Source organism: Mojavia sp., assembly GCF_059505145.1.
Window position 1 is genome coordinate 1 of the sequence record NZ_JCACKA010000091.1, and the last position, 44,468, is coordinate 44,468.

Genomic DNA, 44,468 nt, shown 5'->3' on the forward strand with positions numbered 1-44,468 from the left:
GTATCAAAGACTCGTTCATCTCTCTCAAAGACTCATTCACGAGTATCAAAGACTCATTCATCTACCTCAAAGCCTCATTCACGAGTATCAAAGACTCGTTCATCTCCCTTACAACCTCATTAATCCACCTTTGAGCCTTATTAATCTCTTTCGCAACTTCACACTTCCCTGTCAACTTCCCATGCGCCCTGCTCCCTGCTCCCTGCTCCCTGCCCCCTGCCTTTCTTTAATCGTACACTTGCGGGTTAACGCAATAAGGTAGACGATCGCCTTTGAGTCCAGCAATGAGGTTGGCGATCGCAATTGTTGCCATCTTTGAGCGTGTCTGGCGGCTGGCACTGCCAATGTGAGGCGTGATAATTAAGTTATCTAAGGTTAGTAATGGGCTATCTTTTGGGATCGGTTCTGGTTCTGTAACATCCAAAGCAGCTGCGGCAATTTGGTTTTGGGAGAGTGCGTGATACAAAGCATCTTGATCAATAATGCTTCCCCGTGCCGTGTTAATTAAGATAGCCGATGACTTCATGAGAGCAAACTGGCGATCGCTAATCAAATGATAGGTGTCATCTGAGGCAGGGGTATGAATGGTGATAAAATCAGATTTTCGTAATAAAGTTTCTAAAGGTACAAACTCTACATTTAAGGTTTTTTCTAATTCCGAATCACTTTGATGTCTATTTGTATACAAAATTTTCATATCAAAACCATGAGCGCGCCGAGCAACTCCTTGACCAATGCGCCCCAACCCAATAATGCCTAAAGTAGCACCTGCAACATTCGGCCCTAGTAATAAGTCTGGTTCCCAAGTTTGCCACAAACCTGCACGAGTAAATTGATCCGCCTCCACTACTCGCCGTGCTGCTGCCATTAATAACGCCCAGGTTAAATCTGCGGTCGCATCTGTCAACACCCCAGGAGTATGCCCAACGGGAATTTTTTGTGCAGTAGCAGCCGCTATATCAATATTGTCGTAACCGACCGCCATCTGGCTGATGACTTTCAGCGAGGAGTTTTCTATTAATTGGCGATCAATTTTGTCAGTCAGCAGACACAAAAATCCATCTACATTCTGTGCTTTTGCCAGTAAAACTTCATAGGGTGGTGGTTGGCGTTCTGGCCAGACTTCAACAGAGGCGATTGCGCTCCGCGCAGTGCCAGAGGCAATCGCATATAGTTGTTCTAATTCAGTAGGAAGGCGGCGAGTGATAAAAACTTTAGCTAGAGACATAAATAAATGTTTTTTGAGCGTCACTGATGTGGCATGAAATAGCTAGCTATAATCCAATAGTTACAGCATACAAAGTAATTTGTATGCTTGCGGCAAAATCAAGTAAGACCGGATTGCTCTCGCACTGGGGAGGCGGTTTGCGTAAAACAAGTATAAATTACGATACGGCAATTTTCGGCAGCCGGAAACTTTCTCTGAGGTGGCATCTTGTGCTACTTGTAGCAGGGGCATTACTGCCAGTTGTTCTGTTTGCGATCGCCGTTGTACATGAACTGTCGCTCAGGGAGCAGCAGGCGTCCGAGCGCCGTCTGGTTCTGGCGGCGCGCAGCCTCGCCACAGATGTAGAGCGCGAGACTTCAAGCGCGATCGCCACGCTTCAAGCACTGGCAGCCTCTGAGCGGCTAGAACAAGAAGACTTCAAAGCCTTTTATACTGAGGCGCAGCGCATGGCGAAGACGCAGCCGACTTGGTTGGGTGTGATTGTCCTGACGCCAGACGGACGCCAAGTCCTGAATACCTCTTTTCCTTTCGGCATCTCCCTACCCCCGGTGAACGAGCCTGAGAGTTTGCGGCGTGTTGTCCAAACACACCAACCGACGGTGGGTTACCTTGCTCTAGGGCGTCTCAAGCAAAGCTGGGCCTTCCCGATTCGCGTTCCGGTAATGCGTGATGGCGAACTACGGTATGTGCTAACTGCCGTCATCACCCCAAAAGCACTCACCAGCGTCATTGCATCCCAGACACCTACGGATGGGGAGTGGACGCGTACAGTCGTAGACGGTCACGGCATCGTTGTAGCCCGCACTCGCAATCCCGATCGCTTTGTGGGAAAGCCAGGTACGCCGTCTTTCCTCAAGCGAATCAGAGAAAAAACTGAGGGGGTTTACCGCGAAAGCACTTTGGAGGGAGCGCAAGTGTACCTCGCCTTCAGCCGAACCAATTTCTCGCACTGGACAACCGCCGTTGTCGTTCCCGTCGAAGTCATTGAAGGCCCGGCACGCCGCGCAATGTTGCTCGTCGTTAATTCTGGCTTGGCGTTGCTCGTGGTAAGTGGCATGGGTGCGTTTGTCCTCTCACGGTCAATTTCTCAAGGCATCACCTCGGCGGCGGCTGCCGCAGAAGCACTTGCCAAAGGTGAATACCTGAGCATTAAACCTTCGTCTATTAAAGAAGTAGCCTTGTTAGGCGAGTCCCTAGAGTTTTCTGCTGCCCTGCTGTCGCAGCGGGAGCGGGAACGGGACGAACACCTGGCGCGGGCTGAAGCCGCACGAGTTGAGGCGGAGAGCGCTAGCCGCCTCAAGGACGAGTTTTTAATCACCGTCTCCCATGAACTCAGAACTCCTTTAAACGCCATCCTTGGCTGGGCCCAATTGCTACGCACTAGGCAGATTGCTGAGGACAAGACACAACGGGCGCTAGAAACCATTGAGCGAAATGCGAAAGCCCAAGCCACACTGGTGGATGACCTCCTCGACACATCGCGGATTATCACTGGGAAATTCCACCTCGAAACAAAGTTGCTAGACTTAGCCACTGTGGTTGTCAGTGCGATCGATTCGGTGCGTCACACCGCCGAAGCCAAAGGTATCGATCTCAAACTGCAACTTACCGCGGACGAGTCACTTGTTTTAGGAGACCAGAATCGGCTCCAGCAGGTAGTATGGAACCTCCTCTCAAATGCGGTTAAATTCACGCCCTCCTGTGGGCAGGTAGAAGTGGAACTGAGGCAGGCTGATTCACAAGCCGAGGTCATAGTGCGCGACACTGGTGTGGGTATGAAGCCAGAATTTTTACCACACGTCTTCGATCGCTTCCGTCAGGCTGACGGCTCGACTACAAGAGAATTTGGGGGCCTGGGATTAGGACTGGCGATCGTCCGTCATTTGGTCGAACTGCACGGCGGGACTGTGCAGGCTGATAGCGACGGCAAGGGGAAGGGGGCAACTTTCACTATTAAACTTCCTTTAGTTACCCGTCAAGAAAACATTATTACCCCGCCGAAGGTAGCTGTGAATGATACATCTTCACCGCATAAAAGTTCGCACGAGTTTCAGGGAGTGCGGGTGCTTGTGGTTGACGACGAGCCAGACGCTCAAGCTCTCGTTGCAACAGTGCTGACGCAGCAGGGGGCTGAAGTACGAACCTGTGGTTCAGCAGCCGAGGCTTTCAAGGAAGTAATTACCTGGAAACCCGACGTAATTCTTTCTGATATCGGTATGCCACAGGAAGACGGCTACGATTTTATCGGCAAGGTCAGGGAATGGGAGATCAAGGCGGGTGGTAAGATTCCAGCCGCAGCGGTCACCGCCTTTGCACGCCCCGAAGATAGAATTAAAGCGATCGCCTCAGGTTACCAGACCCACATCCCCAAGCCTATCGAATCGGCAGAGTTGACCGCTGTAGTGGCGAGTCTTATATCAATTAAAATCTAGAAATTATTAATGGATAAATCTACATCTATAGGACTCATATTTGATTTTTGAACAAAATTCAGTACACCTTTATTCCTTCTTCCCAGTCCCCAGTCCCCAATCCCCAGTCCCTTACCTCTACGAGTGATTCAGAAATCAAATCGGATTGCTATAGGCAAAAAAGCTAATACAGTAGGCGCGGATTGCTGAATCAACTGTCGCAATCGTTAAGCCATGTTGTAAAGCCTGACAAATTAGCATTCTATCAAAAGGATCTTTGTGCAATGATGGTAGACTAGCAAGTTGAGAAACGCTGCCTTCATCTAAGTCAAGATTTGCAATTTGATGGCGATCGCGTTGTTTGGGAAGATAAATTTCAGGAGATTCTGGTAGTGGTAGTTTGCCTAGTTGATATTTGACTATGCACTCCCATATTGAAACAAAACTCAGATAAACTGTGTTATCTGGAGCGCGAATGGCATCTATAACATCTATTGATAGCCGATTATCACCACTGATAAACCATAAGAAAATATGAGTGTCTAGAAGAATTTTCATCCGCCCTCAAACGCATTTAAAATATCTTCAGGTAAAGGTGCATCAAAATCATCAGGTACTGTAAATTCTCCAGCACACAAACCAAATGGACGTTGTTGTTTATTGGTGGTTGTAATTGGTTTTAATTCAGCAATTGGTTTATCTGCTTGGATAATAATAAAGCTTTCACCTGCCTCAACTTGATTAAGGTATTTCAAAGGATCTTGTTGCATCTCATCTACTGTGACTCTCTGCATTTGAGTATTTCGGTGTAGTGGTATGGGGATAGTGCATTGCCACACTCAATTGTAGTGCGATGTCTGACGACTCACCATTTTGTGTTTACATGCTTTGCAAATATTAAAAAACTGCACAAATTAAGTGTAAATTTAAAATAAAATATATACAGCTTTCTTATTTATTGGTTGATGTCTCAAAAGATTCAAAGATATTTTATTCAAAAAACTCCTGGAGTTTGCGGAGGTAATGCACGCATCCGCGATACTCGGATTGCTGTTTGGACTCTAGTTTCTTTTCGCCAACAAGGAGCTTCTGACGAAGAATTATTGAGAAATTATCCGACGTTAACAGCCGAAGATTTAGAGGCAGCTTGGTCGTATTATAAAGAACATCCACAGGAAATTGACCAAGTTATAGCTGACGACGCATAACATGACTAAGTTTTATGCTAATGAAAATTTTCCTCTCGATTTAGTTCAAGAGTTACGTCAGCTTGGCTATGATGTGCTGACATCCTATGAAGCTGGACAAGCAAATCAGTCGATTAGCGATGAAGAAGTATTAAACTTCGCTCATGAGCAGGAGCGAGTTGTGATTACTCTCAATAGAGAAGATTTTATTAGCCTGCATAAACAAGGTCAACAGCATAGTGGCATTATAATTTGTAAGGAAGATAGAGATTATAAAAAACAGAGTGAGATTATCTCCGAGTTTATAATTCAGAATACCCAACCGTTAAGATGCAGGTTGATTAGAATCAAAAAACGAAATCAAAAAGGGTCTTCTACACAAGTATTTGTTGTACAAGGATATTAAAGCTTAATTTTATTTTGATTTAGTGCGAGCGTACTTTGTGAGTATTGATTAAAGCGATAGTAAAAATCAATAATTAGTCTGAATTATGATTAGAGGAATCTCACCTCAAAAAACAAACTAATTAACTAAAATTATTTTCAGTATAATTAATATCACATAAGTTTAAGTACTTGTATAAAATTGAAATAATTTGTATCGACTATTTTTGTTGATACATATACGTTAATAGTTCAAAACATTCATAAAGTGTTAAATCAAGGGTAAAAATGTCAAGTATTGGCACTTCTTCTCAAGAAACAGCAAAAGATTTTATTGCAGATATTATAGAAAAACTGCAAGCTCAGCGTGGTAATAAATTCATATTTCTTTTGGTCGGTCGTACAGGAGTTGGAAAATCAAGCACTATAAATAGCTTGATGGGTACAGAAATTGCCAAAGTTGGGGATTACGAACCGACAACAATGGAGATTAAACCTTATAACTCTGACATCAAGGGAGTCAACTTTACAGTTATAGATACACCTGGTCTTTGTGATGATATTGAGGAAGCAGGTAATGATTATAAGTACCTAGAACTCATGCGTTCAAACGTTAGCCAGGTTGACTCAATGTGGTTTGTCAGTCGTTTAGATGAGACCAGGGTTACTAGCGACGAAAAACGAGGAATCAAGCTGATTTCTGAGGCATTTAAGTCAACTATTTGGCAAAACGCTGTTATTGTATTCACATTTGCAGGAAATATTGATGCATCAAAATATGAGCTTGCACTGAAGAAAAGAACCGAACTTATTCGTAACGAGATAGCAAAATACACAGGAATTGGCATAGCAAATAACATCCCATCAGTCGCGGTAGATAACAAAAGTGAAACAACTCCAGATGGAGAAAAATGGCTTGCTGAACTTTACACACAGGTGTATGCCAGAATGTCTGCTAAAGGTGCGGCTCCATTCTTAATGGCAACTGTCGAGCGCGTAAAACCACCAAAGAAGGAAAAAGAAGTAGTAAAAGAAGTTATTTACGTACCAACACCTGTAAGAAATCCTGACCCTGAAGAGACTGCAAAATATAGTAGACCAATTGAGCTTAATGATAGGCAAGCTGAAATAGTCCGAAATAAGACTTCAGATGTCTTGCAATTCACAGTTGCAGGAGCAAGCGTAGGGGCTGCATTTGGAGCTATAGCTGGGCCTGCTGGCGCTGCTATCGGAGGTGCAATTGGTGGGGTAATAGGATTTTTTGGTGGATTGTTTGGAAAATGATGCGTAAATTTTTACTGTTTGGGCGTACAGGTGTAGGTAAATCAAGTTTCGTAAATACTACTTTTGGTGATTACATTGCTGAGACTTCAGAATTTGAAGCCTGCACAAAATTTGTTGAACATTATGCTTACGATACACCTTTAGGCAATGTATCCCTTATAGATACACCCGGATTAGCTGAAGATGATGAGGCGTGTGATGAGGCATACTTATCTTTAGTAAAAGCTAAAGTTGATTTAGATGAAATTTACGCGACAATCTATGTGAGCCGTCTTAACGAAACGCGTTTTCGTCCTGATGAAAAGCGGACACTACGCCTTTTAACTAATCGGCTAGGTGCATCTATTTGGGATCGTTCAATACTTGTTTTGACTTTTGCTGCATCTGTACCTGAAGAGCAACGTGAGGAAGCCACTTCTAGGAGAATTTTACATATTGAGGAGTTTCTACAAACTCTGACTTTAGAAAATAGACTAGTACCCCAATTCAGAAAGTTTCATGAATACTGGCTGGTAGATAATATCGTGAGTAATTGGGCTGAAGATGGAGTATCTGCTTTATCACTCCTGACAGCCTGAATTGCCATTATCTCATTTGTCCTACCTTCAATAAATAATTCTAAGGCAGGCGAAATGCCTGCCCCACAATAAAATACAATTAACCTAACCCAGACTTCAAATCACTCAACGCCTGATTCAACGCCTCTGGTAACTTACTTGCATCGCGTCCGCCGGCTTGGGCTAAATTTGGTCTTCCACCGCCGCCACCACCGCAAATTTTGGCGATCGCACCGATAAATTTACCTGCTTGCAAACCTTTCTTATTCACCTCTGCACTGAAAGCTGCAACTAAGCTAACTTTATCAGCTTCGGGAACTGAACCCAGCACCACCGCACCGTTACCGAGTTTTTGCAATAAGCGTTCGGCTGCGGTTTTCAATGACTCTGGATCAACGTCATCGAGTTGGGCAACGATAACTTTATAATCGCCCACAGATTCAGCTGTTTGCAGCAAGCTGTCAGATTTGGCGATCGCTAGCTGTGATTTGAGAGTTTCCAGTTGTTTTTGGCTGGTTCTCAGCTCGTTTTGCAGAGTTGTAATTCTCTCTGGTAGTTCTTCGGGTTTAACTTTAAAGCGATCGCTTAAATCTTTGACTACTTTATCCCGTAGATTAAGATAATCTAGCACTGCTGGGCCAGAAACAGCTTCAATGCGTCTTACCCCAGAAGCCACACCAGCTTCTGAAATAATCTTGAAGACGCCAATCTCCGCAGTATTACTCACATGAGTCCCACCGCATAGTTCCATCGATACGCTAGGGAAGTCAATCACCCGCACTTCGTCACCATATTTTTCTCCGAACATGGCGATCGCACCTCTAGCTTTGGCTTCTGCTAAAGGTAATACTTCTACTTTTGCACTGTGAGCTTCAGCAATCCAACTATTTACCTGTTCTTCAATTTGCTGGACTTCCTCTGTTGTCAAAGCACGGGGACAGTTGAAGTCAAAGCGCAATCTGTCAAAGGAAACGAGGGAACCTGCTTGCGATATCCCTTCATCAACAATTTTCTTTAACGCTGCTTGCAGTAGATGAGTTGCGGTATGGTTAGCTTGCAGGCGACGGCGGCAAGCGCGATCAATTTGGGCAGTTACAGTATCTCCTACTCGGATTGTACCGCGCTCGATGCGTCCGAAGTGAACAAAGAAATCGGATTCTTTTTTCACGTCATCAACGCGAACTACAACACCATCGCCGGAGATATAACCGCGATCGCCTATTTGTCCCCCAGATTCGGCATAGAATGGGGTCTGATCCAAGACGATTTGCACATCTGTCCCGGCTTCTGCTTCCTCTTGGGTAACACCAGCTACCAGTAATACTTCAACTTTCGCAGTTGCCGCAGGTTGGGTATAACCTAAAAATTCGGTAGTCTGGATGTGTTCTGCTAGTTTGTCGAGAGAACCTTGCACAGTTAAATCGATGGTTTCGTGTGCTGCTTTGGCACGTTCCACCTGTTTTTGCATTTCGGCATCAAATCCCGCTTCATCGACGGTAAGATGATTTTCCTCTGCAATTTCTTGTGTGAGTTCTAAGGGGAAACCGTAGGTATCATAAAGAGTAAAAGCACTTTCACCACTAATTTCGGTTTTTCCTTGCTGTTTCACCTGTTGGATAATTTCCTCTAGCAGTTTTTCACCTCTGTCAAGGGTTCTGAGGAAATTGGCTTCTTCTCTTTGCAGTTCAGCTTTAATTGCTGCTTCCCGTTTTCGCACATTGGGGTAAGCTGATTCGGAAAGAGCGATCGCGGTTTCGGCAACTTGGGTAGTAAATTCTCCAGAAATGCCAATTAATCGTCCATGACGTACCACCCGCCGAATTAATCGCCGCAGTACATAACCTCGCCCCACGTTGGAAGCGCGAATTTCATCAGCGATCATGTGGACGACAGAACGAACATGATCGCCAATGACTTTCAGGGAGACTTTAGTTTTCTCGTCGCTGCTGTGGTAGTCAATCCCTGCAATTTGCGCTGCTGTTTGAATAATCGGGAAAATTAAATCAGTTTCGTAGTTATTCGGCACTTTTTGCAGGATTTGCGCCATCCTTTCCAAACCCATGCCGGTATCGATGTTCTTGTTTTGCAGAGGTGTTAAATTACCATCTGCATCCCGGTTGTATTGCATGAATACAAGGTTGTAGAACTCGATAAACCGCGAGTCGTCTTCTAAATCAATGTTGTCGTCGCCGCGTTCTGGGTGGAAGTCGTAATATATCTCAGAACAAGGGCCACAAGGGCCAGTAGGGCCTGATACCCAAAAGTTATCCTCTGCACCCATACGCTTGATTCTTGCTGCTGGGACACCGATTTGATCGCGCCAAATTGCAAAGGCTTCGTCGTCTTCCTCAAAAACGCTGACGACGAGGTTTTCTGGGGAGAAGCCAAAGACTTTGGTGGAGATTTCCCAACCCCAGGCGATCGCTTGTTCTTTAAAATAATCACCAAAGCTGAAATTACCCAGCATCTCAAAGAAAGTATGATGCCTTTTGGTGCGTCCTACATTTTCGATATCGTTGGTGCGGATACACTTTTGGGATGTGGTAGCCCGCTTAAATTCCGGCGTGCGCTGTCCTAAGAAGATGGGTTTAAATGGTAGCATCCCCGCGATCGTCAGCAGCACAGTCGGATCTTCAGGCACAAGAGAGGCGCTTGGGAGAATCTGGTGTCCGCGTCCAGCAAAAAAGTCAAGGAATAAGGCGCGAATTTCGTTACCGCTGAGGTAGTGGGGATTTAAAGACATGGGTGTTTACAGAATTAGTGTCAATAAACTGGGGAATGCTGACAGAGGATCATTCGTCGCTTTTACAGAAAAAGTATGCCGCACGAAAGGACATCTGTGCCACACTTTCGTTGCTTTTGAGTAGTTCGTCTCAGTGTATTTGCATATATACCTTTATATCTATATATTGTTGCATTTTGTTTGATTTTGCAGCCATCAACTTTTGACTGGTAAAGCAGCTATGTACTCCTATTATCTACTAACGAAATCACCTAACCCAGGTAGGATGAGCAATCTCGCTGGAGGCGATAAAATCAAATATTAAGAATAAATTAAAATTTTTTTTCTGAGGTAACTAATGGCATTAAAACTGAGTGTACCTAATATTGCTTGTGAAAGTTGTGCAACAAAAATTACCGACTCCATCCATGTAATGGAACCTGATGCAAAAGTTGACGTCGATGTCAAAGCTAAAACTGTTACTGTAGAAGCCGCCGCATCCGAGGAATCTATCAAACAGGTAATCGTTGCTGCTGGTTACCCCATTGAAGGTTATTAATATTCTCCTAATAACTACTGCCAATAATCAATAATTGGATTACAACCTGATAGTAACAGCACGATGTGTTTATATTATTGTCCGTCCCTTAAAAACTCGGGCAATAACTTATTTATGCAAGAGAAAATTGAGAAAACTTTTAAGTTTTTTGATGGCTTATGTATAATTACTGAAGTGTTTCACTAAATCTTTAAGTCAAAATTTAAAGAACGATAAATATACCGAAAAACCATGAGTAACTCCCAGTGAGACAAGTGTAAAAGCCTTAGTTCATAAAGCTTTTACTGTTTCAGCGCTAAATTGAAATAAGTCTATTATGCTGATAAAGTAAATCAGTAATTTAAGGGATAACTAATTTTATAGCTTTAGCAAATATATCGGTTTTTACGGGCAAATTAAAACTTTAGAAATTTTTAAATATTTAAGCTCAGTATTTTTTTCCAGTTATTATATGCTTAATCTTATCAACCATTGTTTGGAATAATTTCCCCGAAATAATCAGACCTGAGAATTACATAAACATTTTTATATGCTGGAGGAATATTCAGTAAAAATACTGTTTCAAAAAATTTGCTAAAAAGCACAAAGTAGGTTCAGAAGTTTATTTCATAGTAATTATATTTGAGGTAAATCGTTAAAATGAGTTTAAAATTGAGAATAAAATGGGAATAGGGGAGTAAAACAATTCATATAGGGTAATTTTTCCTAAATAAAAATACTGAATATATACAGTATTAGTTAAGCAAAAACAGTAAGTTTTAGCAGGGTCATATCTTTGAATTTGAAATAAGGCAAAAAGCAAAGCAATGAATATTTCAATTCTGGTCTTTGGGAGTAATAAATTTCTCGCCACACTTCCAGATCAGATCCGTTATGCAACCGCTTTTAGTGTAGAAGTTATTGCCAATGTAGATCAGGCTGTTTTGCGTATTAAAACTACGCCGCCCGATATAATACTTGTGCAGGCTAGTTTAGATGGCAGTATAGAATTGTGCTGTTGGTTAAAAGACCAAGCCAACCTATCTTGGATATACTGTATTCTCTTGGAAGATCGTTCTCAGCAAATAATTAATAGACGTAAGAACGGCTGGGAGTGGGAGTTAGAGATGACTTCCTCTGCATTAAAACAAGGAGCCGATGCTTATATTTGGCAAATTCCTGAGGGAAAATCAGACTATACATTGGCAGAGGTAACTGCTAACCATCGTCTAATACTAGCTCAATTAACTGTTGGTTTGCGTAAAGCGAAAAAATATCGTGATTTGATCCGGACAAATGATTTATTATCAGCAATAGCGTTAGCTGATTCGTTAACCGAATTAAACAATCGTCGCGCTTTGGAATGGGACTTACCCAGGCAAATTAAAAAAGCCCGTGATAAAGCAATTCCGCTGAGTTTAATTATTCTAGATGTAGATTATTTCAAAAAAGTTAATGATAATTATGGACATTTAGTTGGCGATCGCCTGTTACAGTTATTGTGTATTCGGCTGCGAAATAATTTGCGTTTTCAAGATACTCCCTTCCGCTATGGTGGTGAGGAATTCGTTATTCTTCTAGCTAATACAACTGGTGAAGAAGCACTTATAGTAGCGCGTCGTCTTAATCGCATAGTTAGTGAACAACCATTTACAATTAATAATCAACTTACTATTGATGTCACGATTAGTTTAGGCACTGCCTGTCTGCAAACTGAAGATGATGATCAAGGTGTAAGTTTATTAAATCGTGCTGATCAGTGCTTGCTAGAAGCTAAAGCAACTGGGCGGAACAAGGTTATTTGTTGGGATTACTTATCACGTGTCCCTTATTTGAAAGCTGCTTCTTCGTAATAATTTTGAGTGCTGAGTAATTAATTTGCAAGTTCAGCACTCTTAATGGCGCTTTGACACTCAGCCACTGAAGCGCGTTGACGCATGGCTTGGACTAAGACTTCGTAACTAGACCAATTTTCTTGTAGCAGGGTTTTTGCTTGCAAAGCATGAAACCGCTGTTTTTGCTGAAAACTAGACACAGAAAAACCCAAATTTGTCAATACTCCTGCTAGCTTGCTTTGATCATCTGCCCCACCTTCAGTATTTTGGAAAACCAGATTTTCAGCAGCAATACCTGCCATCCAAACAGTGCAGTAACGATCTAGCATTTGAGCGCTAATTTTGCCTACCTGCAATTGAGATGCTAATTCACCATCATCAAAAGTAACACCACCTTGACCTGGCTGCCCCTGTTTCCAAGCTTCCCAAGCGCTGAGAGTATAACCAGTCACGGGAATACCCAATAGGTGTGCTACGAGGAAATGTCCTGCTTCGTGGTGGATAATGCGATCGCGGTGTTCTGGAGAAAAACCCGCAATCCAATCAAGAAGTAGAGTTCCTCCCTTACCTTGCAAACTAAAACTGTCGAAAGTCGCTATTCCCAAAATGGTGAAGGTAGCAAGGGCTGGTACTGCTGGGGATAAGTTAATTAATGGCCCCAGCAGTACTGACATGGTCATAAGAAAGATAGATATGGCAATTAAATTGAAAGCAGTTTGATTCATTGCGAAGTTTTCTAAATGCAGCTTAATATATCTTTATTATGAAGCAAGACTAGCTGCACATCACGCATATCCACACCTTTTCAGCTTCATCAAAAAGAGTACCTAAACAGTTCGACCGCGATGTTCGGTTTTAATCCAACGCGATCGCTGTTTTTGCACACACATTCTTAAAGTTACTACCATCATCACAGGAATCCAATGCACCATGTAGAGAGAGCCTTGAATGGTTGCCCAAAGCAAAGATAATCCTCGTAAACTTTGAAATTGGTAAAGTCCGGTGATGAAAGCAACTGTTAAAATTATGCTGAGTAAGGTTTGGAGTGGCAGCAGAACTGGGCGATCGCTATAAAATATTGTCCAAAATAAGTCAGGAATAAGTCCAATTGGCAGCAGAAATTGCAATATAAAAAATAATATTAAATCGATTTCTTTAGCCTTGCCCAAAGTTAGGATTTGGGGAAAGTAGTCGAGGTAACGCTGATAGCCACCTTCAGCCCAACGACAATGTTGTCGCCAAAGATTTCTCCAATTAGTTACGCCTTCTTCTTGAATTGCCGGAACTGCGACAAACTCAATTTCTGCGCCTACCAAATAAATTTTGAAGCAGAGATCCAAATCATCGGTAACTGTGTCCTCATTCCAACCGTTGAATTTTTCTAACAGTTCTCGCCGAACTAACATCCCATTACCCCGAAGTTCAGCCATTCCGCCAATAGCAATGCGGTGGGTTTGCACAAAGCTATCACAAAGCATTTCCATCTGCTGACAACGAGTCAGAAAATTGGTATCTGCGTTGATAATTTTTTTTCGCGCTTGCACTGCACCAGTACTTTTATTTTGGAACAGAGGTACTGTTTGCCGCAGAAAATTGGCAGGAAGCAAAGCATCAGCATCGCTGATTAAAATAATCTCTCCTTGCGTAAATGGAAAAACTGCATTCAGCGCCCCTGATTTACCACCTTTTGATTCCCGTTGATGAACTTGTAGTGACGGAAATTGAGTTTGTAATTGCCTCAAAATCTGGGGAGTTTCATCGGTACTGCCATCATCAACGACCCAAATATCTAGGCGATCGCTGGGATAATTCAATTGGAATAAGCTGTGAACTAAATCAGCCAAGACTGCACTTTCATTTTTAGCAGGAACTAAAATGGAGACTTGCGGTAAGTAAGCATCACTCTCAACTACTAAAGTGGTTGGTTTTGCCAGCAGCATTCGTAGCGTTTGCACAGTAAAAACGAGCGTTAATCCCACCATGAACCACTGTGTCTCTGGTCGCCAGTGCAGCAAACTCACAAAACCCCAGGTCAGTATCACTACTAAGGTTGCCTTGAGACGGCGATCGGAACTTGGCTGATAGATACTGCTTGCCACTTTCTACTAATTCTCCAAAATAAAGATACAGATTAAACCTGGAAACCCAGATTAAATCTGACTTTCTTAATTACAAATTACGAATTACTAAGTTCCTTCGGTTGGCGACGTAATACTAGCATCATGATTACTCCCAGCAGAAAACCACCTATTCCAGCTGCAACTGCCACAATCCACCTCACCTGCTGGGCAGCATTCAGTACTGGGTTATCTAAGAGGTTGGACGAGAAATGCAACGATTGAATCGTCCATTTATCTTGTAATTTTTGCAACACTGCTGTCCACCGCATCGCCATAGTACGGACGTTACCATCTTTGAAAGAAAAAGTGGCGATCGCATCTCCGGCAGAAACAACTGTCTCTGAAGAGAGAAACGTTCTGACAGGATCTCCCTTTAAAGCCATTTTGATATCTTGAATCGAATTGGAAAACTGCTGATTCCAGTACTTCTCAAACTCAGGCACTTTGTGAAAAACTTGGTTATCAACTGTTGTGATCGTGAAGCTTGGGTGCAAATAAGGTTCAATTTTGGAAAAATCGCGCGTGTTCAAGGCTTGCAAGGCAATTTCCCGCGTGCCGATAATCGTGTTAATCTCTTGTTGGCTAGTGTCTGCCAGAGCATACTGGGGTATATTCCAAATTGCCAGCACTAATAAAACACTCCAAAGTAGCTGAGTGCATCTGTATCGGTTTGCCCATCTTTGTTTTATCATGTAAACAACCTGTACATGGGGTTACAATTACGGATGTTTTTTTAACACTATTAAACAGGATGGATTTAAAACTGTTATCTAGTCAACTAAATATTAAGTTCTGTCAAAAGGAAGAGAAAAAATAATTCTCTACTTTTGAAATCCAATTTATTTAAATTTTATATTTTAATAAACAACAATAACTTTAATAAATTTATAAAAACTTTATCAAACATAATTTAGTCCATAATCGCTTCAGATTAGGACAAAAACTAATTAACCATTATTGAATTCTTGAATGAACAAATCATTCAAGAGCGATAATAATTTTGCGAATAAATCCAGAACAAATAGGCTATGGAGGTGCAATCAAGGATACAATTATATACCTTTGTTGAATTGACTTCTGTGAGAAGATGCCCTAACCCATGAGATGGGATTTTCCGCAAAATTTTAATCTTGAGACTCCTCAGAAACAGGTTCCGATTCGGTTTCAGGTTTTGTTTCTACTTTTACTGGAAGTTTAACGGGTTTGGGGCCACGCGCTAGTGCAGGATTAATCTGCTGCTTGTTTTCATCCTTAAAGGATGCTTTTTTACCTTGACCAGATGAGCGATTACCTTTTGGTTTTGGGTTTGGGGTATTGGATTCAACAGGAGGCGTAAAATCCGATTTTTCGGAGTTATTGTCAGTATTTGCTTGGGACTGACGTTCTGATTTTTTGATTGGGCGTTCTACCATTGTTGTTTTTTGTAAAGTTATCTTTATGGTACATCGGTTTAGGGGTTGGCAAACTGTTGAGTAGCATTTTTTAAGGAGTTAGGTCGTGACAATTACTACTAAAGCAAAGATTGCTGCGAGTCTTTCTTTGGGAAACGCTAACGCCGCAATCCTCGAAGCTCACAAAATTACTGATGCCGTATTAGTTCTAAGTTGAGTGGGTAGCAGGATTAAGCCTTTGATATTCAATCCGCACGTGTTTAACATCAATTTGCTCAGATTCCAAAAACAAAAGATGCTCTACTTGATGTAATCCCAAATTTTCAAACTGTGCTAGTTCGGAGTTTGATAATGGCCATGGGGGCCCAGAAGGTTCGGCTTCCGTTTCCCGAATCCGAGTAATCACTAACAGTGTGCCACTTGAAGCGACGACAGAGGCGACCGAGGAGATAACTGAAGAACGCACGCTTAAGGGCAAAGCTTGAATATTGCGACATTCAAAAACCAAGTCAAAGGCAAGATGCCATTCTGAGGGAATTGCCAATAAATCTGCAATTACATAATTTACAGGCGAATTGGGAAATCGCTGCTGACACCAGCTAATAGCCGTAGAGGATATATCAAAGGCAGTTACCTCAAATCCTCGCTGTGCTAAAGCTTCTGCATCATCTCCCAAGCCGCAACCGATTACCAGTGCCTTTTGCCCTTGAGCAGATAGTTTGTGAGTAGTCAACCAATCTTGCAAATACGGGTGGGGAGTTAACTTTGCCCAAGGAACTTGTGCTGCATCACCTTTAGCTTCGGCATATAAAACTTCAAACCATGCTGATGGTTCTGATTTTTGTAACGCTTCTGTAGCTAACTGTTTAACAAGAAGCTGTAAATTTTCGGGTTGTTGTTCTAACATAAAAACCAATACTACTCCCTGATAACAAAGAGTACAAAAGAATAGACTGGCACAAAACCCTCAAACTAGGCATCATGCAGGGGTGCAGGGAGCAGGGGGAAAAAGGATTTTGCGGTTTTTGCACAGATGCGAGAATTATAACTAATTAGGCGGACATGATATTAAGCATTAATTAAAGTGCTTTACCACAACATAGTTGGTAAACCAGCAATCACAGAAGCAATACCTGTCCAGAGAGTAAAGCGCTCAATATCCACTTCATCTAAAGCATTACTCATTTGCTTAATTGCTGATAATAGAGCTGCTAGTAACAGCACAAAAAAAGCAATGTACCCTAAATTAATCATTACTCATCCTCACTATTTTTATAAGCAAGTAGTCATAATAGGTTTTTAACAAGCTATGGCAAGGTTTTTTTGTTTCCTATTTAGCACTTCATCAGAAAAAGTATTAAACAATGGAAAAATATCTACTTCAGATAACCAAATCATAGTTTCATAACCAACCCGGCCCATTTCTGGCTCCGACCCCATAGGCATCTCCACCAGATAAATCCAACTATCTAACTCAGGTCGGTAGTTTTTGATAATGCCTTTTCCACCGATAAACCCTACTATCTGACCTTCACTAAACTTAGGTAATATCAAAACCCTTGCAATTATTCTTTGTAATTCCTTTGATTTGAGGTTTGTGTTTGCTATAAAGTGTATATTGCAAAAATTAACTTAGAAGTTTAGTAATAATCATCTTTCTCTTTTCGTATTTCATCTCTATCTACAGAGAAGTGCTAAGTAAAATTTGTAAGTGATTCAGGTTATAAGTAAATTTGTATTTCACTTTTGATATATAGGTTTTGACGGTAAACCGTTCATTTATGGTGTGTTTAGCCTTTAATAAAATTCGTTTCAAATCTTACGAATTGCAGAGGTTAAGTTGTTACACACCTAACCTGTACATTTGGACAGCAGGGTGCAGCAGTGCAAAGCAGAAGGATTGATGCTTTTGCTCCAAAATCAACAATATGCAAGTTAAATATGCATTAACTTATAACTTGTCTTTCAAGATACATCAGTAAATATACTTAAGTTGCCAAATTAGTATTTCAAGCAATTACTAACTTTGCAATTGCGAAGAAGCATGAATTTACGTATTTTTATGGTTGCTATATTCTAAATTTACAGATGAGCATGGAGTATCTGAAGCGGCTTATCTCAAGCCATTTTATGTATATTTTAATTACGAATTACGGATTACGACTTACGAATTAATATTATGCCTCATTCATCGTTTGTAGGTTCCAGCCAGAAAAATGCTGCGACAAAGCGGGATATTAAGCAGGTTCCGTTTGTTGAACTTTTCAATCATCGGTTGCAGGGAGTTGTTTCTAGCGGTTCTGATATTGAAAGAGTTTATGTTTCTTTTTTTGAAGCGGTGACATTAGATTTTTATTGCAGCACAAATAATAACCGTCCCTGCGGGGGTTTACACGGTTACCCATGCAAGCATTTAGAAGCGGTGATGAAAGAAGCGATCGCAACTTATGGTATCGATCAAGTAATTAATCATCTCAAGGTTCCTGGTGATGTTAGTCAAATTACTTCCCTTGGAGATATTCTCAACCGTCGCGGTACGGTAAAAAAAGAACCTGCAAGTGAAGTTTTCAGCCGCTTTTTAAATTACCTGCGTTACCTAGAATTGGAAACATCAAATTCTCCCCTCCCCGAAATGAGTTGGTTTGTTTGACTTGAATTTTGAATTTTGAATTATTAACATGGCTTTCCCTGGCGCATTGCATCAATTAGGCGAAAGCAATCAAGTAGTATTCGATTTGATTGCTAGTTTAGATGAGTGTTTTATTATTGGTTTTGCTAATTTAGACGATCAACATCTCCAAACTTTGCAGGGTTTAGTGCGGGTATTTACTGGCACTCCGTTACAGCAATCATTGACTGATGCTGTGGCGGCAATTAGCTCAAATGAGTTTTTAGATAAGCATTTTGCAGTTTTAGCTAGTGCCCGCGCTGCAATTCAAGGAGCGCTATTTGATACATTAAAATCTCAAGTCAGGAGTTTGTTAGGACGTGGAGAAATAGCAGAAGCGGAGTTTGAAGAATCTAGTGAATCACCAAACAATGTCAAAGTTCTTTTAGCAAGTGTGCGTCACTGGTTAATGGAAATTGCTTTAGTAGGTTATGCACGTTTAGATACAGCAACTTTAGTTCATTTTGCTGGGACGCTGGAACAAATCCAAGCCGAACCTTTATTAATTAGACAAGCTGCTTTACTGACGGGATATTTTAATGAATTGATGCGTCATGTCCCGGTGGTTGATAGCCAAGGAATTCCTGTATACCGTTGGGTTGATTTATGGACGCAGGCGATGATAGGCACATTGCGCCCAGCTAATTTACCAAAATCGCAGCTTATATCGGGAAATTTAGAGATTTTAGGTTTAGATTTGCGTCAACACGCCAATTTAGTGAGCTTTACAGCTTATGGGTTGTTAGATGCAAATAATCAAACTCAGTTGGTGCGAGTTACCCAGTCAGCTTACAAGGTAGATGCAATAAATAACGAGCAAATTTGGTTATTGTTTCCCAATGCAACTGCTTTGCTTGATGCGTTTGCACAAACTCGGATATTACATCTCAAAGATACACCCTTGTTACCCACCGGAGATTTACTCTGGCAAAGTCAAGCAGAACTTGGTCAAAACTATAATTTGATGGAGCGTGCAGAGAAATTTTTTGCTGAGAATGCAGGTAATAGCCTAGTTTATTCTACAGTTGCCGCGAGCGATCGCCATCCTATCCAACTTGCGGAACCAATATTTTTCAGTAAGTATAAAGTCATCAAAAATGATGAAAATATCGTTTTAAGTTGGGGTGATGCTGGAGAACTCAGCATTGCCAAGGAACGTATCAGCAGTTTATCAGAACTCAATTTAGATGCGATCGCCAAATCTCAGCAAATCTTCGGACTTCTACGCTTCGATGCGGGGAAATGGACAGTTCAACCGCTAGCAGTGACAGTTAAAAACAAAACAATATATACAGGACAAACAGCAGCGCAAGTAATTTCTAAGAAAGATTCAATCAAGGGTAGCGTCGTGGGAATTCTCCAAGAACGTTCTAGCCGTCTACTGCGTAAGGGATGAGGCAAATATATGGATACAGAGCAAATTTCCCAACGCCGTCAAGTTGTATACTGGCGCTTGCTAACCACCATGTTTGGCTTCAGCGAACAGGGTGCAAATTTTGAAAACATGGCGACTGAAGTTGTTGGTGAATTGAATTTACCACAATTAATTCTCGACCCTAATATCAGCATTGAAAACTTACTCCACCGTTACCCAGAATTAGAACCAGATTTTAATAATCCCATTATTCCCCAAGACGACGCAGCCACAGAAGCAGAAACCGCTACCCTACGCCGCGCCCTCGTTTTCTCTAAATTACTTCTCAATTCTTTCGGCCCCAACACCCAAACGGGAGTTGTCACCGCCCAACAATACGCGCAGTGGCTCAAAGATGTCGGATTTTTAGAAAAAGCCTTGGGATGTCAACCAGGAAGTTTGCGCGGAAACGGGCCGAGTATCGGCAAAAATCCCGGTAATCAAAATCAAGGTGCTGGTACTGGTGGCGGTATGGGTGCGGGTACTGGTAGCGGTGGTGGTTTCACCGTCACCGAAGAACAACTCCGCGCCACCCTCAAAGCCTTAGAAGGTGAATTAATTCATCGCATGGCTTTGCACGAAGTTCTCAAAGATGACAGGTTAGCTAGTCAACTGACGCCATCAATGGCTTTGGTGGAACAACTTTTACGCGAAAAAGCGAATTTGTCAGGAAATGCGCTGAAAAATGCCAAACGGTTGATTCAGGAGTATGTCGACGAACTAGCCCAAGTGTTGCGGTTACAGGTAGCGCAGGCTGTAGCAGGCAAAATTGATTATTCAGTACCGCCAAAGCGAATATTTCGCAACTTAGATTTAAAGCGGACAATTTGGAAGAATTTAACGAATTGGAACCCAGAAGAACAAAGATTATTTGTCGATAGACTGTACTACCACCACACAGCCAAGAAGAAAACACCAACTCGCATGATTGTAGTTGTTGACCAGTCAGGTTCAATGGTGGATGCGATGGTACAGTGTACTATCCTCGCTTCAATTTTTGCCGGACTTCCTAATGTTGATGTGCATTTGTTGGCGTTTGATACTCAAGTAATTGATTTAACACCTTGGGTACATGACCCGTTTGAAGTGTTATTGCGGACTAACTTAGGTGGAGGAACACATATTTACCTGGCGTTAAAAGAAGCCGCACAAAAGATTTTAGAACCAAAGAATACAGCGATGGTGTTGATTTCTGACTTTTACGAAGGCGGTAGCGACCAAGTTTTATTTGACTATATTAAATCGCTGAAAGAGTCGGGATTACATTTTATTCCTGTAGGTGCAGTGACGAGTTCGGGATATTTCAGTGTTAATCAATGGTTCCGCGACAAGTTGAAGGAGTTGGGTATGCCGATTTTAACTGGTAGTCCGAAGAAGTTAATTCAAGAGTTAAAGAAGGTGATTGTGAGTTGAAAATATCTATTTCTCTTTTCTTCGTGTTCTTTGCGTACTTCGTGGTTCGTTAAAAAAAGATTTTCTGGTTAGCAAGAGAGATATAGAAAAACGAACCGCAAAGGGCACGAAGGTCACGAAGAAAGAGAGTTAAAGAGAGATTTTACAAAGAATAATTAGGAGAAAAAAAATGGCAAGGGCTAAAAGTAATACTACAAATGGTGCAAGTAGCGATAAGAAAGATAATACTGTGATGTTGCGCCAACCAGCGGAATTGAAGTATGCAGAGGAGTTGGAATATTTAGCTTCAATTGATAAAGGTGCAAAACCATTTTCTTGGCGACTATCGCCGCAAATGGTACGCACTTTTGTGTTGGGAAGTACGCCATCGCAAAAATTAGACAGGCAAATTGAACAGAAATGGTACGGAGATAGTGCGATCGCCGAACGTGCTATTGTCACTTTAGCTTCTGACCGGGGTTTATTGTTGATTGGTGACCCAGGTACAGGTAAAAGCTGGTTAGCAGAATTATTGGCGGCGGCGATTTCTGGTAATTCAACCTATGTAGTCCAAGGAACTGCGGGAACTACAGAAGACCAAATCAAGTATTCTTGGAACGTGGCGATGGTGATTGCTGCTGGTCAATCCCGCGATTCTTTGATTCCCTCACCAATTATGACAGCAATGCACAGCGGCGCAATGGGCAGGTTTGAGGAGTTGACACGCTGTACTTCTGATGTTCAAGATGCACTGATATCAATACTGAGTGAAAAGTATATTTCGATTCCCGAACTCAGAGATGATAATGTGGCTTTTGCTCAACCGGGGTTTAATGTAATTGCTACAGCCAACAGTAGAGATAGGGGTGTAAATGAACTTTCTTCAGCCTTAAAGCGGCGGTTTAATTTTGTACATATGCCTGTGGTGACGAATAAAAAGCAAGAAAAAGAAATTATCCTCTTCCGCACCAAGGAGTTAATGAACCGTCACGGCTTTGAGGTGGATGTTCCGCCAACATTGTTGGATGTATTATTGCAAACCTTTGCCGATTTGCGCGAAACCAGTGCGGCTGCTAGTTCCGACGACCAGCGTTTAGAGTCGGCGCTTTCCACAGCAGAACAAATCGGTGTTTTAGAAGATGCGATTTTACACAGTCGCTATTTTGGCGCGACTAATTTAGAAGCTGGTGCGTTAGCAAAGTCATTGGTGGGTACTTTAGTACGCCGTCAACCAGAAGATATTTCGGTGATGAATCAGTTTTGGCACGCAGTTGTGGAAAAGCGTAGTAAAGAACAAAAAGGTGAATGGGAAGCCTTTCTCGAAGGTGGGAAACAAGCGATGGGATTATTTTAGCGGTTATCAGTTAACAGCTATCCTGATGTCAATCAAACTCTACAGGCCATAAATCTGAAACTGGTACTTCCCAACCTGGAAGCAGTTCGGGAACCGTTATTACATCGCCATTGTGAAGTACTATTACCTCTTTTCCCAAATTGTAAACTTCCACAATTTGCTCATCAGGATTAAGCAAAATTCCGACTTTAGTTCCCAAACTCAGAAATTCTTGAATCTTAGCTCTGATATCCTCTAAATTATCGCTGGGAGACTTGACCTCAACAGTTAAATCAGGAGCCAATTGAGCAAAAGATTTGGGACTGCGACGCAAGCGTTCGGCTAAGACAAATGAAGCATCTGGTGCGCGCAAATCTGAGTTTGGCAATCTAAAACCAGCGCTAGAAGCTGTTATTCTTCCTAGCTTACGCGGTTTAACCCAGTTACGTAATTGGGACACCATCTCAGCAGCAACCTCATCTGATTCGTATCCTGATGGACTCATGACAATAATATTACCCTTAACTAGTTCCATGCGATATTCGGGATACTGTTGCTGCATTTTTTCTAAATCTTCAACTGTCAGTGACATAAAGCCTCCGATGCTGACTCTGTATTTATATTATGAGAAATCCAAAACAAACAGGCGATGCCTACCCTTCGGGAACGACTTTGTCGAACGGCAACGTCTCCGACGTAAGCTCTCAAATACTTTGTCAATCACTTTAAAGTCAATTCAGCAAATATGACCCGCAAACCTCATGATCAGTTCGCCAAGCAGTTTTTAGAAGAGCTACTATCACCCTTGGGGAAGGTAGAAGTTAATAAGGAAGTGATTGATGAGGCTAGACAAGTTGATGTGTTGTTTTCACCAGCACCGACATCTTCAGCACAAGCACAAAGCTTGGGATTACTAGGAAGAATAGCTGTGCTGAATACAGCTTTACTTGAACCGTTTCGCAATCAACCCAGCAAGACAGAAGTACGAAATTGCCTTTTGAAGCTATTAACAGTTATCGCAGATTCTCAACGCCAAGCCAAGCGAGAAAATGCAACTTTAGCTGAGGATAATCTAGCACGGTTATGGATTTTATCGCCCTCAGTTTCTCCAGGACTGCTCTCAAGTTTTGACGCTAAACTAAAGTTAAAAAATTGGCTATCTGGGGTGTATTTTCTATCTGATAGTTTGCGAACAGCAATCATCGCCATTAACGAGTTACCTGTGACCGAAGAGACACTGTGGTTTAGGCTTCTAGGCAGGGGAACTGTTCAGCAGCAAGCAGTGCAAGAATTAGTGGCGCTACCACCAGAGAACTTAGTGCGTCGTAATGTTTTAGAAATAGTTTATAAATGGCGAATCAATGTTATGACTCAGCAAGAATTAACTGAAGATGATCGGGAGTTAATGATGAATTTAACCCAAGCTTACGAAGAAGCCAGAGCGCAGGCTGTGCAAGAAGGAGTACAACAAGGATTACAGCAAGGATTACAGCAAGGATTGCAGCAAGAGCGTCGTCAAGTTGTGGAAAACTTGTTGAAATACAGGTTTGGTTCTGTAGACGAAGAATTGATGAGAGTTGTTGAGAGTTTATTACAGTTATCTCCAGAAGAGTTTACGCCTTTGTGTTTGCAATTATCTCGTGAAGAATTATTAGCAAGATTTAGTCAATAATTTTGACTCTCAATCTTGAAGATGATCAGGAGTAGGGTGGGCATTGCCCACCATATCCGGGTTTCTAATTACGAATTACGAACTTGTACTGAGCGAAGCCGAAGTATTACAAATTAATATATGGTTAACCTACCAACCGCATTCCACGCCCTCCAAGATCAACTCCTCAACGCGGCGGAAAAATTTGCTACCGATGCTCAACATTTAAGCGAAATGCTGACGGCTTTGATAGCAGATGTAGAAAAGGCCAGCAGCGAACCGCTAGAAATTTTCCCAGTGTGTCATCATTCGCCATCCTCCGCTTTGCAGATGGTGCGACGGTTACGCGGAAAACCGCCGAAGGTGATTTATTTGGAACTGTGCGAAGACTTGCAAAATACAGTTGAGAATTTGCGCGATTGTAAATTACCTGTAGCTTTGCAAGCTTTCGCTGCCGAATCTGAAACTTTTTCGCCGAAAATCATGCCGTTGAGCGTGGTTGCGCCGATTACCGAGGCTTCGGCAGAATATCAAGCGATCGCATTTGCGCTGCAAAACCCGGAAACTGAGTTAGTATTTGTAGACCGGGCGGTTGATTTTGTCTTCCAGTGGGAACCTCCTGATACTAAAGTTGTGGAATCGGAGGAACCCGTCAGCGATGAAGCCAAAATGCACGGTTCGGCGGTTGGTGTGGAAGTAGGTAGCCTCGTTCCTACTTTTGACCAATTTTTAACTTTTTTGCTGCGAAACTCCAATACCCGGCACTTTTCGGAATGGTGGGATGAGTATGTGGAAACGGCAATCATTGGTGCAGATTACGAAACCTACCGCCAGGTGATGTTCCTCATCGGTAGCTTGATGCGTCGTTTAGGAACCCGTGACCACGATATCGAAATCGACCGCCAGCGCGAACGCTATATGTGGACTTGCATGAAAAAACATATGGCGGCGAATAATATTGCACCGTCGGAAGCTATTTATATCTGCGGTGCAGCTCATTCAGCTAGCGATGTGCCAGAATACAGCGTTACTAATAATAATCTTTGGGAAATACCGGAACGCACTCAAACCAAATGGTTATACGGCTTGATTCCTTCTAGTTTTGCTGCTATCGAATACCAATTCCATCACCCGGCGGGTACGGTATCGCTAGCGGAAGCAACTTGGAAAAAGAATCTCAAGGTTACGGGGTTGAAGGGATTTTCTTTAAATAAAGAAGAGAAAGCTAGTAAAAAGCAGCAAAATCCAGTTGCAGCCAAAGCAACAAACTCCACCCTTACAAGCTTTTTAACTCGTCCCCCAGAATTAGCCGCCGCAGACACAGAACAATTGTTGCAGTGGTGTGCTGATATTGTAGGATTAGCGCGGAAAAATGCCTATTTAGCTAGTACCGCCGACTCGATAGCTATCTACCAAACCTCAATGCTGCTAGCTGGGATGCGAAACCGGATGTACCCCACACCCTACGACTTCCAAGATGCAGCAATAACTTGTCTCGAAAAAGACCGTACTCCGAAAAAACGCAATATTTACCAACTTTGCCAAATTTTACTCGGAGGCGATCGCATTGGTACGGTTGGTTATGCTTCTTTACCTCCCTTAGCCCAAGATGTTTACGATAGGCTGCAACCACTGGGAGTTAATTTACTTGCACAAACCAACCAACGCGCCTTAATGGATTTTAAACAGCAACCGGAACTTTTACCCTGTTCGGATGTGCTGTGGCGATTGCATTATTTGTTAAGCGATCGCATTGTTAAACCAATTATGGGCGATCGCAGCCTCGGCTCAAAACCAATTCAAGAATCTTGGGAAATTCGCATCGGTAAATACCAGCGCGATATTATTATGCTCGGTTACGAAGGTGTGAGTATCGAGCAAGTTATAGAACAGCGTCTCAAGCAGTTGGCGTTTTCTCCCCAAGCACAAACCAGCGACGTTCTCAAAGCTACAGAAGATAGCATTTTATACGCTCGCAGTCTCCGACTAACGCAAGAACTCGGAGAACACGCAATTTCTCTCCTCAAACAGGAAACTGGTGTAAGTGATGCACCACAAGTATTTGAGCGCGTCCGTCGGTTAGTACATTATTACCGCACCACACTCACAGGCTTACCTGAATGGATAGAACGTTTTGTTACTACAGGTTACGGGCATTACGCGACATTACTACCCCAAGCCTTCGCTGATAGGGGAACAACTCCCGAACAAATTGCTGGGATGTTGAATTTTATTTTTACACTGGAAAGTTTGGCATTATCTCTAGGTTGCAACCGCAGTCAACTATTAATCGGAGCCAAACAATCAAGCCAAAGTTTAGACGACCCCGCCAAAATTGGTTTATTGTGGACAACAGAATGGTTGCTAACACTGCGAAAACTAGAAGAAATCCGCGAATTTTTTGATGGGGTGATTAGCAATGAAATGTTAATTACATCTTTCCCCGAATACTTAAATGGTTTTATTTTATCTCTCACATTTGCACCACGAATTAGTAAATTTGTTGTCGAACTTTTAAGCAAATTATTCGCTACAGTTCCCGACAAAATTTTATTACCTTGGTTGCCAAGCCTAATTCTCAAACTGCGTCCCCACGCCCAAATTTTGCAAGGATTAATTAAAGAAGCGGCCAGTAGTTTTCCAAATAATTTGGCTAGTTTTAATAACTGGGTTCCTTCATGGTCAAAGCCGCAACCTGAGATTAAAGAACAGGTCAACTCAGTTGAGGCTGCACCAACACTCAGCGAAAATGAGTTAAAAGTTAGAGAATTACTGTTTAATTATCCAGCAACAACTAATGCTTTAGCCAAATTACTGGGAATTGAAGAATTGACTTGGCAAGAAAATTTAGAAATACATCAAAATTTCACCATTGATTTATCTGAAAGAGAATTAACAACACAAGAATTAATTACATCTCATCCAGCAACGTTAAATTACTTCGCTAGACTACTTAATCAACCAACATAGGTTCTGTCTAGAAGAGGTTGTTTGAAAAGTAGTTGGCTGTGATTTTAAACACTTATTGATCCCCCTAAATCCCCCTTTCCAAGGGGGACTTTGATATATTTCCCCCCTTTCCAAGGGGGGCTAGGGGGGATCAAACGAAATATTTAATACTTCTCAGACATCCTCTTAGGCAAGTAGCCCACACCATTTATTAGCGGTGAAGTCGTCCGCCACAACCACCAAAGAAGTTTTCACTACCACCGAGGAAAAAACTGAGTACATCTTTATTCCTATTTCCCTGTTAATCGTTCTCCGTCCCCTGTCTCTATGAGCGGTTCAGGAATCAAATCGGATTGCTCGGTGACCAAGCGCAATAGCTTGTACTGGACTGACAAGCAACAGCGTTACAAACGATGTCTAACGACAAGCTAAGAAAGCACCAACCCACTTGAGATAAGTTAAAACAGTTATCAGCTATCAAATTTTGAGTTGGGAATTTAAACATCAACTCAAATAATTTGGTATATGTATTATCTAGCAACTAGAGATATTGGATGAGGTTAAATCTCGCCAGCATCGACAATACACATGCGACGCTACTTAAAAGTGCTAGCGACTTAAGTTAATTTGAAATTTTAGGAATACTCACTTGCAATTAAATTCTCCTCCTCAAACCTTCCTTTCTCCACTGTTGGAATTACGAGAATACTATGCTCGCCTGGTAGAAAAGTATGAAAACTTACATAGGCAAGCAAGAGCAAATCTTAATCATGTAGAAGCATTACTATCTAACTGGTCTTCTAACTCAAATGCCAATAGCAACCTGTCAACAGATGAGGTGATTGGTGAGAGACTAACCGTTGCTGACGAGGAAAACTTGTCCTTTAAGGAAGTCGACTTAGTAGAGTCTATCGACTCTGAACTTCCCGAAATAAACGATTTAGAGATAGATAATTCATTTTCTGCATCTCAAGACAGCGACGAGCCACCAGCGTCAACAACATCGTCAACAACATCTGGTGTTATAGAGCCACCATCAGAAACTCCAGAGAACTTGCTCCAGTGGCCGGAGATTCCGATGCTAAACGAGTATCAAACTCTAAATCGCACCGAAGCCATCAAAAAGCTATTGCAAAAACATATTGGAACTGTATGTCATATAGATTTTATCGTGCGATCGCTTTATGGGGAGTTAAAGCCTGATATTTTGAAAGTAGTTAAAGGAAGAGTTCAATCGTCACTCACTCATGGCAAACAAAGCAATAAATGGTCAATTGTTCCTGGCAAACCTGGCTGTTATACTCTGAATTTAAGTTTACTAAACGCAACTCGTACTCATGATTCATTTGGGCAAGGCAAACACAAAAATCAGAATTATTCCGCAGTTAGCAAAACTGAAATCATCCCAATGGTCAAAGCATTTGAGGGTAAATTGTTGATTGATGCGATTACCTCTTTATTACAACAAAATCCGGGAAAAGTTTTCAGTATTGCCGAAGTGATCAACGGACTATATGGAGAACTTGATCCTCAGCAATTTAAACAGATAAAAGACAAGGTGCTTAAGGAATTATCGCGGGGTTATCGGACAGGGAGATTCTCAAAAGTGCCGGAAAAAATAGGACTTTACACTTGGGACTTCGCTCTAGTAACCAAGGCGTAAATTTAACAACCCCCACCTTTAGTAAAGTGGGGGTTAGTGATCAGGGAATAGCGGCTCCTCACAAGTAGCTATGTGCTATAGATTGAGCCTCCTAAATGATTTCGCCAAATTTCCTTAATACTTTGGCAGTAGATTGACCCCTGTAGCGACACTACTTCCCATTGTTGACGAGTTGTATACCAACCCGCTTGGTCTACAAGCAGATAATTAACTTGTCTTTACGGGAATTGATTTGAGTAGCAAAAACATCTAAAGCTATTTGCATCACAGTTGTATTAATCTTGAGCAAAATAAACTTCCGCTAACTGTTGCAGTGCCACAAACGGTAGAAACAGCCGTTCAATCCCTCCTCATTTTTAATAATATTTTGAGTCCTATTGCTTATTGACAATTGGTGTGTAATCTTAAATTCTCACGAATAGCTCCTGCTCAGACAATTCTGGAGCTTCAACACCAGTAACGTCAGCTATTAGCCCTATAGATAGCATTTTAATCCGACCTGTTTCAAAGGATAGATGATATTTATTTTTTTCAAATTTAATCTAAAAGAGCAGTTAAAAATAAATATAAATAAATAATAATGATGCTCAGAAATAAGTATCATAATCCTAATAAAAATATCAAAGATTCTCTCCAAAAAGCTTCCTTAGTGCAAGTTCCATATAGTTCTGGGATGCTGATACTGAGAATGTATTGTGATGTTCTTCCACAAGTTCGTAAACATTTAGAATTCTGGAAGAAAAAAGCTGAAAAAATTCCTAATCCTGAATTACGTAAACAGGCTTTATTAAGTATAAAAAGTAAAACATTTCATTGCGAAGGTGGTTCTATCTATGGATTACTTGCTCAAGAAATTGAGCAAGTAATCTGCTTTATTGTTGCTTATCAAACAATTAGTGATTATTTAGATAACCTATGCGATCGCAGTACTTCCTTAGATCCGAAAGATTTCCGTACTCTGCATCAAGCTTGTTTAGATGCTTTGACACCTAGTGCTAAATGCATTAATTACTACCAATTTCGTCAAGAGCAAGACGATGGCGGCTATTTGATGGAACTAGTAAAAACTTGTCAAAATGTATTAAGGCAGCTACCATCCTATCAAATAATTGCCCCTAGTTTATATCATCTGGCTGATTATTATTGTGATTTACAAGTTCATAAACACGTCCAAGTCAAGGAGCGAGTTCCTCGATTAAAAGCATGGTTTGAAAGACATCGTAACCAAATTCCTCAAATGAAGTGGTATGAATTTTCAGCTTCTACTGGCTCAACATTAGGAATTTTTTGCCTTGTGGCCTGTGCAAGCGATCCAGATTGCTCTGAAGAATTAGCTACAAAAGTTAAAAACAGCTACTTTCCTTGGGTTCAAGGGCTTCATATCCTACTTGACTATTTTATCGATCAAGAAGAAGACCGCATAGGTGGAGATTTAAATTTCTGTGCTTACTATAATAATGAACAAGAAATAAGCGAACGGTTTGCTTATTTTCTTAAACAGGCTGATCAAGCTGTTTCTCGTTTACCACATAAGCACTTTCATCGAATGATTAATCGAGCTTTATTAGGTGTTTATCTGGCTGATGAAAAAGTCAATGAACAGAAAAATGTCAAAAAAACTGCAAAGCAAATTCTGCGTTTATGTGGCGGTTCATCACTCTTTTTTCTCTGGAATGTGATGATTATGGCTCGGATTCGGTCTCGAAAAATCTTAGCATAAGTAGTCTTATATACTAAAAGATATAACTAACTAGGCATTAGCTAGAGATAAGCAAGCATATTCATCATCTGAAAGCTCAATATAAGTCTGTTATCTCTTACTTGTCTAAAAAATAAGAAAGCAATTCATGAGTCTGTAAAATGGTTGGTATCCTTTTTAAGAAATGTTCATGAATAAAAACAAATTCTAGTTAGATAAGGATAATTTGATAATGTCTAAAATTGTAGTCCTTGGGGCAGGGCCAGCAGGATGTTCCGCAGGTTATCACTTGGCTAAAAGTGGGCATCAAGTCATGCTTATAGATAAGGACTGCTTTCCTAGAGATAAAATTTGTGGAGATGGAGTCAGCCTTGAATCAGTTCAAGCATTATCCACAATGGGGATATATCCACAGGACATCAAACGTTTAGCCTCTGAGTACGCTCAAATCGATGGGTTTGTGCTTGGAGTTTCAAACGAGATTAGCCATATGTGTCCCACTCAGCTTAAAGGCTATTGCATACCTAGATTTGTATTCGACAATCTTCTTTATCAAAAAGCAATCAATGCAGGGTGTGTAGCTCGAACGCAGAGGATTACCGACATTGAACGCTATCACCAAGAACTTCATAGTGATTTTGATTACATAATTGATGCACGCGGTGTTTATGCAGGAGAAGCCAATGCGATCGCAATTAGAGCTTACTGGAATATAAGAGTGGCAGATTTTCCAAAAACCTATCTCTCAAAAGCTCAAATTTACTTTGATAAAGCTCTTGGCGTTAATGGATATGGTTGGATATTTCCCGTAGCGGTAGACTCAGAATTAGTCAAGCTCAATGTTGGTGTGGGAGTGTGGCTAGATGAATATCAAAAGAACAACACAAACATTATTCGGCTTTTCAATGAATTTGTGCAGCGTAATCAGGCTACAAAACAACTCTTAAGCCTAGTAGTTAGTCAGCAAAAACCTAAAGCTTATCCCTTAGCCACCGCAAAACGAGCTAACACAGTCAGCTATGGCAAGGTTTTCAAAATTGGTGATGCTGCAAATCTGACAGATCCTTTGACTGGTGAAGGGATCGCAAATGCTATTCTCAGCGGCTTATACGTGACGCAAGCGATTAATATGAGTACTAGTCCAGAATTAGCATCTGAAAATTGGCAGCGTCTTTATCAGCTCTACTTTGAGCCAGACCTCGATGCTGGTTTACAGATAAAGTCTTTGAGAAAATTTTCATTTATAAATAAGTTATTAATCTGGCTGATGAATAGGAATAAGCCGTTAGCAGAGCAGGTGACTTATACATTTGCAGGTTTAATTCCTTATAAAAGGCTACTACCCTAACTCAAGTAATGAAGCCTGTATTTGTGATGTGTTGCAAAAATAGGTGCTGGGCTGGTAAAAAGAGATTTAACAGTTAGATCTTTGAGGGTGATTGTGAAGTTATGCTTTCGAGTTTTTCAACAGTAATTGACAACCACATAAAAATGGGTTTGGGCTTTCTATGCGCTCGTCCAGAAGCACCTCAATTGGAAGCCGACTATTGTAGATTAATTCGTCGTAATCCATCAACGCATTCCACTTAATCTTGCCAGTTGGGAAGCCTAATTCTAAAGCTGCATCAGATATTAGCTCCTGCCACTTCTCAATCTCCGGGTCTCGTGATTTGCAGTAATCAAGAATAGCAATTAATGCACCAGGTTTAGTCACGCGTAAAATCTCTTCAAGAGCACCGACGGGATCAGCAACAACACAAAGGGTATAGCCTGATGCTGCGGCATCAAAGCTATTTTCAGGAAAACCAAGGTTTTGAATATCCATTTGTTTGAAGATGATATCTGCGGATACACGCTTTTTACGGGCTTCATCGAGCATTTTATGCGATAGATCAACGCCTACAACTTTTACCCCTTCAGGGTAGGCTGAAAGATTAAGGCCTGTTCCTACGGCAGCATCAAGCACAGTTTGTCCTAATTTAAGCTGCAAAGAAGCAATCAACGGCTGGCGATTAATATCCCAGTAACGCCGCATAATCGACTCATAATCTACTGCTCCGCGATCATAAGTCTCAATTATTTTAGCTACTTGCATACATTTCTTTATTGATATAACTACTTGGGTGTAACAATTTCTTCAACAGTTTACTATATAAATTAAGCAACCTCTCGACCTTGCGACCTCCCCAGGACGGTCGCATCTAAATTAATCCTGACCGAAACCAAGGTTAAAAATCAACGAAAGAATTATAGGATTTTTCAGATGGTTCAAGTCAACTTTAATGTTTGGGGTAACGGTTCTATCAATCGTTCTGGGCGTATTATTTCTGAGGCACCGACTTATGTTGTTATTCATGGCTATCAAAGCACTGGTGGCAATGCAGGTAATAACTACAAAGCTGCTGACTGGATGGGAAACATAGCCCAAACCATTCGACAGCGTGAGTCTAATGCTAATATCATTCTCGTAGATTGGGAGTCAGGGGCTAGTTCGTTGTGGTATCCTACTGCCGCCGCCCGAACACGCGATGTTGGTAATCAGTTGGCTACCTACTTAATAAATAATGGTGTAGATCCGACTTACACTAACCTGCTTGGACATAGTTTAGGAGCGCACATTGCTGGTACGGCAGGCTCTGCCTACCGTGAAGTTACTGGGCTTTCTATTGCTCAAATAGTAGGACTAGATCCAGCAGGGCCTGAGTTTGAAGGCAAAGCCGCAAGCGCTCGTTTAGATCCAAGTGATGCTACTCGCGTTGTATCTTTACATACTAGCAAAGCTCTCGGTTATGATGCTCGCTTGGCTAGCTTAGATGTCTTTGCCAACTGGAATGACTTATTCCAGCCTGGACAGTGGAATTTTGCTGGCAATCATAGTTATGCCCATATCCTCTATACAGAATTACTTCAAGGCAATAGCTTTACCCAGTCCAATGGCGCTCTGTTGAACTTGAACACAGTAGTCAATGCTGGGTTTACTGGGTACAACGATGCCAGCACTAAAAACAATAAGGCTATTGTTGCTCTTAATCTCTCAGGTACTGCCAACAATGATACCCAGGCGGGTGGTGCAGCTAATGATACCATCGGTGGTGATGCTGGAAACGACTACATTACAGGTGGCGATGCTAATGATTTTCTGTTTGGAGATAACGGTAACGATCTTCTCTATGGTGGGCGTGGGAATGATTCTGCCTTCGGAGGCACTGGCAGCGATCGCTTGTTTGGAGATGAAGGTAGCGACATGCTCACAGGAGCAGATGCAGCAACAACAGGTGTTGGTGAAGTTGACCGCTTGACTGGAGGCACTGGCAGCGATCGCTTTGCGCTAGGTACTACTTCTGGTCTCTTCTACAGCGATACTAATACTAGTACTTCCGGACTGGGTGACTATGCTGTAATTGCTGATTTCAATATTTTAGAAGACATGCTTGAATTATCCGGCTCCAAATCTAGCTATAGCTTGGGAGCAGTGCCAACTGGTTTAGTTGCAGGTACAGCCTTATTCGTGAATGAAACTAATCCTGAACTCATTGCGATCATTCAAGGCTCTACCAACCTCAGCCTTAGTGCGAGCTATTTCCTTACTGTCTAAAACATAATCTCAAATTGAATGCGAGAATCCATAGATGGTTAATTCGGTTGCATAGAGTCTCCATCAATCAACTCTAGCAAAGCAATTAAAAGGAGAGTTAGGTGATGAGCAAAACACCTGTTGACCAATTTATTCAGGTTTTATTATTGGGTTGATAGCCAAAAATGCAATACTCCAATTTAAACTGATGCAAGCAAAGCCAGCGCTGCAAAAGGTTTTAAACTAAATTATTAAGGATTTTATCAAAATGAATACTGAACAAACAGAAACACAAAGGGAGCAGGAAACACCCACAGGGATATTTCAAGCCGTTGGCGTTATCACAGGTGACGTTACCTTCATATTTGAAGAACAGAGAAATAAATATATTGCAAACATCACCATTGGGCAGTACCAGTACAACCTATTCCCCAATGGCTCATCATGGAGCAAATCAGCATCTTTTAATGGTTTAAGAAAGCAAATAGAATCTACAGGAATTAGTAGACAGAAATTGATTGTTTACCCCAAAATTACGCACTATCCAGGCAAAGAGCAGCAACATAATATAGCCTTCCAATTGGTTGCATTTGAGAAAGAAAATGTAGAGAATTCAATCTCTAAGCAATTAAACAACTTGGAATTTAAACTATCCGGCTTATGGCAATTCATCCCAGTTTGCCGTACTCCGTGCATTACGGTAATGAAAAACTTCAGCAATGAACGTTTGGAGTACATTAAGCAGGCTGAACTAGCTAATAAGGTTAATTTTATGAAAGCTTCTCATATCCCTTTGATATGGACAGATGCACCTGTAAATCCCTTTAGGTTTAATCCTAAAATATCGAAAGAAGAACAAGGAAAAGCGAAATTTGTAAGTATTAAAGCAAGGTTTATTCCCGGTAGAGACGTTTTTGGTTTCGATTCGTTGCTAGCACTACCACAAGATGAGCCGCCAAAGTATTTGAAGGCAGGCAAGAAAGACAAGGCCCAAGTGCTTAAAAGTAAGTTAGCAAGTAGACGACAAAAGTCTGGGAATGAACCTATTAAGGTAACAATTAAGCCCAAAGTCGTTGAGAAAAATAATAACCAAATAGGAATAAGTTCAGCGACAGGGATTGAAAAGCCAAAACTCAAAAATAAAAATTAGCTTTGAGGTCATCAAATCAATAGCTAAACTAGCAGAGGAGGCAGTGCGGTGTTAGCGTAGCGGTAGCGACGTAGGAGCGTCGGCAGTCCGGACTTGGTGGTTTCCACGCAACTTGCTTCAAGCCGGGAAACCCCCAGGAGCAACTGCCGTTGGGCAGAGGGGCACAAAAGAAGGGTTTTTGTTGCTCATCTGCATAGATTCGGGAATTATAACTAATTAGCCGGACTTGATATAACAATCCCAATCGCCAACCGTCGAAAGATTATATCCTGAGCGTTCTTTTGTTGTCTCTTGCGGGTGATTGGGAACTTTAGGCTGATGCATCATCTTTAAAGTTAGTTTGATTTTCAATTAATTCAATAAATTGCGAAATCTGTTTAGTTGAGCGAATGTGATAAACACTTTTGATGCTTTGAGCCTGCTCGATATACTCACGATATTTTGGAGTCAAATATTTGTGACATAACCAAAGCACGCGGTAGCTACTAAGCGAACTCCTCAATATTGGACTGTTTTGGGGCCAGCCTTCTGGCGGTTTAAAGTAACCTGTAATGAATCGTTTAGTTACCCACCATCCATGCACATATAGCGGTAGATCGATATAAACCAGAGTATCAGCCTCGTTCAGTCGTAGCCAGAGGGTTTCCATGCAACCAAACCCGTCAATAATCCATCGGTCAGTAACTAAAATTTGCTGATGGGCACGCTTATATTCTTCATGGGGAACCTCTGTGCCCCCTGATTGATATTTAATCTTGTCCAAGACGTGAAGTGGCAAACCAGTGATTTGGGATAATCTCTTGCTGAGAGTTGATTTACCGCCTCCAGCATTGCCAAACACAGCTACTTTTTGCATCGTCACTCTCCTTTTAGTGCAATTAAGCCACCTCTTAGACTAGATTGAGTGAACAAACCCAGCAATCTCAGTCCTTTGAATACCTAAGCTTCCACTTGCACTTCAGGGGGCGATCGCCCGCTTCGTTTATATAAGAATAACCCAACTTTGAAAGCACGAGTAATTGGTGCATTGAAGGCTGGAGGTACTGAAGCATTGAAGGAACTAATCGACAATCCTTCGATTAATAGTGCTTGCTCATTTTGTTCCTCGATTAATGAATCGGTCTTCTAGAGGCATTGCTTAAACTAGTGGCGTTAATGCCATTTAATGTAATTCTCTAGATATAATTCGCTCTAGCTATTTTTCAGCATTTTTAACCAAGGCTTACTTCATAAAATAGTCTTTTAAGTAGATGTTTGCATTTAGCACTGGCCATATATTTAAAGTATCAATTGTTAATTATTAATCTGGTTAGAAGAGGGGATTTATATGCTTGCTGCCGTTATCTTTTTTGCTGGTTACGCTGCAATATCTACATTATTTGTTTTGAATGTTGAATAATAAATCAAAAATACCACTTCTCAACTTTTAATAGTTTTATCTTCATATTACGCTCATTGCCATGTGGACTTCTCCTAATTACCTCGGTTAGTTTCGCCGGGGTTTTTTTTTGCTCTTAAGCGTCTAGCGATCGCTAACGAGCTTGAGGCTGAGTGACGGTAGCATTTAAAAATCACTCAAGATCCAAATCTCATTAGAGCCAAATATTTCTATCAATTGTTAGATGATTGCTAAATGTAAATACATAGTATGCTACATCTTGGTCTTTCAAATTAAGTACAGGTCATATGGTTTTTAGCTGCAAAGATATATATCTAGCTTGCTAAGTGCAGAATTAGACATGATCCAATAATCAACTATCTTTGAACTTTAATGAGTAAGAAGCGTTTGCTGGTGCTAGTTTTTGCACTGTTGCTGATTGCCCTTTCTTGGTGGGGTGTGGTGTCGGCGCAGGCTGGCTTAGTAGTGCGCCAACTGGAGCGAGAGGGAGTACCACTATTGTACGTAGTGCCAGAAAATGCATTAAAATTACCTAGTGTTCTAGTAGCGCATGGTTATGCAGGTTCTAAGCAGTTGATGCTTGGCTATGCACATGTCTTGGCCCATGCAGGTTACGCGGTGATGCTATGGGATTTTGATAGTCATGCATCTAATGGCAAGCCTTTAAAGACAAATTCGCTACAAAAAAATCTGGATATTGCTTATGCAGCACTGGTGGCACAACCAGAGGTAGACACATCGCGTTTAGCTACTTTAGGTCACTCAATGGGGAGTGGTGCAGTCATGACGGCTGCTATTGGTGATGTTAATCGCTATGCTGCGACTGTGGCAGTATCGCCTACAGGTGCATTAGTGACAACAAATGCACCTCGAAACCTGCAATTGCAAGCAGGCAGTTGGGAAGGTAGGTTTATTGCAAATGCACAACGGTTACTACAACAAGCAGGTGGAGAAAATCAGAATTTAGCTGATGGCAAGGGGCGGGATCTCGTTATTATCTCCAATGCCGAACACATTACAATTTTGTTTCGCAATCAGAGCCACCAAGTTGCTAGAAATTGGCTTGATGCTACTTTTGGGGTGCAGCGTCAAAGCGACTATGTTGACCGCCGCATGATTTGGTATGGTTTGCACTTGTTGGGGTGGTTGGCTGTACTTGGTGCAATTGCTCCGGTTTTGGCTGTTTCTTCGACCGCACGCAAGATAGGGCAGTTAAGAAGCTGGGCAGGTTTATTCCTAACTCCGTTTGTGGCCAGTGGCGCGCTGATATTGGTAAATCGCATCGCTGATATTGCTAGCTTGGGTGGAGTGCTGGTAGGCGGGGCGGTGAGTATTTGGTTTGGTATAGCAGGTTTAGCTTGGCTAGTAATCATGTCACGGTTGGCAATTCCCAAACTACGAGCCGTTTGGATTGGTATAGCGCTGTTTGTGGTGTTATGGGTTGCTTTTGGAGCAATGGCACAGGTGGTGTGGTTGGAGTGGTGGTTAATTCCACTACGTCTAAAGTTATTTCCCCTGTTGGCGCTAGCTTGTTTTCCTTGGTTTTTAGCATCGGGAGTGGCACAACAAAGCCTTGGGCTAGGAAAACGAATTGTGTGGTGGTTCGGACAAAGCACGGTATTAGTTGGAGGTTTTATTTTGGTACTTTACCTATTGCCTCAACTCAGTTTTATTTCACTTTTGCTACCATTATTCCCCGTCATGATGGTAATTTTCTCATTTGCTGCTGGCTTACTCAATGAACCTTTTAGCTATGCAATTGGCAGTGCGATGTTCTTTGGTTGGACATTGGCAGCTACTTTTCCTTTGGCAAGCTAATAGGAGCATGACCAAAAAGGAGGGCAGTTGAAGCTCTTGAGGCTGGGGGAGAAAAGAGGAATTCTGAATGTCACGAAGATAAGCTGTTCTTGAGCAGGGGAAGCTCTTGAGGCTGGGGGAGTAAAGAAAAATTATTAGTATCTGTTACTACTGCGACACTCTAAAATACACTTATTTCTTTGTCTCCACCTGCACCAAGGCACCCCCCGCTTGCCTTAGCAAATAACGCGCGCTCTTCGTGCCATTCTGATCTGGATGTGATAGTTTACCCACAAATGGGTAATTGCATCTGTGGGAGCAGCGCCAGTATCCTCAAAAGTAAAAATGCAATCAGCTTGATAGTTATCAGATGCAGATACAATCAACTTGCCCCAAGAGCTGATTAGCCACTCAACTTAATGACACCTTGACTGACAAAATATTCAAGCTGAGAATTGTGCTGTATTTGTTCGCGGACTAACTTGATCTGCTCATGGCTGAGAATATGTAATCCTGGACGGATAACATAACCTTTAATAATGACATTTTGCGGCTGCTGGCTGTCGGTGCGATTGTAAGTAATTGAAGGCATATTTGTACCTAAATGGGTAAGAACTAACACGGATCAGAATATTTCACTCCTATGCCTATAGCTTTACACAAGTTCTTTACCTGAGTGAATTTCTTAGCGACAGCTTAGTTCTTCTGTGGCATTGGAAATTGGGTGTATATGAGCAGTTAAACCCATGCAACAAATCCTTTTTACAGTTAGGCATTTAAGCAATTTTAATCAAAATACAAAATTTATTTAATAACTGAATTAATAAATATTTTAAATTATTGAAATGAAATGAATTGAGATGACTTTACCTATTATCATAAGTGCAAGACTATTGCTATATGTAAGTCTGAATCTACCGATTATTGGAGGATAACATCATAACTCAACCAAGTAATCTAATTTAAAAAGCTTACTCTATCAGCTTTTGATTAGGAAAAATATAAATGATTAGCTGTTAAGCATCTGCGAAATTTGATATTCAACCAGGATAAATTGACATGACAATTATCAATGGCAATGAGGGAGATAATTTCCTATTTGGAACTCCAAATGACAATTACCTCAACGGCTTTGGCGGCAAAGACTTACTAATTGCCGGAAATGGCAATGACATTTTAGATGGTGGTAAGGGTGATGATATCCTCATTGGTATAAATCCTTTGGATGACCAACCAGGTCAGTTAGAGCGGGATACACTGATTGGCGGTGCGGGCAGAGATACCTTCGTTCTCGGAGATCCTTTTAAAGTTTATTATGATGATAGTCAGATTCGATTCATCATTGCACCACCTCCTAATGAACCCCCACCAAGCTATGCCTTGATTGCTGACTTTGAGCCAGGTAAAGATGTGATTCAGCTTAAAGGAGCCATAGAATATAAGCTAGAAGATGTCAAACTACCTAATGGTGTTTCTGGTCTAGGCATATTTTTTGATGCTGACCGTTTTGATGGTAATGGTTCTGAGCAGTTGATTGGTATTATTCAAAGTCAACAGTCTTTAGATAAGCTGCAAATCAATTTAGGTCGGGCAATTACAACCATCACCTAATAATACTCAACAATCGCCAACAACCTGTGACATCATCACGCTCCCGTTAGGACAGATGCTATATGTGAGGCATTGTACCTGAAAACGCCTCTTTTGTTACAAAGCCTTTCAAGAGGAATAAAGTTAATCTAGAGCAACCTGCTGCATAGTGTGAAACTACTTTACCTTCAATGATTGATTGATATCATGTCCGTTTAAATAACCGTCATTGCGATCGAAGGGAAGCAATCCCAAAAACTTTGCGATTGCGTCGTTTCACTTCGTTCCACTCGCAATGACATATTCAGGGTGATTTGCCGGATATCATATGAGATAGCTAAGAGCTTGGTTATGACATGACCAAGCTCTCTTGTAGCAATTGTCTATGATATTGCGATCGCTATGTTTTCCTCTAATAATAGGGGCGATTGCCCTTTCGGTCGCACTCTATAATACAATACGGTTCAGTTAGTGAGTGGTATTCGATTCCGCAAGATCCCCCCAACCCTCCTTAGAGGATGTTTTAAAAGTATTGGGCGAATATATAACGGTTCTCACTTGAGTGAGCCTTTAGTCTAAACTAATTCTCCAGAAACCTTCAAGCGGATTTGACTGTTGCAATTGACTACTATTGCCCATCGAATCATTGTTATATACCAACCCAACACTGAATATTCTATTTATTGGCAATTGCCCTAATTTTCCAAAACCTTCAATATTTTTTGAGTCAGTTATAACCTGTTGGTTCAATTGGATGGTTGTTTGGTTTCCATCAGCAAAGTAGAGCGTTGCTCGTCTGTTGTGAAAGCGTACTTGAACGTTATAGACCCCACCAGTGGCATAATAGTAAGCTTTTGCAGGCAGCTTTTCTCCATCGATATTCTGCCCTTTGAACTCAACTGCGAGCGCAGGCGTGGTCAACATAAACAAGGCAGGCAGAACTAACCCTAACACTTTCATTGCTTTACTAACAAGCGGATTTTATCAAACTATTTCCCACTTTAAAACATCAACTTAACTGTAAGGGGTAAAACAGCATACAACTTAGTACACCGATCTCTGGTAAAACCGCAGCTGCCATCCACACAGATTTTTACAACTTTATCCTCACAGCGCTTTTGCGACAACTTTAGATATTCTCAACACCCCAGTGTATGTCCCTTTGTGACAGAGCGCTGTACAAAGACCTACAACACGGCTTTGTTGCAGCCCATTTACAGTGCCTAGTCACAAAGGAATTACACTCGGCTTCAGTACAAATGTCTGCAAGAACTAAGAAGCAGCTGAGTTTGAGCGTTCTATTTGCTGCCGAATGGTATCAATAGAAGCATTAATGCCAGCCAGTTTGGACTCTAAATCATCTCGCATCCAAATCAAGAATTTTAATTTCCGCTCTAAGCTAGCTTTGTGCGAAATGGGTTCGCTTCCATAACAGGGATTAGCCCAAAAAGGAAACATAGTTTACCTCTGTATTTAGCTTTTGTAACAGTGCAATACATTGCACCACTACACTACATTCTGGCTAATAACAATCAGACTGGTGTGTGTAACAACCGACCATTATTGTACGTGCTTAACGAACTTCTGCTAAAAGTTATCTCTTGAACTAGTGAAGGTATTTGACCATACTGCGACAATTAGCCAAAAAGTGACCAATAATTCAGATTTCCATTGAGTACGAACACAAAATCATTAGTGGGGGTTGCTATGGTATTCCCTCGTGATACCAGCTTGTCCTCACTTGAATAGCTGGCATCTAATGTTGTGGCTTTCGTTTAAAGTTCGATGGTTGTAGATGAACATAGGAATAATCGAGCCTTACAATAGCGGATTTTTAGAAGTTTTACCAGAGGGTGAAGACAGCGACTATTGGCAGATTGCAGCTATACATATCAATGGTCAAGCCTTCTGTCCTACCCCTCAGCTTTATCGTTCAGAACAAGTGGCATTAGTAAAAGCGGCAAAAATTTATGACTGGATAGCTGAACACGAACCAGAAATTAGTAATGGGACTTGCTATTGTTCTAAATTCAACCTCATCCTATGGCAGCAACCAAAAGTGTCTTAGTTGGCCAGAAGAGGGCAAGGGTAACTGGAAAGGGCAAGATGTATTTATAGTTTTCTCCCCTTGTCTCCCCATCCTCTACTTGACCAGGGCGACCGCTTGCCTTGAGCAATACTTATAGTACGTTTGTATTAATTTACTGCTTAGAGTAAGCCATATTTCCCCGTCTTGAGCGCGGGGATTTTTACTCTTTTGGTTATGGCGCGATGCGATCGCTTTCCCAAAAAAGATAGACAACAGTTTCAACAACAGTCCTGGTGTGCGAGTATTTGCTTTCGACAGCAACAGCAAATGCTAAGGGTGCAGTCTACGTGTTAAATAACTATTGCATGAGGCTCCTGCCCCCTGTCTAGTTTGTTTCAAGTATTTATTTTGATTGGTCTACTTATATATTTATAATGCAGTATCAAAACTAATGATTAGTATTGATTGATTTCAATGCTAATTCAATATAAAAAAAAGATAAATATTACTAATCAACAACTTTAGAAATTGGCATTTTACCAATTAAGATTTTCAGTCCAATATAGGAATAACAATACTTAATGTCTATCCAATAATAATTTTTTAGGTAAAAATCAATGGTAACGCTTACAGAACATGCTCAAGCCATTAATGTAGGACGTTTGACCGTGCAAACGGTAGAAATTGCTCCTGAAACAACTGCTATTCGCTGTCTCGATTGGGATAGAGAGCGGTTTGATATTGAATTTGGTTTACGGAACGGAACGACATATAATTCTTTCTTAATTCAAGGTGAAAAAATTGCTTTAGTTGACACCTCACATCGCAAATTTGAGGAATTATATCTTGAAATAGCGGCAGGATTAGTTGATCCGCATAAAATAGACTATTTAATTATTAGCCACACGGAACCAGACCATAGTGGTTTAGTTAAGGATATTTTGCTGCTAGCTCCTTCAATCACTGTTGTTGGTGCTAAGGTGGCGATTCAGTTTCTAGAGAATATGGTGCATCAGCCATTTAAATCGTTGCTGGTGAAAAGTGGAGAGCGTTTAGATTTAGGTAATGGGCACGAATTAGAATTTATATCTGCACCTAATTTACACTGGCCTGACACGATTTTGACCTACGATCGCAAAACAGGTATTCTCTACACCTGTGACGTGTTTGGAATGCACTATTGCGATGATCATACCTATGATGAAAACTTCTACGCCATCGAAGAAGATTTTCAATATTACTATGACTGTCTCATGGGGCCAAATGCACGGTCTGTCTTAGCAGCTTTAAAACGCATTGAAAACTTAGAAATAAATACGGTAGCTACAGGACACGGGCCTCTATTACAGCATCATATTTCCGAATGGTTAGGAAAGTATCAAACCTGGAGTTTAGAACAAGCTAAGACAGAGACGTTAGTTGCTTTGTTTTATGCAGGAGATTACGGCTATAGTGAACATTTAGCTTATACATTGGGGCATGGATGTACTAAAACAGGTGTAGCGGTAGAATTGATAGACCTCAATAGTGCTGAACCACAAGAAGTTAGAGAATTAGTAGCTCAAGCTTCTGGTATAGTAATTGCCATGCCACCCCAGTCTTCAGCGACGGCTCAAGCTGCTTTAAGTACTATTTTGGTCGCTGTGCATCAGAAGCAGGCAATAGGTTTATTAGAATCTGGTGGTACAGAAGATGAACCTGTTTATCCTTTACGCAATAAGTTTCAAGAATTAGGATTAGTTGAAGCGTTTCCCCCAATTTTGATTAAAGAGGCTCCGACACAAATAACAGAACAATTGTGTGAAGAAGCGGGTACAGATATAGGGCAATGGTTAACCCGCGATCGCACCATCAAACAAATCAAATCCATCAACACAGACTTAGAAAAAGCCCTCGGAAGAATTAGCACCGGGCTATATATCATCACCGCCAAAAAAGGTGAAATTCAAAGTGCCATGTTTGCTTCTTGGTTAACACAAGCAAGCTTGAATCCTTTAGGAATCGCCATTGCCGTTTCTAAAGAACGAGCAATTGAATCTTTAATGCACGTAGGTGATCGCTTCGTTTTAAACGTCCTCGCAGAAGATAACTATCAAGGATTAATGAAACATTTCCTCAAGCGTTTTGCCCCTGGTGCAGATCGTTTTGCAGGAGTAAAGACTTATCCAGCCACCAATGGTTCACCTATTCTCGTCGAAGCCTTAGCTTATATGGAATGTGAAATCACCAGCCGCATGGATTGTGGCGACCATTGGGTTATCTACAGCACCGTCCAAACCGGCAGAGTCGCCAACGTCAACGCCCTGACCGCCGTTCATCACCGCAAAGTCGGAAATCATTACTAAATCAGGGACTGGGGACTGGGGACTAGGGGACTAGGGGACTAGGGGACTAGGGGAAACAACTATGAATAACTCTTGCTCCTTGTCCTCTTCACCCAATGCCCAATCCCCAATCCCCAATCCCCAGTCCCCAATCCCCAATCCCCAATCCCCAATCCCCA

Annotated in this window: 40 protein-coding genes; 22 read left to right on the forward strand and 18 right to left on the reverse strand. The window is 41.5% G+C overall.

Translation table 11 applies throughout. The features are described 5' to 3' along the window. Positions 1 to 226: 226 nt before the first annotated feature. Positions 227 to 1,228 carry a 2-hydroxyacid dehydrogenase gene (locus tag AC5JL8_RS26400; protein ID WP_495882646.1) on the reverse strand — a complete coding sequence of 334 codons (1,002 nt, stop codon included), beginning with the start codon at positions 1,226 to 1,228 and terminating at the stop codon, positions 227 to 229. 83 nt (positions 1,229 to 1,311) lie between these two features. Here AC5JL8_RS26400 and AC5JL8_RS26405 point away from each other — a divergent pair, with 83 nt between their 5' ends. After that, positions 1,312 to 3,660 (forward strand): hybrid sensor histidine kinase/response regulator, encoded by a 2,349-nt coding sequence (locus AC5JL8_RS26405; protein WP_495882647.1) that lies wholly within the window; start codon positions 1,312 to 1,314, stop codon positions 3,658 to 3,660. 135 nt (positions 3,661 to 3,795) lie between these two features. Here the strand turns inward: AC5JL8_RS26405 and AC5JL8_RS26410 are convergent, their stop codons facing one another. Together AC5JL8_RS26410 and AC5JL8_RS26415 are read right to left on the reverse strand one after the other, a co-directional pair. Continuing rightward, complete coding sequence (locus AC5JL8_RS26410; protein WP_495882648.1) at positions 3,796 to 4,197, reverse strand: type II toxin-antitoxin system VapC family toxin; 402 nt, start codon at positions 4,195 to 4,197, stop codon at positions 3,796 to 3,798. Next, positions 4,194 to 4,433 carry a type II toxin-antitoxin system Phd/YefM family antitoxin gene (locus AC5JL8_RS26415; protein ID WP_495882649.1) on the reverse strand — a complete coding sequence of 80 codons (240 nt, stop codon included), beginning with the start codon at positions 4,431 to 4,433 and terminating at the stop codon, positions 4,194 to 4,196. Before AC5JL8_RS26415 ends, AC5JL8_RS26410 begins: the two co-directional genes overlap by 4 nt. Before the next feature lie 171 nt (positions 4,434 to 4,604). On the opposite strand from AC5JL8_RS26415, the gene AC5JL8_RS26420 reads away from it, so the two are divergent. The 4 genes from AC5JL8_RS26420 to AC5JL8_RS26435 all read left to right on the forward strand — a co-directional run bounded on the left by AC5JL8_RS26420 (position 4,605) and on the right by AC5JL8_RS26435 (position 7,072). After that, complete coding sequence (locus AC5JL8_RS26420) at positions 4,605 to 4,847, forward strand: DUF433 domain-containing protein (RefSeq protein ID WP_495882650.1); 243 nt, start codon at positions 4,605 to 4,607, stop codon at positions 4,845 to 4,847. A gap of 1 nt (position 4,848) precedes the next feature. Next, the gene (locus AC5JL8_RS26425) at positions 4,849 to 5,232 is read left to right on the forward strand and encodes a DUF5615 family PIN-like protein (RefSeq protein WP_495882651.1); all 384 of its coding nucleotides are present in this window, start codon (positions 4,849 to 4,851) and stop codon (positions 5,230 to 5,232) included. A gap of 266 nt (positions 5,233 to 5,498) precedes the next feature. Then, complete coding sequence (locus AC5JL8_RS26430) at positions 5,499 to 6,494, forward strand: GTPase (protein ID WP_495882652.1); 996 nt, start codon at positions 5,499 to 5,501, stop codon at positions 6,492 to 6,494. Further along, positions 6,491 to 7,072, forward strand: a complete 582-nt coding sequence (locus tag AC5JL8_RS26435; RefSeq protein WP_495882653.1) for a GTPase — start codon at positions 6,491 to 6,493, stop codon at positions 7,070 to 7,072. The genes AC5JL8_RS26430 and AC5JL8_RS26435 overlap by 4 nt, the downstream gene beginning before the upstream one ends. Positions 7,073 to 7,151: 79 nt before the next feature. Here the strand turns inward: AC5JL8_RS26435 and alaS are convergent, their stop codons facing one another. Further along, complete coding sequence (gene alaS / locus AC5JL8_RS26440) at positions 7,152 to 9,794, reverse strand: alanine--tRNA ligase (protein WP_495882654.1); 2,643 nt, start codon at positions 9,792 to 9,794, stop codon at positions 7,152 to 7,154. Positions 9,795 to 10,131: 337 nt separating this feature from the next. Between alaS and AC5JL8_RS26445 the strand changes: the two genes are divergently transcribed. Together AC5JL8_RS26445 and AC5JL8_RS26450 are read left to right on the forward strand one after the other, a co-directional pair. Then, positions 10,132 to 10,332 carry a heavy-metal-associated domain-containing protein gene (locus AC5JL8_RS26445; RefSeq protein ID WP_495882655.1) on the forward strand — a complete coding sequence of 67 codons (201 nt, stop codon included), beginning with the start codon at positions 10,132 to 10,134 and terminating at the stop codon, positions 10,330 to 10,332. Positions 10,333 to 11,138: 806 nt separating this feature from the next. Next, a complete protein-coding gene (locus AC5JL8_RS26450; protein ID WP_495882656.1) occupies positions 11,139 to 12,164 on the forward strand; it encodes a diguanylate cyclase in 1,026 nt (341 codons plus the stop codon). Positions 12,165 to 12,184: 20 nt separating this feature from the next. On the opposite strand, the gene AC5JL8_RS26455 is transcribed toward AC5JL8_RS26450, so the two are convergent. From AC5JL8_RS26455 to AC5JL8_RS26485, 7 genes are all read right to left on the reverse strand, one after another. Then, entirely contained in the window at positions 12,185 to 12,871 is a 687-nt protein-coding gene (locus AC5JL8_RS26455) for a M41 family metallopeptidase (protein WP_495882657.1), read from the reverse strand. 102 nt (positions 12,872 to 12,973) lie between these two features. Next, positions 12,974 to 14,245 carry a glycosyltransferase family 2 protein gene (locus tag AC5JL8_RS26460; RefSeq protein ID WP_495882658.1) on the reverse strand — a complete coding sequence of 424 codons (1,272 nt, stop codon included), beginning with the start codon at positions 14,243 to 14,245 and terminating at the stop codon, positions 12,974 to 12,976. A 77-nt stretch (positions 14,246 to 14,322) separates the two neighbouring features. Then, positions 14,323 to 14,958 carry a YybH family protein gene (locus AC5JL8_RS26465; RefSeq protein ID WP_495882659.1) on the reverse strand — a complete coding sequence of 212 codons (636 nt, stop codon included), beginning with the start codon at positions 14,956 to 14,958 and terminating at the stop codon, positions 14,323 to 14,325. 432 nt (positions 14,959 to 15,390) lie between these two features. Beyond that, positions 15,391 to 15,678 (reverse strand): hypothetical protein, encoded by a 288-nt coding sequence (locus AC5JL8_RS26470; RefSeq protein WP_495882660.1) that lies wholly within the window; start codon positions 15,676 to 15,678, stop codon positions 15,391 to 15,393. 187 nt (positions 15,679 to 15,865) lie between these two features. Beyond that, a complete protein-coding gene (locus AC5JL8_RS26475) occupies positions 15,866 to 16,564 on the reverse strand; it encodes a class I SAM-dependent methyltransferase (RefSeq protein WP_495882661.1) in 699 nt (232 codons plus the stop codon). A 182-nt stretch (positions 16,565 to 16,746) separates the two neighbouring features. After that, on the reverse strand, positions 16,747 to 16,911 hold the full coding sequence (locus AC5JL8_RS26480; RefSeq protein ID WP_495882662.1) for a hypothetical protein: 165 nt from the start codon (positions 16,909 to 16,911) through the stop codon (positions 16,747 to 16,749). Positions 16,912 to 16,956: 45 nt separating this feature from the next. Continuing rightward, complete coding sequence (locus AC5JL8_RS26485; RefSeq protein ID WP_495882663.1) at positions 16,957 to 17,211, reverse strand: hypothetical protein; 255 nt, start codon at positions 17,209 to 17,211, stop codon at positions 16,957 to 16,959. Positions 17,212 to 17,836: 625 nt separating this feature from the next. Here AC5JL8_RS26485 and AC5JL8_RS26490 point away from each other — a divergent pair. The 4 genes from AC5JL8_RS26490 to AC5JL8_RS26505 all read left to right on the forward strand — a co-directional run bounded on the left by AC5JL8_RS26490 (position 17,837) and on the right by AC5JL8_RS26505 (position 22,485). Continuing rightward, positions 17,837 to 18,307 (forward strand): hypothetical protein, encoded by a 471-nt coding sequence (locus AC5JL8_RS26490; protein WP_495882664.1) that lies wholly within the window; start codon positions 17,837 to 17,839, stop codon positions 18,305 to 18,307. 28 nt (positions 18,308 to 18,335) lie between these two features. Then, positions 18,336 to 19,721 (forward strand): hypothetical protein, encoded by a 1,386-nt coding sequence (locus AC5JL8_RS26495; RefSeq protein WP_495882665.1) that lies wholly within the window; start codon positions 18,336 to 18,338, stop codon positions 19,719 to 19,721. A 9-nt stretch (positions 19,722 to 19,730) separates the two neighbouring features. After that, positions 19,731 to 21,152: a vWA domain-containing protein gene (locus AC5JL8_RS26500; protein ID WP_495882666.1), complete on the forward strand. Its 1,422-nt coding sequence runs from the start codon at positions 19,731 to 19,733 to the stop codon at positions 21,150 to 21,152. A gap of 169 nt (positions 21,153 to 21,321) precedes the next feature. Then, positions 21,322 to 22,485, forward strand: coding sequence for an ATP-binding protein (locus AC5JL8_RS26505; RefSeq protein ID WP_495882667.1), 1,164 nt, complete (start codon positions 21,322 to 21,324; stop codon positions 22,483 to 22,485). Between the two features lie 28 nt (positions 22,486 to 22,513). Here AC5JL8_RS26505 and AC5JL8_RS26510 read toward each other — a convergent pair whose 3' ends face one another. Next, entirely contained in the window at positions 22,514 to 23,056 is a 543-nt protein-coding gene (locus tag AC5JL8_RS26510) for a Uma2 family endonuclease (RefSeq protein WP_495882668.1), read from the reverse strand. A 153-nt stretch (positions 23,057 to 23,209) separates the two neighbouring features. Between AC5JL8_RS26510 and AC5JL8_RS26515 the strand changes: the two genes are divergently transcribed. From AC5JL8_RS26515 to AC5JL8_RS26535, 5 genes are all read left to right on the forward strand, one after another. Further along, positions 23,210 to 24,136, forward strand: coding sequence for a hypothetical protein (locus tag AC5JL8_RS26515; RefSeq protein ID WP_495882669.1), 927 nt, complete (start codon positions 23,210 to 23,212; stop codon positions 24,134 to 24,136). Between the two features lie 120 nt (positions 24,137 to 24,256). Further along, positions 24,257 to 27,085, forward strand: coding sequence for a DUF5682 family protein (locus tag AC5JL8_RS26520; protein ID WP_495882670.1), 2,829 nt, complete (start codon positions 24,257 to 24,259; stop codon positions 27,083 to 27,085). 628 nt (positions 27,086 to 27,713) lie between these two features. Then, complete coding sequence (locus tag AC5JL8_RS26525; RefSeq protein ID WP_495882671.1) at positions 27,714 to 28,727, forward strand: hypothetical protein; 1,014 nt, start codon at positions 27,714 to 27,716, stop codon at positions 28,725 to 28,727. Positions 28,728 to 29,307: 580 nt separating this feature from the next. Continuing rightward, positions 29,308 to 30,447 (forward strand): tetraprenyl-beta-curcumene synthase family protein, encoded by a 1,140-nt coding sequence (locus AC5JL8_RS26530; protein WP_495882672.1) that lies wholly within the window; start codon positions 29,308 to 29,310, stop codon positions 30,445 to 30,447. Positions 30,448 to 30,658: 211 nt separating this feature from the next. Next, complete coding sequence (locus AC5JL8_RS26535; protein ID WP_495882673.1) at positions 30,659 to 31,774, forward strand: FAD-dependent oxidoreductase; 1,116 nt, start codon at positions 30,659 to 30,661, stop codon at positions 31,772 to 31,774. Between the two features lie 99 nt (positions 31,775 to 31,873). Here AC5JL8_RS26535 and AC5JL8_RS26540 read toward each other — a convergent pair whose 3' ends face one another. Further along, positions 31,874 to 32,521 (reverse strand): class I SAM-dependent methyltransferase, encoded by a 648-nt coding sequence (locus AC5JL8_RS26540; RefSeq protein WP_495882674.1) that lies wholly within the window; start codon positions 32,519 to 32,521, stop codon positions 31,874 to 31,876. Positions 32,522 to 32,689: 168 nt separating this feature from the next. On the opposite strand from AC5JL8_RS26540, the gene AC5JL8_RS26545 reads away from it, so the two are divergent. Together AC5JL8_RS26545 and AC5JL8_RS26550 are read left to right on the forward strand one after the other, a co-directional pair. Beyond that, the gene (locus AC5JL8_RS26545; RefSeq protein ID WP_495882675.1) at positions 32,690 to 34,021 is read left to right on the forward strand and encodes an alpha/beta hydrolase family protein; all 1,332 of its coding nucleotides are present in this window, start codon (positions 32,690 to 32,692) and stop codon (positions 34,019 to 34,021) included. Positions 34,022 to 34,268: 247 nt separating this feature from the next. After that, positions 34,269 to 35,150, forward strand: a complete 882-nt coding sequence (locus tag AC5JL8_RS26550) for a hypothetical protein (RefSeq protein ID WP_495882676.1) — start codon at positions 34,269 to 34,271, stop codon at positions 35,148 to 35,150. A 310-nt stretch (positions 35,151 to 35,460) separates the two neighbouring features. Here AC5JL8_RS26550 and AC5JL8_RS26555 read toward each other — a convergent pair whose 3' ends face one another. Both AC5JL8_RS26555 and AC5JL8_RS26560 read right to left on the reverse strand, forming a co-directional pair. Then, positions 35,461 to 36,006: a P-loop NTPase family protein gene (locus AC5JL8_RS26555; RefSeq protein WP_495882677.1), complete on the reverse strand. Its 546-nt coding sequence runs from the start codon at positions 36,004 to 36,006 to the stop codon at positions 35,461 to 35,463. Between the two features lie 83 nt (positions 36,007 to 36,089). Beyond that, entirely contained in the window at positions 36,090 to 36,221 is a 132-nt protein-coding gene (locus AC5JL8_RS26560) for a hypothetical protein (protein ID WP_495882678.1), read from the reverse strand. A gap of 700 nt (positions 36,222 to 36,921) precedes the next feature. On the opposite strand from AC5JL8_RS26560, the gene AC5JL8_RS26565 reads away from it, so the two are divergent. Beyond that, positions 36,922 to 38,367 (forward strand): alpha/beta hydrolase, encoded by a 1,446-nt coding sequence (locus AC5JL8_RS26565; protein ID WP_495882679.1) that lies wholly within the window; start codon positions 36,922 to 36,924, stop codon positions 38,365 to 38,367. Between the two features lie 382 nt (positions 38,368 to 38,749). Here the strand turns inward: AC5JL8_RS26565 and AC5JL8_RS26570 are convergent, their stop codons facing one another. Beyond that, on the reverse strand, positions 38,750 to 38,938 hold the full coding sequence (locus tag AC5JL8_RS26570; RefSeq protein WP_495882680.1) for a hypothetical protein: 189 nt from the start codon (positions 38,936 to 38,938) through the stop codon (positions 38,750 to 38,752). A gap of 467 nt (positions 38,939 to 39,405) precedes the next feature. On the opposite strand from AC5JL8_RS26570, the gene AC5JL8_RS26575 reads away from it, so the two are divergent. Then, positions 39,406 to 39,957, forward strand: coding sequence for a calcium-binding protein (locus AC5JL8_RS26575; RefSeq protein WP_495882681.1), 552 nt, complete (start codon positions 39,406 to 39,408; stop codon positions 39,955 to 39,957). A gap of 549 nt (positions 39,958 to 40,506) precedes the next feature. On the opposite strand, the gene AC5JL8_RS26580 is transcribed toward AC5JL8_RS26575, so the two are convergent. Together AC5JL8_RS26580 and AC5JL8_RS26585 are read right to left on the reverse strand one after the other, a co-directional pair. After that, entirely contained in the window at positions 40,507 to 40,896 is a 390-nt protein-coding gene (locus tag AC5JL8_RS26580) for a hypothetical protein (protein ID WP_495882682.1), read from the reverse strand. A 312-nt stretch (positions 40,897 to 41,208) separates the two neighbouring features. Then, positions 41,209 to 41,394 carry a hypothetical protein gene (locus AC5JL8_RS26585; protein WP_495882683.1) on the reverse strand — a complete coding sequence of 62 codons (186 nt, stop codon included), beginning with the start codon at positions 41,392 to 41,394 and terminating at the stop codon, positions 41,209 to 41,211. Positions 41,395 to 41,731: 337 nt separating this feature from the next. On the opposite strand from AC5JL8_RS26585, the gene AC5JL8_RS26590 reads away from it, so the two are divergent. Then, the gene (locus tag AC5JL8_RS26590; RefSeq protein WP_495882684.1) at positions 41,732 to 42,004 is read left to right on the forward strand and encodes a hypothetical protein; all 273 of its coding nucleotides are present in this window, start codon (positions 41,732 to 41,734) and stop codon (positions 42,002 to 42,004) included. Positions 42,005 to 42,582: 578 nt separating this feature from the next. After that, a complete protein-coding gene (locus AC5JL8_RS26595; protein WP_495882685.1) occupies positions 42,583 to 44,310 on the forward strand; it encodes a diflavin flavoprotein in 1,728 nt (575 codons plus the stop codon). Positions 44,311 to 44,468 lie beyond the last annotated feature (158 nt).

Excerpts from the sequence above, each read along its gene's own strand:
- AC5JL8_RS26430 (WP_495882652.1), top strand. The coding sequence starts at position 5,499 with ATGTCAAGTATTGGCACTTCTTCTCAAGAAACAGCAAAAGATTTTATT.
- AC5JL8_RS26585 (WP_495882683.1), bottom strand. The coding sequence starts at position 41,394 with ATGTTTCCTTTTTGGGCTAATCCCTGTTATGGAAGCGAACCCATTTCG.
- AC5JL8_RS26555 (WP_495882677.1), bottom strand. The coding sequence starts at position 36,006 with ATGCAAAAAGTAGCTGTGTTTGGCAATGCTGGAGGCGGTAAATCAACT.
- AC5JL8_RS26500 (WP_495882666.1), top strand. The coding sequence starts at position 19,731 with ATGGATACAGAGCAAATTTCCCAACGCCGTCAAGTTGTATACTGGCGC.
- AC5JL8_RS26510 (WP_495882668.1), bottom strand. The coding sequence starts at position 23,056 with ATGTCACTGACAGTTGAAGATTTAGAAAAAATGCAGCAACAGTATCCC.
- AC5JL8_RS26445 (WP_495882655.1), top strand. The coding sequence starts at position 10,132 with ATGGCATTAAAACTGAGTGTACCTAATATTGCTTGTGAAAGTTGTGCA.
- AC5JL8_RS26570 (WP_495882680.1), bottom strand. The coding sequence starts at position 38,938 with ATGCCTTCAATTACTTACAATCGCACCGACAGCCAGCAGCCGCAAAAT.
- AC5JL8_RS26575 (WP_495882681.1), top strand. The coding sequence starts at position 39,406 with ATGACAATTATCAATGGCAATGAGGGAGATAATTTCCTATTTGGAACT.
- AC5JL8_RS26590 (WP_495882684.1), top strand. The coding sequence starts at position 41,732 with ATGAACATAGGAATAATCGAGCCTTACAATAGCGGATTTTTAGAAGTT.
- AC5JL8_RS26540 (WP_495882674.1), bottom strand. The coding sequence starts at position 32,521 with ATGCAAGTAGCTAAAATAATTGAGACTTATGATCGCGGAGCAGTAGAT.
- alaS (WP_495882654.1), bottom strand. The coding sequence starts at position 9,794 with ATGTCTTTAAATCCCCACTACCTCAGCGGTAACGAAATTCGCGCCTTA.
- AC5JL8_RS26515 (WP_495882669.1), top strand. The coding sequence starts at position 23,210 with ATGACCCGCAAACCTCATGATCAGTTCGCCAAGCAGTTTTTAGAAGAG.
- AC5JL8_RS26410 (WP_495882648.1), bottom strand. The coding sequence starts at position 4,197 with ATGAAAATTCTTCTAGACACTCATATTTTCTTATGGTTTATCAGTGGT.
- AC5JL8_RS26495 (WP_495882665.1), top strand. The coding sequence starts at position 18,336 with ATGGCTTTCCCTGGCGCATTGCATCAATTAGGCGAAAGCAATCAAGTA.
- AC5JL8_RS26470 (WP_495882660.1), bottom strand. The coding sequence starts at position 15,678 with ATGGTAGAACGCCCAATCAAAAAATCAGAACGTCAGTCCCAAGCAAAT.
- AC5JL8_RS26595 (WP_495882685.1), top strand. The coding sequence starts at position 42,583 with ATGGTAACGCTTACAGAACATGCTCAAGCCATTAATGTAGGACGTTTG.
- AC5JL8_RS26425 (WP_495882651.1), top strand. The coding sequence starts at position 4,849 with ATGACTAAGTTTTATGCTAATGAAAATTTTCCTCTCGATTTAGTTCAA.
- AC5JL8_RS26475 (WP_495882661.1), bottom strand. The coding sequence starts at position 16,564 with ATGTTAGAACAACAACCCGAAAATTTACAGCTTCTTGTTAAACAGTTA.
- AC5JL8_RS26490 (WP_495882664.1), top strand. The coding sequence starts at position 17,837 with ATGCCTCATTCATCGTTTGTAGGTTCCAGCCAGAAAAATGCTGCGACA.
- AC5JL8_RS26545 (WP_495882675.1), top strand. The coding sequence starts at position 32,690 with ATGGTTCAAGTCAACTTTAATGTTTGGGGTAACGGTTCTATCAATCGT.
- AC5JL8_RS26455 (WP_495882657.1), bottom strand. The coding sequence starts at position 12,871 with ATGAATCAAACTGCTTTCAATTTAATTGCCATATCTATCTTTCTTATG.
- AC5JL8_RS26465 (WP_495882659.1), bottom strand. The coding sequence starts at position 14,958 with ATGATAAAACAAAGATGGGCAAACCGATACAGATGCACTCAGCTACTT.
- AC5JL8_RS26565 (WP_495882679.1), top strand. The coding sequence starts at position 36,922 with ATGAGTAAGAAGCGTTTGCTGGTGCTAGTTTTTGCACTGTTGCTGATT.
- AC5JL8_RS26520 (WP_495882670.1), top strand. The coding sequence starts at position 24,257 with ATGGTTAACCTACCAACCGCATTCCACGCCCTCCAAGATCAACTCCTC.
- AC5JL8_RS26580 (WP_495882682.1), bottom strand. The coding sequence starts at position 40,896 with ATGAAAGTGTTAGGGTTAGTTCTGCCTGCCTTGTTTATGTTGACCACG.
- AC5JL8_RS26450 (WP_495882656.1), top strand. The coding sequence starts at position 11,139 with ATGAATATTTCAATTCTGGTCTTTGGGAGTAATAAATTTCTCGCCACA.
- AC5JL8_RS26400 (WP_495882646.1), bottom strand. The coding sequence starts at position 1,228 with ATGTCTCTAGCTAAAGTTTTTATCACTCGCCGCCTTCCTACTGAATTA.
- AC5JL8_RS26550 (WP_495882676.1), top strand. The coding sequence starts at position 34,269 with ATGAATACTGAACAAACAGAAACACAAAGGGAGCAGGAAACACCCACA.
- AC5JL8_RS26415 (WP_495882649.1), bottom strand. The coding sequence starts at position 4,433 with ATGCAGAGAGTCACAGTAGATGAGATGCAACAAGATCCTTTGAAATAC.
- AC5JL8_RS26435 (WP_495882653.1), top strand. The coding sequence starts at position 6,491 with ATGATGCGTAAATTTTTACTGTTTGGGCGTACAGGTGTAGGTAAATCA.
- AC5JL8_RS26405 (WP_495882647.1), top strand. The coding sequence starts at position 1,312 with ATGCTTGCGGCAAAATCAAGTAAGACCGGATTGCTCTCGCACTGGGGA.
- AC5JL8_RS26530 (WP_495882672.1), top strand. The coding sequence starts at position 29,308 with ATGATGCTCAGAAATAAGTATCATAATCCTAATAAAAATATCAAAGAT.
- AC5JL8_RS26480 (WP_495882662.1), bottom strand. The coding sequence starts at position 16,911 with ATGATTAATTTAGGGTACATTGCTTTTTTTGTGCTGTTACTAGCAGCT.
- AC5JL8_RS26505 (WP_495882667.1), top strand. The coding sequence starts at position 21,322 with ATGGCAAGGGCTAAAAGTAATACTACAAATGGTGCAAGTAGCGATAAG.
- AC5JL8_RS26420 (WP_495882650.1), top strand. The coding sequence starts at position 4,605 with ATGTCTCAAAAGATTCAAAGATATTTTATTCAAAAAACTCCTGGAGTT.
- AC5JL8_RS26535 (WP_495882673.1), top strand. The coding sequence starts at position 30,659 with ATGTCTAAAATTGTAGTCCTTGGGGCAGGGCCAGCAGGATGTTCCGCA.